The 54188-nt window shown below is 72.3% G+C and carries 58 protein-coding genes (2 of these 58 only partly in view); 27 read left to right on the top strand and 31 right to left on the bottom strand.

Annotation, left to right across the window (positions count from 1 at the left end):
- Positions 1 to 806, bottom strand: partial view of a thiolase family protein gene (locus AB0F72_RS20235; RefSeq protein WP_360433279.1) — the 5' portion only. 376 nt of this gene lie to the left of the window's left edge; only the first 806 of its 1182 coding nucleotides appear in the window; it begins with the start codon at positions 804 to 806; its stop codon lies off the left edge, out of view.
- 70 nt (positions 807 to 876) lie between these two features.
- Between AB0F72_RS20235 and AB0F72_RS20230 the strand changes: the two genes are divergently transcribed.
- On the top strand, positions 877 to 1776 hold the full coding sequence (locus tag AB0F72_RS20230) for a LysR substrate-binding domain-containing protein (RefSeq protein ID WP_360433276.1): 900 nt from the start codon (positions 877 to 879) through the stop codon (positions 1774 to 1776).
- Positions 1777 to 1789: 13 nt separating this feature from the next.
- Here the strand turns inward: AB0F72_RS20230 and AB0F72_RS20225 are convergent, their stop codons facing one another.
- Complete coding sequence (locus AB0F72_RS20225) at positions 1790 to 3730, bottom strand: metallophosphoesterase family protein (protein WP_360433273.1); 1941 nt, start codon at positions 3728 to 3730, stop codon at positions 1790 to 1792.
- Between the two features lie 130 nt (positions 3731 to 3860).
- Here AB0F72_RS20225 and AB0F72_RS20220 point away from each other — a divergent pair, with 130 nt between their 5' ends.
- Positions 3861 to 4022: a hypothetical protein gene (locus tag AB0F72_RS20220; RefSeq protein WP_360433270.1), complete on the top strand. Its 162-nt coding sequence runs from the start codon at positions 3861 to 3863 to the stop codon at positions 4020 to 4022.
- A 68-nt stretch (positions 4023 to 4090) separates the two neighbouring features.
- Here AB0F72_RS20220 and AB0F72_RS20215 read toward each other — a convergent pair whose 3' ends face one another.
- From AB0F72_RS20215 to AB0F72_RS20205, 3 genes are all read right to left on the bottom strand, one after another.
- Positions 4091 to 4390: a hypothetical protein gene (locus AB0F72_RS20215; RefSeq protein WP_360433268.1), complete on the bottom strand. Its 300-nt coding sequence runs from the start codon at positions 4388 to 4390 to the stop codon at positions 4091 to 4093.
- Positions 4391 to 4440: 50 nt separating this feature from the next.
- Positions 4441 to 4974, bottom strand: a complete 534-nt coding sequence (locus AB0F72_RS20210) for an SUKH-4 family immunity protein (protein WP_360433265.1) — start codon at positions 4972 to 4974, stop codon at positions 4441 to 4443.
- A 124-nt stretch (positions 4975 to 5098) separates the two neighbouring features.
- Positions 5099 to 5902, bottom strand: a complete 804-nt coding sequence (locus tag AB0F72_RS20205; protein ID WP_360433262.1) for an endonuclease/exonuclease/phosphatase family protein — start codon at positions 5900 to 5902, stop codon at positions 5099 to 5101.
- A 40-nt stretch (positions 5903 to 5942) separates the two neighbouring features.
- Here AB0F72_RS20205 and AB0F72_RS20200 point away from each other — a divergent pair, with 40 nt between their 5' ends.
- Positions 5943 to 7310, top strand: a complete 1368-nt coding sequence (locus tag AB0F72_RS20200; protein ID WP_360433259.1) for a M20/M25/M40 family metallo-hydrolase — start codon at positions 5943 to 5945, stop codon at positions 7308 to 7310.
- Here the strand turns inward: AB0F72_RS20200 and AB0F72_RS20195 are convergent.
- Entirely contained in the window at positions 7297 to 8253 is a 957-nt protein-coding gene (locus AB0F72_RS20195) for a DMT family transporter (protein WP_360433256.1), read from the bottom strand. The genes AB0F72_RS20200 and AB0F72_RS20195 overlap by 14 nt on opposite strands.
- A gap of 70 nt (positions 8254 to 8323) precedes the next feature.
- On the opposite strand from AB0F72_RS20195, the gene AB0F72_RS20190 reads away from it, so the two are divergent.
- Positions 8324 to 8878, top strand: a complete 555-nt coding sequence (locus AB0F72_RS20190) for a CGNR zinc finger domain-containing protein (protein WP_360433253.1) — start codon at positions 8324 to 8326, stop codon at positions 8876 to 8878.
- Between the two features lie 52 nt (positions 8879 to 8930).
- Here AB0F72_RS20190 and AB0F72_RS20185 read toward each other — a convergent pair whose 3' ends face one another.
- Complete coding sequence (locus tag AB0F72_RS20185; protein ID WP_360433250.1) at positions 8931 to 9668, bottom strand: class I SAM-dependent methyltransferase; 738 nt, start codon at positions 9666 to 9668, stop codon at positions 8931 to 8933.
- A 958-nt stretch (positions 9669 to 10626) separates the two neighbouring features.
- A complete protein-coding gene (locus AB0F72_RS20180) occupies positions 10627 to 11301 on the bottom strand; it encodes an HAD-IA family hydrolase (RefSeq protein ID WP_360433247.1) in 675 nt (224 codons plus the stop codon).
- A gap of 56 nt (positions 11302 to 11357) precedes the next feature.
- Between AB0F72_RS20180 and AB0F72_RS20175 the strand changes: the two genes are divergently transcribed.
- Together AB0F72_RS20175 and AB0F72_RS20170 are read left to right on the top strand one after the other, a co-directional pair.
- A complete protein-coding gene (locus AB0F72_RS20175) occupies positions 11358 to 11723 on the top strand; it encodes a VOC family protein (RefSeq protein WP_360433244.1) in 366 nt (121 codons plus the stop codon).
- Between the two features lie 6 nt (positions 11724 to 11729).
- Positions 11730 to 12314 carry a class I SAM-dependent methyltransferase gene (locus AB0F72_RS20170; RefSeq protein WP_360433241.1) on the top strand — a complete coding sequence of 195 codons (585 nt, stop codon included), beginning with the start codon at positions 11730 to 11732 and terminating at the stop codon, positions 12312 to 12314.
- Between the two features lie 65 nt (positions 12315 to 12379).
- On the opposite strand, the gene AB0F72_RS20165 is transcribed toward AB0F72_RS20170, so the two are convergent.
- The 3 genes from AB0F72_RS20165 to AB0F72_RS20155 are packed head-to-tail and all read right to left on the bottom strand — an operon-like array spanning position 12380 to position 15242.
- Positions 12380 to 12781, bottom strand: coding sequence for a MarR family transcriptional regulator (locus AB0F72_RS20165; RefSeq protein WP_360433238.1), 402 nt, complete (start codon positions 12779 to 12781; stop codon positions 12380 to 12382).
- A gap of 5 nt (positions 12782 to 12786) precedes the next feature.
- Positions 12787 to 14784 (bottom strand): molybdopterin cofactor-binding domain-containing protein, encoded by a 1998-nt coding sequence (locus tag AB0F72_RS20160; RefSeq protein WP_360433235.1) that lies wholly within the window; start codon positions 14782 to 14784, stop codon positions 12787 to 12789.
- The gene (locus AB0F72_RS20155; RefSeq protein WP_360433232.1) at positions 14781 to 15242 is read right to left on the bottom strand and encodes a (2Fe-2S)-binding protein; all 462 of its coding nucleotides are present in this window, start codon (positions 15240 to 15242) and stop codon (positions 14781 to 14783) included. Before AB0F72_RS20155 ends, AB0F72_RS20160 begins: the two co-directional genes overlap by 4 nt.
- Before the next feature lie 62 nt (positions 15243 to 15304).
- Here AB0F72_RS20155 and AB0F72_RS20150 point away from each other — a divergent pair, with 62 nt between their 5' ends.
- A complete protein-coding gene (locus tag AB0F72_RS20150) occupies positions 15305 to 16360 on the top strand; it encodes a hypothetical protein (RefSeq protein ID WP_360433229.1) in 1056 nt (351 codons plus the stop codon).
- A gap of 86 nt (positions 16361 to 16446) precedes the next feature.
- Here the strand turns inward: AB0F72_RS20150 and AB0F72_RS20145 are convergent, their stop codons facing one another.
- Positions 16447 to 16998 carry a TetR family transcriptional regulator gene (locus AB0F72_RS20145; RefSeq protein WP_360433226.1) on the bottom strand — a complete coding sequence of 184 codons (552 nt, stop codon included), beginning with the start codon at positions 16996 to 16998 and terminating at the stop codon, positions 16447 to 16449.
- Between the two features lie 102 nt (positions 16999 to 17100).
- On the opposite strand from AB0F72_RS20145, the gene AB0F72_RS20140 reads away from it, so the two are divergent.
- The gene (locus AB0F72_RS20140) at positions 17101 to 18465 is read left to right on the top strand and encodes an FAD-dependent monooxygenase (protein WP_360433223.1); all 1365 of its coding nucleotides are present in this window, start codon (positions 17101 to 17103) and stop codon (positions 18463 to 18465) included.
- On the opposite strand, the gene AB0F72_RS20135 is transcribed toward AB0F72_RS20140, so the two are convergent.
- Positions 18402 to 19298 (bottom strand): hypothetical protein, encoded by an 897-nt coding sequence (locus AB0F72_RS20135; protein ID WP_360433220.1) that lies wholly within the window; start codon positions 19296 to 19298, stop codon positions 18402 to 18404. The two genes, AB0F72_RS20140 and AB0F72_RS20135, sit on opposite strands and share 64 nt — an antisense overlap.
- 53 nt (positions 19299 to 19351) lie before the next feature.
- Here AB0F72_RS20135 and AB0F72_RS20130 point away from each other — a divergent pair, with 53 nt between their 5' ends.
- On the top strand, positions 19352 to 20503 hold the full coding sequence (locus AB0F72_RS20130) for an aminotransferase class I/II-fold pyridoxal phosphate-dependent enzyme (protein WP_360433218.1): 1152 nt from the start codon (positions 19352 to 19354) through the stop codon (positions 20501 to 20503).
- Here the strand turns inward: AB0F72_RS20130 and AB0F72_RS20125 are convergent, their stop codons facing one another.
- Positions 20504 to 20797: a hypothetical protein gene (locus AB0F72_RS20125; RefSeq protein WP_360433215.1), complete on the bottom strand. Its 294-nt coding sequence runs from the start codon at positions 20795 to 20797 to the stop codon at positions 20504 to 20506.
- A 67-nt stretch (positions 20798 to 20864) separates the two neighbouring features.
- Complete coding sequence (locus tag AB0F72_RS20120) at positions 20865 to 21788, bottom strand: SDR family NAD(P)-dependent oxidoreductase (RefSeq protein WP_360433212.1); 924 nt, start codon at positions 21786 to 21788, stop codon at positions 20865 to 20867.
- An 81-nt stretch (positions 21789 to 21869) separates the two neighbouring features.
- Here AB0F72_RS20120 and AB0F72_RS20115 point away from each other — a divergent pair, with 81 nt between their 5' ends.
- Positions 21870 to 22427: a TetR family transcriptional regulator gene (locus AB0F72_RS20115; RefSeq protein ID WP_360433209.1), complete on the top strand. Its 558-nt coding sequence runs from the start codon at positions 21870 to 21872 to the stop codon at positions 22425 to 22427.
- A gap of 51 nt (positions 22428 to 22478) precedes the next feature.
- Here the strand turns inward: AB0F72_RS20115 and AB0F72_RS20110 are convergent, their stop codons facing one another.
- Positions 22479 to 23618, bottom strand: coding sequence for an FAD-dependent oxidoreductase (locus AB0F72_RS20110; RefSeq protein ID WP_360433206.1), 1140 nt, complete (start codon positions 23616 to 23618; stop codon positions 22479 to 22481).
- Positions 23619 to 23697: 79 nt separating this feature from the next.
- Here AB0F72_RS20110 and AB0F72_RS20105 point away from each other — a divergent pair, with 79 nt between their 5' ends.
- Positions 23698 to 24294, top strand: coding sequence for a TetR/AcrR family transcriptional regulator (locus AB0F72_RS20105; protein ID WP_360433203.1), 597 nt, complete (start codon positions 23698 to 23700; stop codon positions 24292 to 24294).
- Positions 24295 to 24349: 55 nt separating this feature from the next.
- Here the strand turns inward: AB0F72_RS20105 and AB0F72_RS20100 are convergent, their stop codons facing one another.
- The 6 genes from AB0F72_RS20100 to AB0F72_RS20075 form a co-directional block, all read right to left on the bottom strand.
- Positions 24350 to 25102, bottom strand: coding sequence for a hypothetical protein (locus AB0F72_RS20100; protein ID WP_360433200.1), 753 nt, complete (start codon positions 25100 to 25102; stop codon positions 24350 to 24352).
- A 63-nt stretch (positions 25103 to 25165) separates the two neighbouring features.
- A complete protein-coding gene (locus AB0F72_RS20095; RefSeq protein ID WP_360433197.1) occupies positions 25166 to 25744 on the bottom strand; it encodes a sugar O-acetyltransferase in 579 nt (192 codons plus the stop codon).
- Between the two features lie 76 nt (positions 25745 to 25820).
- A complete protein-coding gene (locus AB0F72_RS20090) occupies positions 25821 to 26468 on the bottom strand; it encodes a hypothetical protein (protein WP_360433194.1) in 648 nt (215 codons plus the stop codon).
- Positions 26469 to 26484: 16 nt separating this feature from the next.
- Positions 26485 to 27123 (bottom strand): alpha/beta fold hydrolase, encoded by a 639-nt coding sequence (locus tag AB0F72_RS20085; RefSeq protein ID WP_360433192.1) that lies wholly within the window; start codon positions 27121 to 27123, stop codon positions 26485 to 26487.
- A 97-nt stretch (positions 27124 to 27220) separates the two neighbouring features.
- Positions 27221 to 27520, bottom strand: coding sequence for a hypothetical protein (locus AB0F72_RS20080; protein WP_360433190.1), 300 nt, complete (start codon positions 27518 to 27520; stop codon positions 27221 to 27223).
- A 9-nt stretch (positions 27521 to 27529) separates the two neighbouring features.
- Entirely contained in the window at positions 27530 to 27718 is a 189-nt protein-coding gene (locus AB0F72_RS20075) for a hypothetical protein (RefSeq protein WP_360433188.1), read from the bottom strand.
- A 282-nt stretch (positions 27719 to 28000) separates the two neighbouring features.
- Here AB0F72_RS20075 and AB0F72_RS20070 point away from each other — a divergent pair, with 282 nt between their 5' ends.
- The gene (locus AB0F72_RS20070; RefSeq protein WP_360433186.1) at positions 28001 to 28465 is read left to right on the top strand and encodes a hemerythrin domain-containing protein; all 465 of its coding nucleotides are present in this window, start codon (positions 28001 to 28003) and stop codon (positions 28463 to 28465) included.
- A gap of 16 nt (positions 28466 to 28481) precedes the next feature.
- On the opposite strand, the gene AB0F72_RS20065 is transcribed toward AB0F72_RS20070, so the two are convergent.
- Positions 28482 to 29690, bottom strand: a complete 1209-nt coding sequence (locus AB0F72_RS20065) for a globin domain-containing protein (RefSeq protein WP_360433184.1) — start codon at positions 29688 to 29690, stop codon at positions 28482 to 28484.
- Positions 29691 to 29837: 147 nt separating this feature from the next.
- Here AB0F72_RS20065 and AB0F72_RS20060 point away from each other — a divergent pair, with 147 nt between their 5' ends.
- The 4 genes from AB0F72_RS20060 to AB0F72_RS20045 all read left to right on the top strand — a co-directional run bounded on the left by AB0F72_RS20060 (position 29838) and on the right by AB0F72_RS20045 (position 32451).
- Positions 29838 to 30176 carry a metalloregulator ArsR/SmtB family transcription factor gene (locus AB0F72_RS20060; protein WP_360433181.1) on the top strand — a complete coding sequence of 113 codons (339 nt, stop codon included), beginning with the start codon at positions 29838 to 29840 and terminating at the stop codon, positions 30174 to 30176.
- Position 30177: 1 nt separating this feature from the next.
- On the top strand, positions 30178 to 30822 hold the full coding sequence (locus AB0F72_RS20055; RefSeq protein ID WP_360433178.1) for a dihydrofolate reductase family protein: 645 nt from the start codon (positions 30178 to 30180) through the stop codon (positions 30820 to 30822).
- Positions 30823 to 30830: 8 nt separating this feature from the next.
- Positions 30831 to 31292, top strand: coding sequence for an SRPBCC domain-containing protein (locus tag AB0F72_RS20050; RefSeq protein ID WP_360433175.1), 462 nt, complete (start codon positions 30831 to 30833; stop codon positions 31290 to 31292).
- Positions 31293 to 31377: 85 nt separating this feature from the next.
- Positions 31378 to 32451, top strand: a complete 1074-nt coding sequence (locus tag AB0F72_RS20045) for a DUF3616 domain-containing protein (RefSeq protein WP_360433172.1) — start codon at positions 31378 to 31380, stop codon at positions 32449 to 32451.
- On the opposite strand, the gene AB0F72_RS20040 is transcribed toward AB0F72_RS20045, so the two are convergent.
- Both AB0F72_RS20040 and nadE read right to left on the bottom strand, forming a co-directional pair.
- The gene (locus tag AB0F72_RS20040; RefSeq protein ID WP_360433169.1) at positions 32432 to 33595 is read right to left on the bottom strand and encodes a TDT family transporter; all 1164 of its coding nucleotides are present in this window, start codon (positions 33593 to 33595) and stop codon (positions 32432 to 32434) included. The genes AB0F72_RS20045 and AB0F72_RS20040 overlap by 20 nt on opposite strands.
- A gap of 141 nt (positions 33596 to 33736) precedes the next feature.
- Complete coding sequence (gene nadE / locus AB0F72_RS20035; protein ID WP_360433166.1) at positions 33737 to 34561, bottom strand: ammonia-dependent NAD(+) synthetase; 825 nt, start codon at positions 34559 to 34561, stop codon at positions 33737 to 33739.
- Positions 34562 to 34602: 41 nt separating this feature from the next.
- Between nadE and AB0F72_RS20030 the strand changes: the two genes are divergently transcribed.
- The 3 genes from AB0F72_RS20030 to AB0F72_RS20020 all read left to right on the top strand — a co-directional run bounded on the left by AB0F72_RS20030 (position 34603) and on the right by AB0F72_RS20020 (position 38407).
- A complete protein-coding gene (locus AB0F72_RS20030) occupies positions 34603 to 36666 on the top strand; it encodes a hypothetical protein (RefSeq protein WP_360433164.1) in 2064 nt (687 codons plus the stop codon).
- Positions 36667 to 36687: 21 nt separating this feature from the next.
- Entirely contained in the window at positions 36688 to 37626 is a 939-nt protein-coding gene (locus AB0F72_RS20025; protein ID WP_360433162.1) for a LysR family transcriptional regulator, read from the top strand.
- 148 nt (positions 37627 to 37774) lie between these two features.
- The gene (locus AB0F72_RS20020) at positions 37775 to 38407 is read left to right on the top strand and encodes a DivIVA domain-containing protein (protein ID WP_360433159.1); all 633 of its coding nucleotides are present in this window, start codon (positions 37775 to 37777) and stop codon (positions 38405 to 38407) included.
- 376 nt (positions 38408 to 38783) lie between these two features.
- Here AB0F72_RS20020 and AB0F72_RS20015 read toward each other — a convergent pair whose 3' ends face one another.
- Together AB0F72_RS20015 and AB0F72_RS20010 are read right to left on the bottom strand one after the other, a co-directional pair.
- The gene (locus tag AB0F72_RS20015) at positions 38784 to 40370 is read right to left on the bottom strand and encodes an acyl-CoA synthetase (protein WP_360433157.1); all 1587 of its coding nucleotides are present in this window, start codon (positions 40368 to 40370) and stop codon (positions 38784 to 38786) included.
- Positions 40370 to 43375 carry a crotonase/enoyl-CoA hydratase family protein gene (locus tag AB0F72_RS20010; protein WP_360433154.1) on the bottom strand — a complete coding sequence of 1002 codons (3006 nt, stop codon included), beginning with the start codon at positions 43373 to 43375 and terminating at the stop codon, positions 40370 to 40372. Before AB0F72_RS20010 ends, AB0F72_RS20015 begins: the two co-directional genes overlap by 1 nt.
- Positions 43376 to 43498: 123 nt before the next feature.
- On the opposite strand from AB0F72_RS20010, the gene AB0F72_RS20005 reads away from it, so the two are divergent.
- Genes AB0F72_RS20005 through AB0F72_RS19990 form a run of 4 tightly spaced genes read left to right on the top strand, consistent with a single transcriptional unit; the run spans position 43499 to position 48146 of the window.
- The gene (locus tag AB0F72_RS20005) at positions 43499 to 44140 is read left to right on the top strand and encodes a TetR/AcrR family transcriptional regulator (RefSeq protein WP_360433151.1); all 642 of its coding nucleotides are present in this window, start codon (positions 43499 to 43501) and stop codon (positions 44138 to 44140) included.
- A complete protein-coding gene (locus tag AB0F72_RS20000; protein ID WP_360433149.1) occupies positions 44137 to 45276 on the top strand; it encodes an acyl-CoA dehydrogenase family protein in 1140 nt (379 codons plus the stop codon). The genes AB0F72_RS20005 and AB0F72_RS20000 overlap by 4 nt, the downstream gene beginning before the upstream one ends.
- A 44-nt stretch (positions 45277 to 45320) precedes the next feature.
- Entirely contained in the window at positions 45321 to 46130 is an 810-nt protein-coding gene (locus tag AB0F72_RS19995; RefSeq protein WP_360433146.1) for an SAM-dependent methyltransferase, read from the top strand.
- Between the two features lie 3 nt (positions 46131 to 46133).
- Positions 46134 to 48146, top strand: a complete 2013-nt coding sequence (locus AB0F72_RS19990) for an EAL domain-containing protein (protein ID WP_360433143.1) — start codon at positions 46134 to 46136, stop codon at positions 48144 to 48146.
- Between the two features lie 27 nt (positions 48147 to 48173).
- Here AB0F72_RS19990 and AB0F72_RS19985 read toward each other — a convergent pair whose 3' ends face one another.
- Entirely contained in the window at positions 48174 to 48545 is a 372-nt protein-coding gene (locus tag AB0F72_RS19985) for a GNAT family N-acetyltransferase (protein WP_360433140.1), read from the bottom strand.
- Positions 48546 to 49077: 532 nt separating this feature from the next.
- Here AB0F72_RS19985 and AB0F72_RS19980 point away from each other — a divergent pair.
- On the top strand, positions 49078 to 49491 hold the full coding sequence (locus AB0F72_RS19980; RefSeq protein ID WP_360433137.1) for a hypothetical protein: 414 nt from the start codon (positions 49078 to 49080) through the stop codon (positions 49489 to 49491).
- 12 nt (positions 49492 to 49503) lie between these two features.
- On the opposite strand, the gene AB0F72_RS19975 is transcribed toward AB0F72_RS19980, so the two are convergent.
- Positions 49504 to 49902, bottom strand: a complete 399-nt coding sequence (locus AB0F72_RS19975; RefSeq protein WP_360433134.1) for a MerR family transcriptional regulator — start codon at positions 49900 to 49902, stop codon at positions 49504 to 49506.
- A 63-nt stretch (positions 49903 to 49965) separates the two neighbouring features.
- Here AB0F72_RS19975 and AB0F72_RS19970 point away from each other — a divergent pair, with 63 nt between their 5' ends.
- The 3 genes from AB0F72_RS19970 to AB0F72_RS19960 are packed head-to-tail and all read left to right on the top strand — an operon-like array spanning position 49966 to position 53117.
- A complete protein-coding gene (locus tag AB0F72_RS19970) occupies positions 49966 to 50592 on the top strand; it encodes an NAD(P)H-dependent oxidoreductase (RefSeq protein ID WP_360433131.1) in 627 nt (208 codons plus the stop codon).
- A gap of 19 nt (positions 50593 to 50611) precedes the next feature.
- Positions 50612 to 52126, top strand: a complete 1515-nt coding sequence (locus AB0F72_RS19965) for a DHA2 family efflux MFS transporter permease subunit (RefSeq protein WP_360433128.1) — start codon at positions 50612 to 50614, stop codon at positions 52124 to 52126.
- A 19-nt stretch (positions 52127 to 52145) separates the two neighbouring features.
- Positions 52146 to 53117 carry a zinc-binding dehydrogenase gene (locus AB0F72_RS19960; protein ID WP_360433125.1) on the top strand — a complete coding sequence of 324 codons (972 nt, stop codon included), beginning with the start codon at positions 52146 to 52148 and terminating at the stop codon, positions 53115 to 53117.
- Positions 53118 to 53227: 110 nt separating this feature from the next.
- Here AB0F72_RS19960 and AB0F72_RS19955 read toward each other — a convergent pair whose 3' ends face one another.
- On the bottom strand, positions 53228 to 53746 hold the full coding sequence (locus AB0F72_RS19955) for a MarR family transcriptional regulator (protein WP_360433122.1): 519 nt from the start codon (positions 53744 to 53746) through the stop codon (positions 53228 to 53230).
- A 129-nt stretch (positions 53747 to 53875) separates the two neighbouring features.
- A protein-coding gene (locus AB0F72_RS19950; RefSeq protein WP_360433119.1) for a nucleotidyl transferase AbiEii/AbiGii toxin family protein crosses the window boundary here: on the bottom strand, positions 53876 to 54188 show its end. Its footprint extends 329 nt past the window's final position; the window shows 313 of its 642 coding nt (coding positions 330–642); its start codon lies beyond the right edge, outside the window — the gene reads right to left on this strand; its stop codon occupies positions 53876 to 53878.

The following is a 54188-nucleotide window of genomic DNA, read 5'->3' as shown; positions in this document are numbered from 1 at the left end:
GATCCGATCAGACCCGCGACCTCGGAGGATCCCAGGAGTACGGCGGAAGCCCCGTCGTTGAGCGGCGACGCGTTCCCGGCCGTGATCGTCCCGTCCGGACGGAACGACGGCTTCAGCCCGGCGAGCTTCTCCGGCGTCGACCCGGCGCGGATGCTCTCGTCACGGGCCAGGTCCACCCCGGGGACCGGGACCGTCAGGCCGGCGTAGAACCCCTCGTCCCACGCCTTCGCGGCGAGTTCGTGGGATCGGGCGGCGAACTCGTCCTGCCGTACCCTATCGATCTTGAATTTGTCCCCGAGCATCTCGTTGGCCTCGCCCAGCGACACCGTCCACTCGGCCGGCATCCGCTCGTTGACCAGCCGCCAGCCGAGCGTCGTCGACACCGCCGTCACGTTGCCGGCCGGGAACGCGCGGGACGGCTTGGGCAGCACCCACGGCGCGCGGGTCATCGACTCGACGCCACCGGCCACGACGACGTCGGCGTCACCGGACTCGATGGCCCGGGACGCGATGATCGCCGCGTCCAGCGACGACCCGCAGAGCCGGTTGACGGTGGTGGCCGGGACCGAGGTGGGCAGCCCGGCGAGCAGGACCGCCATCCGGCCGACGTTGCGGTTGTCCTCGCCGGCCTGGTTGGCGCAGCCCCACACGACGTCGCCGATCGCGGCCGGGTCGAGGGCGGGCGCCTTGGCGAGCACACCGGTGAGAGCGGTCGCGGCGAGGTCGTCGGGGCGGACCTCGGCGAGGGCGCCACCGAAGCGGCCGAACGGCGTGCGGGCCGCGGCATAGAGGTACGCGGAGTTCATGTGTCCAACCTATGTCCCGGTGACCGATTGAATCCAATACTCAATCCGAACCAATTGATAATCTGCCGTTATGGAACTGCGGCACCTCCGCTCGTTCGTGGCCCTCGCCGAGGAACGGCACTTCGGCCGGGCCGCGGATCGGCTGCACATCGCCCAGCCCGCCCTGTCCCAGCAGATCAAGCAGCTGGAGCGGGAGTTCGGCGTCGATCTGGTCACCCGCACCACCCGGCGCGTCGAGCTGACCGAAGCCGGTCACCGGTTCGCCGAGCACGCGCGCACCGTGCTCGGGTCGGTGAGCCGGGCGTCGGCCGACATGTCGCTGGTCGCCTCCGGGCAGGCCGGCCGGGTGTCGGCCGGTTTCATCGGCACCGCGACCTACGACCTGTTGCCGGCCGCGGCCCGCCAGATCCGGCGACAACTGCCCGGGGTACGCCTCGAACTGCACGGGGAGCTGTTGAGTCCGGCCCTGCTCACCGGCTTGATCGACGGCACCTACGACCTGGTGGTGCTCCGCCCCGACGGGGTGGCACGCCCGGACGTGACGGTCGAGGTCCTGCGCACCGAACGCCTCGTCGCCGTCCTGCCCGACCGGCACCCGCTCGCCCGGCGGGAGCGGATCAGTCTCGCCGAGCTGAGCGCCGAGCCGTTCGTCATGCACTTCTCCGGGCACCGCTCGTCGATGCACGAACACGTCCTCGCCGCCTGCGCCGCCGCCGGCTTCCGTCCGGAACCGATCACCGAGGTGGGCGAGACGGCGACCCTTGTCGTCTTCGTGGCGGCCGGCCTCGGTGTCGCGCTGGTCCCCGAGCCGGTCCGCAGCCTCACCCTGGACGGGGTCGTCTACGCCGAACTGGCGGATCCGCCCACGGTGGACCTGGCGATCGCGACCCGCGCCGGAGACACCGCGCCGGCGATCCGCCAGGTGGCCGAGATCGTTACCGCGATGAGCCGGCGCCGCGCCGGCGATTGAGCTGGTGCCGCGATCAATCGGGCTCGGCTATCAGTCCGCGGCCGGCGACCCGGGTCAGGGTTATCCGGTCGATCTCGGTGAACGGCTGCTTGCTGCCCGGCAGGGCGTCGGCCAGGCTGCGGACCGTCATCGTGGTGCGGGCGCCCTTCGCCGCCGGCGTCACGTCGACCGCGAGGAACGCGTAAGCGTCGTAGCGGACCTGGGACCAGTCGACGGTTTCCGGGACGCGGGTGCCGGTCGGGTGACCGGCTGGCCGGATCTTGCGGTCCGCCGACCAGACGTAGCTGTTCACGATGTTCTCGGTGTTGTTCTCGGCCGTGTTCGGGCCGCCCGGCGGCCGATATCCGCGATAGCGCTGCCCGGCCGGCAACAACTGCGGGCCGGACGGTTTCACGCCTTTCGGCGGGGGTGCGGCCGTGGACGGCGCGACCCGGAACGGATAGCGCGGCCGGCCGCCGGAGCCGACGCAGAGATAGGTGACGCCGTCGGTCACCGGGGAAATGGTGGAGCCGTCCGGCGCGTGGCGGGTGCGTCTGCCGTACCGGATCGGGTCGGTGCGTTCGAGCAGATGGTTGTGTCCCTGCACGACCAGGTCCACCTGATATTTGCTGAACAACGGGTCGATCACGTCCCGGACGCCGCCGTCGGAGGCGTGGCTGTTCGTCGTCGAGTACGCGCAGTGGTGCAGGAACGCGACGACGAAGTCGATGTCGGTGCGGCTGGTGCGCCATTCGCGCAGGCTGCGTTTCAGCCATTTCGCCTGCACCCCGCCGGAATAGCCGGTGTTCGTCTGCAGCTCGGACGACAGTTCGTTGGCGTCGACCGAGATGAAGCCGACGTTGGCGTAGACGAAGCGGTAGACCGACGGGCAGGTGTGCGGCCCGTTGGACGGAAAATCGAGCCGTTCCACCAGACCCCCGTACCCGTGGGTGGGGCTGTCGCCGAGGAATCGGGTCTTTCCGTAGAGCGGTTCCATGTCGTGGTTGCCGGTGGTGAACATCCACGGCGTGCTGGATGCCAGTGGTTCGATCTGATTCAGGAACACATCCCAGACGTACGGGTTGTAGAGGTTCTTGTTCTTCGGGGCGATCCTGGTCAGTGCCGTGGTGTCGTCGGCGGGCAGCCCGGAACCGGACGGATTGGCGTAACAGATGTCGCCGGCCAGCAGCGTGAAAACGGGCCGCTGGGTGGCGAGCAGCATGGTCTGGGTGAGCGCCGGCCGTTTGTCGGTGCCGTGCGCCCCGGCCACCGGATCGTCCGGCAGATAGGAGTTGTTGTCGAAGACCCCGGGCGGCCAGGTGCCGTTCTTCGCGGTCACCGACGGCGGATTCTGTCCCCAGGCGAATCGCGGGTCGGTCGGCGCGGTGTTCGTGCCGACGTCGGCGAACGCGGTGAACGTGAACGGGGCCGGAACGGTCGTGCCGCGGGCCGGCGCGGTGGAGAACGGCGAGTCGCCGCTGACGGTTCCGTCGGAGAGCCGGATCCGATAGTGATGGACGGTTCCGGGCCGTAATCCGCTGACCGTCGCCTTCAGGTAGAACTGGCTGCCGATCGGTCCGCCGGGAATGGCGTACTGGCCGGTCAGGTGCCGGATGTCGGCCTCGAAATGGGTTCCGTACTGGCCGGGCGCCGACCCCACGTCGACGTACGCGCGCATCTTCGCCGGCAGCGAACCGGTTTTGCTGACGAGTTGCGCGGTGATCGCCATGGCCGGTCGCAGGGTGCCGTCGGCAGCCGGCACGAACGACAGGTGTCGACCGGAAACGACCACCCCGGCGGGTCCCGCCGTGCCGCCGCCGGCCGCGAACGCCGCGTTGGCGAGGTGGAACTGTGCGTACGCGTAGCCGCCCGCCCCGGCCATCACGGCCCGTAACAGCGATCGCCGGCTCACCTGCTCGCGGGCGAGGATCCGGGCGTTCCACTCGCCGTAGTCGTCAGCTTTCACGTTTGCCATCGTGTCCCGCGCGCGGCGGCACCGCGCCGAAAACCGGCAACGTGCCCGAAATGCCGGAATTCCGTTTGATCGCCGCGGTGGCCGGGTAGGTGTGGATCTCCGCGAACCGACCACGAGTAGGGAGTGCCGCATGTCGACCAACCCGGATAAATACCCGCCGCTGGACCCGGGCGCGCCGATTCCCGACGACCCAGGCGAACTGTCACCGGACAACCCTGATCCGCTGCCGCCCCCTCCGCCCGAGGAGGTCCCCGAGCCCGCCGAGCCGGACGCCGTCCCGGAACCCGCCTGACCGGGTGATCCCGGCCCTCCTGTGCGGCGTTTCAGCGAGCGCCGCGCAGGACCTACCCCGACCCCGCTCTAGGACGCCATCCGGATCAGCGCGTTGCCGCCGAGCAGCAGCACGTCGGCGCCGGCGACCAGGGCCATGCTCAGGTTCAGCCGCCGCGCCGCCAGCTCCGGCTCCGAGCCGGCCATGCCGCGCACCGCGAACACGACGGCGGCCAGCACCAGCGGGATCCCGCCGATCAGCAGGAAACCGACCGGCGACGGCGTGTTCCCCCGGATCACCAGCACCGTCACCATCGTCGCGGGGAGCAGGCCGAAGAAGACCACGGCCAGCCCCGCGTACCACCTCAGCGGCACCAACGCGTTCGTCATCCGGCAGATCCTAACCGGGCCCGCTTCCGGTCCCGGCGGGCGGGACATGTCTAGTACAGCCAGCGATCCAGCACGGCCGGCCAGAAGTGCTTATCGTGGCTGCCGTCACCGACCGCCGGCGGGTCCAGGGCGCGGATCTGCTCCAGCAGCGCCGCGATCTCCGCGAACGTCTGCTCCTCCGCCTCCGGGTCCTCGTCCCACCGGGCCAGCGCCGCCGACCCTTTCACCCAGCTGCCGACCAGATGCAATGACCAGAGCCAATGCACGATGGACGAGTTGACGAATCGCATCCCGGCCTCCGGGGAATGTTCCACCACCGCGCCGGTGGCCGTGGCGGCGCCGAAGATCCGGTCCAGGCCGCGCGCGTGCGCGAGCTGGTACATCGTCGGTTTGGCCTGGAACGACACGACGTCCACCAGCCCGTCGATCATTGGCACACCGCTGGACGTGAGGGCGGTTTTCTGCTGGTCAGGCAGTTGCCACGCGGCCACCTCCGGCCCGGCCGCGCGGATCACCCGCCCGGCACCCGCCCAGTTCTCGACCGCTTCGAAGGGGGGAGGTGTGGGAAGAGCATCGGTAGGCACGGCAGCGAGAATAGTAGGACTGTTCGGTCGATGCTCGCCGATATCAGCACGCAGATCTCATTGTTATCGACATGTGGTTCCACGGCGCAAAACCACTGCCGTTTCAGACGTCAAGATCAGGCGTTCAGATGTCGAGGATCAGGGCCCGGTGGTCGGAGACCTCCGGTGTGGACAGCACCGCGAAGTGCTTGACCGCCGCCACGTCGGAGACGAGCAGGTGACTGGCATGCCGTACCGGCTTGGGGTAACTCGACGTGCGGGTGTCGGCCGTGCCGACCAGGTCGGTCAGCCCGGCCTCGGCCAGCACGGCGAACGTCTCGCTGGACGGCAGCACGTTGAGGTCGCCGCAGAGCACCACGAGATCCCGCGGCCCCCGGATCCGGTTCACCAGCTCGGCCAGCCGGGTGGCCTGCCGCAGCCGGGCCGGGGTGTCGCCCTTGCCGGCCGGATCCCGCAACCCGTGCACCTGAACCACCCACACCTGCCGCCCGCCGTCCGGGGTGGACCGGTCGACGGTCCGGATCGCGAGCGCGGCCCGCGGCCGGTCGGCGATCGTCCACTCCGCGTGGTCGGTGAACGAACCGTGCACGAACGCCGAGTCCAGCCCGGTGACCGGCCACCGTTCGCCGACGAAGGTGGCCAGGCCGAAGTCCTGCCGGTGCCGGCCGCCGTCCTCGTCGTGCACCGGGCCGGAGTCGCCGGCCACGAAGATTCCCTGGTGGCGGGGGAGCGCGCCGCGGACGTCGTCGAAGAGGCCGGCCCGCTGCGGCAGCTGTCGCTCGCCGTCGTCGAACCGGGTCCAGCCGGTCAGCCCAGGAGTCCGGGTCACCTCCTGCAGGCAGGCGACGTCCGCCCCGCTTCCGGGCAACCAGGCGAGGAGCTCGTCGGCCCGGGCGCCGCCCCAGGCGTTCACACTCATGATCCGCATTCCCGGATTATCCGGCCCGGTACGGGGTAGTCCGCGCGCCATGTCCACGGCTGCGCGCAACTACCTCGACGACCATCGTGACGATCTTGTCCAGCAACTCGCCGACTGGGTGGCCGTACCCTCGGTCGCCGGTGTTCCGGAGCACGAGGCGGACCTGCTGCGCTCGGCGAACTGGCTGGCCGGAGCGCTGCGCGAGACCGGCTTCCCGACCGTGGAGGTGTGGAAGGCGGACGGCGCCCCGGCCGTCTACGCGGAGTGGCGCACGGATCCCGGGGCCCCGACCGTGCTGATCTACAGCCACCACGACGTGCGGGCCGCCATGGAACAGGAGTGGCAGGAGACCACGCCGTTCCAGGCGGTGGTCCGGGACGGGTACGTCTACGGCCGCGGCGCCTCCGACGCCAAGGGCCAGGTGATCGCGCACGTGTGGGGTATGCGGGCGTATCTGGCGGAGGCGGGCGCACCGGCCGTGAACATCGCGATGCTCGTCGAGGGAGAGGAGGAGACCGGGTCCGGGCAGCTGCGCACGCTGCTGGAGGAGCACGGCGTCACCGCCGACCTGATCCTCTTCTCGGACACGCTCCTCTGGCACGCCGAGCACCCGGCGATCTGCACCAGCATGCGCGGCATGATCCTGGCCCAGCTGCGGGTCTTCGGCCCGCTGCGGGACATGCACAGCGGCGCGGTCTCCGGCCCCGCGCCGAACCCGGTCCTGGAGCTGTCCCGGCTGCTCGGGAAGCTGCACGACGACAAGGGCCGGATCGCGCTGCCCGGCTTCTACGACGACGTCGACGAGCCGTCCGAGCGGCGGCGCGCCGAACTTGCCGCGCTGCCGTTCACCGAGGACGACTGGCTGGCCCGGTCGGACACCCGCAGCATCGGCGGGGAGGCGGGGTACACCGTGCTGGAGCGGCTCTGGCTGCGCCCCGCGGCCGAGGTGATCAGCGTCCTCGGCGGTGACCCGGTGGGGCCGTCGCGGGGAGCGGTGCCGGCCGCCGCCGAGGCGACGATCAGCATCCGCATCGTGCCCGATCAGACCGCTGCCGCGGTCGGCGACCAGCTGCGCCGCTGGGTGGCCGAGGAGATCAGCGACCGATTCGGGTACGAGCTGACCGTCTCCGAGGAGAGCGGGCAGGACCCGTACCGGACACCTCCGGACCACCCGGCGCTGGACGTGCTGGCCGAGGCCATGGAGGAAGCCTGGGGCGTCCCGGCCGGGCGGATGGGCAACGCCGGCGGCGGCCCGGCGGACCTGCTGAACCGGATGACCGGGGCGCCGGTGCTGTTCTTCGGGACCGGCCTGCCGGAGGACCGCTGGCACGACAGCGACGAACGCGCGTCGATCGAGGTGCTGCTCAAGGGCGCGACCACCCTGGCGGGGTTCTGGCAGCGGTTCAGGCGGTCCTGACCAGCGCCGGGGCGACGTCACCGGGCACGGTGGGGGCGGCGACCGGCTCGGCGGGGATCGAGGCGATGCCGGCCAGGATCAGCGCGCCGCCGGCCATCTGCAACGGGGTGAGCGCCTCACCGACGACGACCCAGGCGAACACCGACGCGAACACCACCTCCAGCAGCCCGACGAACGACGCGAGCCGGGAGCCGAGCCGGCTGGAGCCGAAGATGCCCGTCGCGTAGGCGATCGCTGTCGCGAAGACGGCCACGACGGCGAGCGGAACCCACCACGGTGCGATCGTGCCGAGCAGCGTGACGTGGGTGTTCGTGGCGGTCATCGGCACGATCCCGGCCAGGCCGGTGAGCCCGAGCACCGCGCCGCCGAGCAGCAGCCCGGCGCCGGCCAGGGCGACCGGCGGCAGCCCGTCGGCGGGGCGGGCCGCGACCACGAAGTACACCGCGCAGCCGATCGCGGCAGCGAACGCGAGCAGGATGCCGACCGGGTCGACGGCCTGCAGCGCGCCCGGCCCGATGACCAGCACCAGGCCGCCGATCGCCAGGGCCGAGCCGAGCAGCACGGCCGGACGCGGCATCCGCCGGGTGGTGGCCCAGGCCCAGAGGACGAGCAGCAGCGGCGCCAGGTACTCCACCAGCAGCGCGGTGGACACCGGGATCCGGCTGATCGCGGCGAAGTAGGTGAGCTGGGTGAACGCGACAGCGATGGCGCCCATGCCGGCGATCCGCCAGCGGGCCCGCCACAGCGCGTCCCAGCGCCCGCGCAGCGCGACGAGCACGAAGGGGAGCAGCAGCAGGCCGGCGATCAGCGCGCGGGCGGTGACCGCGGCCGCCGGGGACCAGCCGGCTTCCAGGAGCGGTTTGATGAACGCGCCGGAGGTGCCGAAGGTGGCGGCCGAGGTCACGGCGGCGAGAAGTCCGGCGGAGCGCGGCGAGAGGTGCACGGCGGGTCCCCTGTCATGGGCTAAATTAGGTTCGTCCCTGACGCTAGGCCGGGTTTAGTAGGGAGTCAAATTGCTTTTTGCCCCTGACACCGAGGAGTCGCTGGAGTTCGTCGTCACGCTCGTCAACACCAGCCCCGGCGCCTCTCGCTCCGGGGCCGACGAGATCACCACCGTCGAGCAGCTGCGCGAGCTGCTGAGCAGGTACGTCTACTCCGGACGCATCGACCACGACGAGGCCGAGCTGGCGGCGGTGCGGGAGACCCGGGCGCTGCTGCGGGAGGTGTGGACGCTGGACCGGGACGCCGCCGTGGAGGCCGTCAACCGGATGCTGCGGGAGGCGCACGCACTGCCGTACCTCACCCGCCACGACGGCTCGGACTGGCACATCCACGCCACCGAGCCGACGTCGCCGCTCGCCGAGCGGATCCGGGTGGAGGCCGCCCTCGCGCTGATCGACGTGATCCGCACCGGCGAGACGAACCGGCTGCGGGTCTGCGGCGCCGACGACTGCACGGGCATCTTCATCGACCTGTCGAAGAACGGATCGAAGCGGTTCTGCAGCGTGCGCTGCGGGAACCGGGTCAACATGGTCAACTATCGGGCGCGCCGATTCGACGGTCAGTGATCTGCCGGCCACCGAGCCGGTGGCTCCGGTCCTGCGCCCGGCGCGCCGGGCCTCAGGCGCGCGGCCGGAGCACGTACCCGGTGTAGCCGTAGTCCGCGCCGTGCGCGGCCCGCACCCCGATCTCGGCGCCGACCTGGTCCAGCAGATCGCCGGGGACGCCCTCGCGGCGCAGCCGCTCGATGCTCGCCGCGAGGGGCCGGTAATACTCGTCCCAGTCGCTGTCCGGCAGCACGTACGCCGCCCGCACCGTCCACCCGGCACGCTGGGCGGCCTCGACGTTGCCGGCGGTGGTGCGCATCGCCGGATAGCCCGGATCCCAGAACTCCCGGGCGCCCGCCGCCGGCGTGGGGGTCAGCCACTCCGCCTCGGTGAGCACCAGCACGCCGCCCGGCGCCAGCAGCGGTTTCCACGCGGCGAGCGCGGCGTCGAAATCCATGATGTAGGCCGAGCCCTCGGCCCAGATCAGGTCGGCCGACCCGGGCGCGACGTCGAGGTCGTCCATCGAGGCGAGACGTGTCTCGATCCGGTCGCCGACGCCGGCCGCCCGGGCGTTCGCGGTGAGGCGCTCCAGGAAGGGCTCGTGCAGGTCGACGGCGGTGACGTGCCCGCCGGTGAGCCGGGCCAGGGCGATCGTGGCCGGTCCGGTGCCGCAGCCCAGATCGAGCACGCGCGGCTCGGCGGGCAGGGCGCCGGCCAGGCGCAGCAGCAGCTCGGTGGTGGCGGCCGAGCCGGGGGCCTCGCGGGGCAGGTCGTGGTGGGCGCGCCAGAACGCGGCGGTGAGATCAGTCATCGGCGGGCAGCATCGCACGCGCGGCCGCGCGGCGCACCGGATTTCCCGTTGTCCCGACGCTCCGCCGTGGACGGCCCGCCGTCGTGCTCGGCGCGGCCGCGCGGCCGCGTGGACGGCCCGCCGTCGTGCTCATCGCGACGGTGAGATCGACGTCGTGCCGGCTCGATCGGGCCCGCTGGACGCCGGTGTGGATCGTGGAGCGGCGGGCGGCCGGCGCACAGTGCTGACCCGGTTGGCTGATACCCGCCACCCCTGTTGGCTGATATCCGCCGCCGGTAGTGCGCCGATGCGGCCGTGTGTCACGGTCGGTTGCCGGTGTCGGTGGAGCGCTGTGGGGTCTGCGTCATTCTGCGGGGCCTGGGGCGTCCGCGGGTTTCCGGAAAGCGCGACGTTGACCGCGGATGCCGGCACGCTGGGTGGCAACGGTTCGTGCTGACGCGGTGGCCCGGCCCGGGTCGTCGGCTGGCCCGCGCAGCGGCGATGATCCCGCCCCCGGGGGAACGTTGCCGCGTCCGGGAGCACTGACCACCAGCCGGACCAGCTGGTCGTGAGTGCTGTCCTCGGCTGGCGTGGATCATGGAAAGGCGTGGCCCGGCTGGCGCTCAGCGCTGCCCCGGGCAGCAGGCGAGAACACTGAGCGCCAGCCGGGCACGACGAGCTGGTCACGAGTGCTGCCGGATACCTGTCTCGAGAGCACTGAGCACCAGCCCGCCCGGACCGCTCCACGATCGACAACCGGCGGCGCCCGTCTCACATCCGACGAGTCGACGGCTCGTCGATCAGCCAGCAAGGTCAGTGCTCCTTGGAGCGGGTGCGGGAGAGCACTGGGCGCCAGCCGGACCAGCTGGCGCGGCGCGGCGGCAGACTGCGATCCATCCCGGCCGGTCGCACCGCGCCCACTCCGGATCCAGCTCCCCGTCAGCCGCCGCCTCCGCATGCGCCCATCGTCACCGACATGTCAAACACTGCCAACGTACGGGGGCAGACCCGTCAGCACCTCGTCGAGCGACATGTCGGCCGCACTGGACAGCAGCACCTCGGCCGCGGCGAACCGTGCGTGGTCGGCGTGCGGGTTGGGGACGGCCACGCAGCGCAACCCGGCCGCGTGGGCGGCCGCGACCCCGTGGGCGGTGTCCTCGAAGGCGGCCGCCGCGGCGGCCGGCAGCCCGAGGCGTTCCAGGGCCAGCAGGTAGACGGCGGGATCCGGCTTGTGCGCGGCCACCTCCTCGCCGGTGGCCAGCACCTCGAAGCGGGACCGCAGCCCGGCCTGGTCCAGCATCGCACCGACGTGCCAGAGCGGTGAGCTGCTCGCCACCGCCAGCCGCAGCCCCAGGTCGGCGGCCCGGTCCAGCCAGCCGGTGATGCCCGGCGCCGGCTTCAGCGCGGCGTTGAGCTCGGCCCGGTACGCGGTCCGCAGCGCATGACTGGTCTCCCGGTCGTATCCCGCTCCGGCCGCGGCGGCCAGGGCGGCGTACCGCGACTCGTTGATGTCGCCGCCGTGGTCGGCGAAGAAGCCCGCCGGGTCGAGTTCCAGGCCGTGTCGCCGCCATTCCCACCGCCAGCTGTTCAGCAGCGTGGTCTCGGTGTCCATCAGCAGCCCGTCGAAGTCGAAGATCAGCGCCTTGATCGTCACGTTGCTAGTATCGCCGGAGGATTCAAACCGTACGTACGTCTTGTAAAAGAGGTGACATGATCCATCACATCCAACTGGCCTGCCCGCGTGGTTCCGAGGATGTCTCCCGGGCGTTCTACGCCGGTGTGCTCGGGCTCGCCGAGAAGCCCAAACCGCCCGCTCTCGCGGCCCGTGGCGGGTGCTGGTTCGCCGGTCACGGCATCGAGCTGCACCTCGGCGTGGAGGACGACTTCCGGCCGGCCCGCAAGGCGCACCCCGGCCTGCTCTGGCCGGACCTGGACGAGCTCGCCGCGCGCCTCGCCGCCGCCGGTCACCCCGTCGTCTGGGGCGACGACGAGCTGCCCGGCATGCGCCGCTTCCACACCGAGGACACCCACGGCAACCGCCTGGAGTTCCTCGCCGAGACGGCGGCGTTAGGGTGAGCGGCGATGACCGGGATCGAGCAAGCCTATGAGAACGTCGCCGGCCTCTACATCGAACTGTTCGGGTCGGCGGAGAGCATGCACGCCGACGACCTGGCGCTGATCGGCCGCCATCTGGCCGGCCGGGTGGTCGACGCCGGATGCGGGCCCGGGCACCTGAGCGGTCACCTGCACGCGCTCGGCGCCGACGTGACCGGGATCGACCTGGTGCCGTCGTTCGTCGCGCACGCCCGGGCCACCCATCCGGGCATCGACTTCCGGGTGGGGTCGATGGACGACCTCGACGTCACCGGGCTGGACGGGATCCTCGCCTGGTACTCCACGATCCACCGGCGCCCGGACGAGATCGACGCCGTGCTCGCGCGGTTCCGCCGGGCCGTGAGGCCGGGCGGGAGCCTGGTGATCGGGTTCTTCGTCGGCGACGAGGTGGCGGCTTTCGATCACAAGGTGACGACCGCCTACCGGTGGCCGCCGGACGCGATGGCCGCGCGGCTGGCCGGAGCCGGCTTCGCGGAGGTCGAGCGGCTGGTCCGCCCGGCCGGGGACGGCCACCGGCCGCACGCAGCGATGGCGGCGCGAGCCACGCCCTGATCAGAAAAGCCCGAGCCACGCGCTGATCAGAAAAGCCCGAGCCACGCAGTGATCACAAAAGACCGTCAGAGCTGTTTCTTGAGCAGGGCGATCAGCTGCGGGCGGATCTCGGCGTACCCGAGGTCCCGCTCGAACCGCCGCTCCTCGGCGCGGGCCGCCGTCAGCGCCTCGGCGCCCTTCTCGCTGATCGCCACGACGGTCCGGCGCCGGTCCCGCGGGTCCAGCGTGCGGTCGGCGTGGCCGGTGCGGGCAAGGCGTTCCAGGGTACGGCTCATCGTCTGATCCGTAACCCGGCAGAGGCGGGCCAGTTCGCGCTGCGAGAGCGGCCCGCCCGCCAGGTGATGCAGGACGATCATCCCGGCGTGGGTCAGGTCCAGATCGGTCAGGAAGCTGTCGAACCGGCTCTCCACCATGCGTGCGGCGGCCGAGAGCAGGCGGCCGGTCGGCCACGATTCGACGTCTTCCACGACGATCAACCTACTCCGATGCCGTACGGCATCCCCTCCACCGGGGCGCCGGCGGCGGCGAGGGCCGAGGCGATCGCGGCGGCCGCGGGTGGGTACGCGAGTTCGCCGAGCCCGCCGATCGGGGCGTCCGACGGCACCAGGATCACGTCGATCTCGGGACAGTCACCGATGCGGGCCCAGGCGTAGTCCCGGAACGAGGACTGGACGACCGCGCCGTCGCGGACCGTGATCTGCGCGCCGAGGACCGTGGACACCGCGTCCATCACCCCGCCCTCGACCTGCGCCGTCACGCCGGACGGGTGCACCGGGACGCCGACGTCGACCGCCGCTGTCACCCGCATCCTCGGGCCGGTCGAGACCAGGATCGCGATCGCCGAGCCGTAGTCCAGGTGACACGCGGCCCCGCCGGCCGGACCGTGGCGCTCGGCGGCCGCGTCGAGCACCCGCCGCAGCCGGGAATCGGCCGGCAGCAGCCGCCGGCGGAACGCGACCGGATCGTGGCCGCCACGGCGCGCGATCTCACTGAGGAAGCACTCCTCGGCGTACCCGAACTGTCCGGCGTAGACGGCCCGCCAGAACCCGGTCCGCAGCGGCGCGGGGCGCAGGGTCACCGAGACGTCGCCGGGGACCGCGTACGGGAAGTGGTCGCCGCTCGCCCGCACCAGGGCCGGGTTGCTGAAGATCGGAACGACGGTCAGCGGCCACGTCGCCACCTGGTGGAACCGGCTCGTCGGCACCCCGTCGGCCCCGAGGGTGACGCCGAGCCGATGCACCGACATCGGGCGGTACGAGTCGTGCCGGGTGTCGTCGTCCCGGGTCCACCGCACCGTGACCGGCTGCCGCACCGCCGCCGAGCAGGCGACCGCTTCGAAGACCGCGTCCGGCTCGATGCGCCGCCCGAACCCGCCGCCGGCCAGGGTGGGGCGCACGGTGATCTGGGTGTCGGGCCGGGCCAGGATCCGGGACAGCTGGGTGCGCAGGCCGCCGGGGTCCTGGGTCGGTGCCCACACCGTCACCCCGGACTCGCCGGCATCGGCTGTCGCGTTCATCGGTTCCATCGGCGCGTGCGCGAGCAGCGGCAGCCGGAAGACGCGCTGCATGTCCGGGCTGCCGGTGACCGGGGGCAGCGCGGCCTCCAGGTCGGCGATCCAGGCGCGGCTGTCGGCCTGCGGCGTGCCGCCGGTCCACGTCACCCGCAGCGCCGCCCGGCCGCTGAGCGCCGCCGCCGTGCGCCGGGCGATCACCGCGACGCCGCCCTGACCCGCTGCCGGCGACGGCAGCCGGACCACCGCTACCACACCGGGCACGGCCAGCGTGGCGCTGTCGTCGACGGTGTCCGCCTGCGCGCCGATCCAGGGCGGGCGCGCGACCACGGCGACCAGGGCGCCGGGCGGCGCGGATTCCGCGCCGTACCGGGCGCGGCCGGTGACGATCTCCCACGCGTCCGTCCGGCTGACGCGGGTACGCCCGATCAGCCGCCACCGCTCCGGCGGCGTCAGCGTGACCGGCACGCTCGCCGGGTCCAGTGTCGCGGCGTCGCCGACCAGGTCACGGTAGGGCAGTGGCCGGTGCCGGGGATGCTCGACGCGGCCCCGGCGGGCGGTGCACTCGGCGGCCGGCACCTGCCAGCGCTGCGCGGCCGCCGTGACGAGCAGGCAGCGGGCGGTCGCCGCGGCGGTGCGCAGCGGCCCGGCGAGTTGCCGGCTCGACGTCGAGTTCTGCACGGCCTGCGGTCCGAACCGGGCCGTGTCGCCGGGCGCCTGCTCCAGTGTCACGTCGGCGACCTCGACCGCGAGCTCCTCGGCGACCAGGACGGCGGCCATCGTGCGGACGCCCTGGCCGGTGTCGGGCTTGGGCACGGTGGCGATCACGCGTCCCCGGCCGTCGACGCGCACGAAGACACTCGGCGTGAGCTCGGATCCGTACCCTCGCAAGCCCTGTCCCAGGGGTGCGCCGACGACCAGCGCTCCGGTCGCGCTCAGCAGGCCCCGCCGTGTGATCATTTCCGGCCTCGCGCCAGCGCAGCGGCGCGGCGCACGGCCGCCCGGATCCGGGGATAGGTGCCGCAGCGGCAGACGTTGTCCCGCAGCGCCTCGTCGATCTGGGCGTCGCTCGGATCGGGGTGGCGGGCGAGAAGCGCGACGGTCGTCATGATCTGGCCGGGCTGGCAGTAGCCGCACTGGGCGACGTCGAGCTCGACCCACGCCTGCTGGACCGGATGGCGGTTCAGGCCCTCGATCGTCGTGATGCTGTCATTCTCGGACTCGTCCACCCTCTGTACGCACGGCCGCCCCGCCCGGCCGTTGATCAGCGAGACGCACGCGCCGCACGCGCCCACCCCGCAGCCGTACCGTGGCCCGGTCAGGCCGAGCTCCTCCCGCAGCGCCCAGAGCAGCGGCGTGTCACCGGGGACGTCGACCGCCCGGCGTTTGCCGTTGACGTGCAATCGGTACCGGCTCATCGCCAGCCTCCATTGATGTCCGCCCATTGTTCAGCTTGCTGAGCATCCGCCATACTGCCCGCGTGGTCAACGAGAGCGCCCCGATTCGCAGTGAACGCGCGCTGATCTACGGCGTGCCCGCGGTCGCCCTGCTCACCGGCCTGGTGTGGCTGGTCGGGCAGACGCTGCACGACGTTCCGCTCCGGCCCGACCAGGGCGCGAGCTGGTATTACTGGAAGCTCCCCGACCCGACCGTGTGGACCCGGCTCTCCGCGTGGCTGGGCTATGCGGCCCACCAGATCGTGGCATGGGGATTGATTTGGTACGCGCAAACGCGCGTCCACCGGTACACGCGTCATCTGAAGCGGCTCAACGTGCTCGCGATCGGCGTCAATCTCGGATTCATCCTGCTGCATGCCGTGCAGACCCGGGTCTTCTACGACGGGCTCGCCCAGGACGTGTCCATCTTCAGCTCACAGGGCTCGGTCGTGCTGCTCCTGGTCGTCGTCCTGCTGATGGAGAACCGCCGCCGTGGCCTGGTCGCCGGGAAGAAGGCGCCCATTCCGGTTTCGGTCCTGGATTTCGCCCGGCGTTATCACGGATATCTGTTCAGCTGGGCCGCGATCTACACATTCTGGTACCACCCGATGGAGGGCACCAGCGGCCACCTGATCGGTTTCTTCTACATGTTCCTGCTGTTGTTGCAGAGCTGCCTGATCTTCACGACCGCGCACACGAACCGCTGGTGGACTTTGTCGCTGGAACTGCTCGTCGTCGTGCACGGAACACTCGTCGCGGTGATGAACTCGGGACTCGACGGCGCCTGGCCGAAATTCCTCTTCGGATTCCTGGCGGTCTTCGTCATCACCCAGATGCACGGGCTCGGATGGGGCGCGGGCACCCGATGGGCCATTTTCGCGGCGTATCTGGGGTCGGCGACGGCGGTCTATTCGTGGAAGGGCCTGAGCCACCTCCACGAGATCCTGCGCGTCCCGATGGCCGAATACCTGGTGCTCGCGGTCCTCGTCCTGCTGCTGTGGCCGATCGCGGCCGTGACCAGCCGTTTCCGGCGCGGTGACTCGGCTCAGCCGGCCGAGGCCCCCGCCGTCTCAGCCAGCCGGTCGGGGGACAGGGTCTGAACGGCGATCGCGGTCGCCGGCGTCGACGCTGACGTCCTTCCTCTCGTCGCAGGAGATCAGAGCGGACGCCGCCGGGTGCCTCGGGTTCATCCGGCAGCGGTCAGGTAGCGCTGGACGGTAGGTGCGAGCCAGGCGATCGCCTCCTCGCGGTCCATGTCGGCCACGGGCGGCAGCCGCAGGACGAAGCGGCACAGCGCGAAACCGAGGATCTGGGTGGCGACCAGCCCCGCGCGTCGCGCCGCCTGCTCCGGATCCGGGGCTACCCGGGCGGCGACCGGCCCCAGCTGCGCTGCGAAGATCGTGCGCATCCGCTCGGCCGCGGCGTCCTGGGTGACTGCCGCGCGCAGCAGCGCCAGCAGCGTCTCGTCACCGGACCAGCGTTCGAAGAAGTGCGTCACCAGAGTACGTCCCACATCATCTAGCGAAATATGGGACATGTCCGGTAGGCGCAGGTCAAACTCCGCGGCGGCCGCGAACAGGCCCTCCTTGTTGCCGTAATAGCGCATCACCATCGACGGGTCGATGTTGGCGTCGGCGGCGATCGCCCGGATCGTGGCGCGCTCGAAGCCGTCGGCGGCGAACCGCTCGCGGGCGGCGGCCAGGATCGCGGCCCGGGTGGTGTCGGAGCGTCGTGGCATGCCCGTCAGCATATGCCAACAAGCGTTTGCCAACACCTGTTGACTTGACCATGTATCGACTCCTACCGTTGCCAACAAGCGTTGACTTTCAGAGGGGGAGGCATGGTAGCGATCATCGGAGCCGGGCCCACCGGGCTGCTGCTCGCCGGCGACCTCGCGCGGGCCGGAGTGCCCGTCACCGTCTACGAGCGCCGCACCGGCACCTCGAATCTCACCCGCGCCTTCGGCGTGCACGCCCGCACGCTGGAGCTGCTCGACGCCCGCGGGCTCGCCGACGAGATCGTGGCCGGCGGCGCCCGGATCGACAGCCTCCGCCTGTTCGACCGGATCCGGCTCGACCTCTCCACCCTGCCGTCCCGGTTCCCCTACCTGCTGATCACCCCGCAGTACCGGGTCGAGCAGGCGCTGGAACGGCGGGCGATCGAGCTCGGCGCCCGGATCGTGCGCGGCGCCGAGCTGACCGGCCTGCGCCAGGACGGCGGCGCTGTCACGCTGGAGTTCGCCGACCGGACCGAGCAGGCCGACTACGTCGTGGGCACCGACGGCGTGCACAGCGCCGTTCGCACGGCGCTGCGGCTGCCCTTCCCGGGCCGGGCCGTGCTGACCTCGATCATGCTGGCGGACGTGCGCCTGACGAACCCGCCGGAGGACGTGCTCGCGGTCAACGCTGTCGGTGACGCGTTCGCGATGGTCGCGCCGTTCGGCGACGGCTGGTACCGGATCTTCGCCTGGGATCGCCGCCACCAGGTCAGCGACGACACGCCGGTCACCCTCGAGGAGATCCGGGAGGTGACCCGCCGCGTCCACGGCACCGACTTCGGCCTGACCGAGTCACGCTGGCTGTCCCGTTTCCACAGTGACGAGCGGCAGGCCCCGCGGTACCGGATCGGCCGCGTCTTCCTCGCCGGCGACGCCGCCCACGTGCACTCGCCGGCCGGTGGGCAGGGCATGAACACCGGCCTCCAGGACGCCGCGAACCTTTCCTGGAAACTGGCGGCCACCGTGCGGGGGAAGGCGCCGGCCGGCCTGCTCGACACGTACCAGAAGGAACGTCACCCGGTCGGCACGCTGGTGCTGCGCAGCAGCGGCGCCCTGATCCGGATGGCGATGCTGCGATCGCGCCCGGCGCGTCTCACGCGCAACGCCGTCGGCGCCGCCCTGCTCGCGGTGCCCGCGGTGACCCGGCGCGCCGCCGGCGTGATCTCCGGCATCGGCATCGGCTATCCCGGCGTGCCGCGCGCCGCCGATCAGCCGTTGCGCTCCGGGCAGCGCCTCTACGAGGCGCTGCGCGAGGGCAAGCACGTGCTGATCGCCGCCGGCGACTTCCCCGGGTACCGGGACCGCCTGCGCGTGGCAGCCCCGGTGACCGACACCGATCAGGCGGTCCTGGTCCGTCCCGACGGTTACGTCGCCTGGCGCGGCCCGGCCGCCTCGGTCAGCACCATGACGGCCTGGACCGTGGCGTAACCGCGCCACTCCAGGGCGGCCGCCGGGCTGAACGTCTGGAACGTGACGTCCCAGCCGCCGTCCGCCCGCTGCTGACCGGCGAGGCGTTCCCGGTCGGCGGCGATCGCCTCGGCGCTGAACCGGGCCCGTGACGGCGAGTCCGCGTGCGGCGTGAAGTCGAGCGGGTGGAGCACCTCGCCCTCGGCGCCACCGGCGACCGGCGTCGGGCCGTCCAGGTGGACGAAACCGGTCCACCGGTCCAGCAGCGTCCGTGCCCGGGGGTCGTCGCCGGCGATCGCGTCCAGGAAGTACATCGTGAACATCAGTTCGATCGCGTGCGGCTCCTCGGTGATCCCCTCCATGGTGTCCAGGCAGTACGCCGTGGCGGCGGCCAGCCACGGGTGCCGCGCGACTTTGCGGTTGCGGCGCGCCAGCCGGTGCGCCTGCGCCGCGAGCTGTGCGGTCATCGTCAGCGACGAGTCCGGGCCGGCGGCCACCCAGTGCGGTGCGCATCCCTCGGTGTCCGCGAACGGCAGGCTGAACGGGATCCCGCCGTCGTCGTTCGACTGCTCGGCGAGCCAGTCCAGCAGCCGGGGCACCCGCTCCGGGCCGGTGTCGCCGATCTCCGCGCAGACCTCCAGGGCGTGCATCGCGCCGACCGGCTGACTCGTCACCGAACGCAGGTCGGGTTCGAGCGCCCAGCCGTATCCGCCGTCGGGGTTGCGGTATCCGTCCAGCGCGGCGAGGACGGCCTCCGGCTCCCCGCGGCCGAGCAGGTGGGCGAGGCGGCGCCGTTCCAGCGCACGGGCGTGGGTGGCGACGAACGAGACCGCGGCGTCGAGATCCAAGTCCATCCCACCATCCTGTCAGGACCCTCGCCACTCCGCTCGGACATAGGCTGGGGCGCATGACTATCGATGGGAACCCGCTGCGGCGTCTCTCCTTAGATCAACTTCGCCGGCGTACGAGTGAGAAGTGGCGCACCTATCCTCCGGATGTGCTGCCCGTGTTCGTGGCGGAGATGGACGCGCCGCTGGCCGACCCCGTCGTGCGGGCGATCACCGACGCGGTGCGGCTCGGTGACACCGGCTACCCGGCCGGGAGCGCCTATGCGGAAGCGCTGGACGGCTTCGCCCGTACCCGATGGGGGTGGAAAGGGGTCGAACCGGCGCGGACCAGGGTGGTCGCGGACGTGATGGCCGGCATCCTGGAGGTGCTCGGGGTGATCAGTGAGCCGGGGCGGGCGGTCGTGGTGAGCAGCCCGACATATCCGCCCTATTACATCTATGTACGGCGGACGGGGCGACCCGTGGAGGAGGCGCCGCTCGGCGCGGACGGGCGGCTGGATCCCGCGTCGCTCGACGCGGCGTTCCGGCGGGCCGGTCCGGGCGCGACCTATCTGCTGTGCAACCCGCAGAACCCGACCGCGACCGTGCACACGGCGGCCGAGCTGTCCGAACTGGCCGCCCTCGCCGACCGGCACGGGCTGCGCGTGGTGTCCGACGAGATCTTCGCGCCGCTGGTGCTGCCGGGGACGACGTTCGTGCCGTACCTGAGTGTGCCGGGCGCCTCGCGCGGGTTCGCGGTGCTCTCCGCGACGAAGGGCTGGAACCTGGCCGGGCTGAAGGCGGCCCTGGTGGTCGCCGGTCCGGACGCCGCCGATGATCTCGCCGGCATCCCGGAATGGGTGCGGGAAGGGGCCAGCCACGTCGGGGTGATCGCGCACACCGCCGCGTTCCGGGACGGCGGGGAGTGGCTCGACGCGGTGCTGGCCGGCATCGACGAGAACCGGCGGCTGCTGGCGTCGCTGCTCGCCACGGAACTGCCCAAGGTCGGGTACCGGCCGGGCGAGTCGACGTATCTTGCCTGGCTGGACTGCCGGGAGCTGGGGCTCGGCGACGATCCGGCGGCGGTGTTCCTGGAGCGGGGGCGGGTGGCGTTCGTGCCCGGCCCGACCTTCGGGGCCGGTGGGGCGGGGCACGTGCGCTTCAACATCGGCACGTCGCCGGAGGTGGTCACCGAGGCGGTACGCCGGATGGCCGCCGCCCTTCCTGGCTGATCAGGGGCGCGGCGCGGTGCGGGTCCAGGAACGCTCGCCGCGCCTGCTCGTGGCGGCGACGCAGCGCGGGCAGACGTACCGCACCTCGTCCTCGGCGGTGACCACGTCGGTGGCCCGGAAGTCGAACCTGACGTGCGGGAATGTCCGCAGCCGGGTCCGGCTCAGGGCCAGCCCGCACAGGGTCTGGTTCATCCCCGGCGTCCACGCGTGCACCTCTCCGGCCGGCTGCCGGATCCCGTCGTCGCCGGTGAACTGACTCGATGCCGCCACGGAGGCGGCGCGTGCCTTCGCCATGCGGGGTGGCGTTCCCGCTCCGCGCCGGGATACACCTGTCAGCCGGCCGGTGCGGGGCCGCTCAGTATCAGCCGGCCGGGACGGGGTGGCTCAGGTAGTGGACGCCGGTCGCCTGCTCGGAGACGGTCCACAGCCGGGCGGCGAGAGCCCTGTCGCTCGCCGGTGGAGCGATCGGGTCGGCGTGCACCCGGAGATCCGTTTTCCGGCGGCCCGGGCCCAGGGCGACGCCGGGCCGGGCATCGGGGCTGGTCACCGCGTACGCGAGGGGCAGGGTGCCCTGCTCGGCGGTACGCGCCAGCAGTCGCGTGCCGACCGCGAGGAACGCCCGCTGGGCCAGCCCGCGCGCGGTGTCGTGCATCGGGGTGGTCGCCATCCCCGGGTGGGCGACGAGGCTGCGCACCGGGCTGCCGGAACTGCGCAGGCGGCGGTCCAGCTCCACGCCGAACACGATGTTGGCGAGTTTGCTCTCGGTGTACGCCCGGGACGGCGACCAGCGGCCGGCGCCGGTCAGATCGGTGAACGGGTCACGGACCTTGATGGTCTTGTAGAAGTTGGACGTGACGGACACGATCCGGGGGTCGTGATCGGGGCGGAACAGGTCGAGCAGCAGCCCGGTGAGGGCGAACGCGCCCAGGTGGTTGGTGGCGAAGGTCCGCTCGAACCCTTGCGGGCTCAGCGTCCGCTCCTGCGGGCCGATGCCGGCGTTGTTGACCAGCACGTCAAGGGTGCGGCCGTCGGCGTGCATCCGGTCGGCGAAGCGGCGCACCGAGTCCAGGTCGGCGAGGTCGACGAGGCGCACCTCGATGTCGCCGGGCAGCCCGGCCCGTACCCGATCGGCTTTTCCGGTATCGCGCACCGCCATGATCACGGAGGCTCCGCGCCGGGCGAGTTGTCCGGTCAGGATCTGGCCCAGGCCGCTGCTTGCGCCGGTCACCAGCACGGTGCGGCCGGTCTGGTCCGGGATGTCGTCGAATGCCCAGGTCGTTGCCATGGCAGCCCTCTCTGCACCTGCGGATAATTTATCCGCTGCGGTGTCGACCGTAGCACGGAGCGGATGACTTATCCTCTGGGTGTGACTCTTCGTGCGGACTCGGCCCGCGTACGCGCCCGGATGCTCGCCGCCGCCCGCGCCCGCCTCGAAGCGGGTGATCTGGAGCTGCCGATGAACGCCGTCGCCAAGGACGCGGGCGTCGGGGTCGGGACCATGTACCGGCACTTCGCCGGCCGGCAGGCGCTGCTGGAGGCGCTCGCCGAGGAGAGCTTCCGGGACCTCGTCGGGGAAGCACGCGCCGCGGCGGTGGAGCCGGACATCGGGGCGGGACTGAGCAGGCTGATCCGGGCGACGCTGCGCCGGCAGCTCACCGATCCGGCGCTGGCCGGGGTGCTCGCGTCCGGAGAGGTGGAGTATGCGGAGCTCGGGGGCCTGCTGTCCGCGTTGATGGGGGCGGCGCGGGAGGTGCTGGCGCGGGCGCGGGCCGAGGGGGTCGTCCGGGCGGATGTCACGCCTGACGATCTGCGCAGGCTCACGTGTGGGATCCGGTACGCGGTGGTCAGCGGCGGGGACGCGGGGGAGGCCGCACTCGACCGTTACCTGGAGATCCTGATGCGGGGCATCCGGCCGGTCGGCTGAAGCGCCGCCGCCGGAACGGCGCCGGTCGCCCCATGGTCACCCGCCGCGGGCTCAGCGGCTCTGGCGTTCGATGGCCCGGCGGACCAGGTCGCGGACTCCGGGCAGGGTGATCGCTCGCATCATCAGGTCGCTCGCGGCGACGTGGAAGCGGGTCGGCGGAGCGTACTGCATCATTCCCCGCTTGGCGGTGGCCTGCCGTTTCGCCACCTCCGGGCGCAGGTCCGCCTCCCAGGCGGCGAGCGCGTCCGGAATCGAGCCGTGCTGCTGGAGGCACTGCCCGAGCCGGTCGGCGCCGGTCAGGGCGAGCGTCGCCCCGTGGCCGGCGAACAGGGTGACGCACCAGGCCGCGTCGCCGACGAGCACGATGCGGCCGTCGCTCCATCGGGGCATGACGACCTGGCTGACCCGGTCGAAGTAGGCGTCGTCCGGCACGGTGGCCGGCAGCCCGATCGTCACGTCGCCGAACGCGCCGGCCAGGGCCGCGGTGGGGCCCTCGCTCAGTTCGGCGCCGGGGTCGGCGCACCGGTAGGTGACGAACGCCGAGGAGCGTTCCGGGCCGAGGTTGACGACCGCTGCCGTGCGGCCTGGTCCGATGTGGGTGATCGCCGAGCCGGACGCGTCGCCGGGCACCGGGAACGCCATCACCACGTAGGGGAAGTCGACCCGGAAGTCCGGACCGAAGAACATCCTCCGGGTACGGGAATGGACACCGTCCGCCCCGACGAGCAGGTCCGCCTCTTCCGTGGTGCCGTCGGAGAGCGTCACCCGTACCCCATCGGGGTGTTGATCGACGGCCGTGACGGTCGTCCCGAAGCGGATGTCCGTCGCGACCTCGCGGTAGAGCGCGACCTCCCGGAAGAGCGCCGCTTCCAGGTCGCCGCGGAAGACGGTCATGGCGCGCGGCCCGACCGCCGCCTCGGCCACCGCCGCGGGAACCGTGAACTTCGGGCTGCCGTCGGCGCGGACCAGCACCGTGGTGAGGACGCCGAGATCTTTTTCGGTCAGCGCGGACAGCAGGCCGAGGCGTTCGGCGGCGTCGAACCCGGCACCGATCAGGTTGACCATGTAACCGCTGCGGCGTCGCGCCGGCGCCCGCTCGACGATCAGGGTGTCCCACCCGTCGCGCCCGAGCCGCACCGCCGTGGCCAGGCCCGCGATCCCCGCGCCGATGATCACCGCTCGTCTCGCCATGTGTCCTCCTCAGGTATGAGCATCTGCTCAAACCACTATGAGCGTTTGCTCATCACGGCGCAACGCCTAAAATCTCGGCATGCCCCGTGGAATCGCCGTGCCGGAAGCCCGCCAGCAGCTGTTCGCCGCGGTGGAGCGGGTGATCGCCGCCGAGGGCGCGCTGACCAGCCGGGCGGTGACCCAGGAGGCGGGGGTGGCGACCGGCCTGCTGTTCACGCACTTCCGGAATTTCGACAATTTCCTGATCGGGTACGGGGTGGATCGCAGTTTCCAGATCGCCGCGTCCCTGGCCGCCCTGCCGGAGCGGCTCGGCAGCGGCACCGTGGACGGCAACCTCAGCGAGGCGATCCTCACCCTGCCGCTGGACGTGGTGCTGACGCTGACCCGGTTGACGGCTTTCCGCCCGGCGCTGACCGCCGAGGTGGAGCGGGTGCTGGGCCCGGGGACTGCGGGGCTGCGGGTGGTCGCCGGGTCGGCGGCGCGCTATCTGGCCGCCGAGCAGGAACTGGGCCGGGTGCCGTCCGGGGTGGACACGGCGGCGCTGGCGCTGGCCCTGGCCGGGGTGCTGCAGCATGTCGCGCTGACCGAGGGGGCGGGGCCGGAGGCGCGGGCCCGGATCGGCCGGGCGGTGGCCGCGATCTGCGCACCGGCGCCGGCGACCCGTCCGGGCCGCTGAGCGCGACACCTCCCATGAGCCGCACGACCGCAGGGGCGTTCGCCGACGCTCACGTCTAGCCCATCGTGCTCAGCCAGGCGGCGGAGCCGGCGGTGAGCAGGAGGCCGATCAGGCCGAACCAGAGCGCCAGCCGGCCGCCCGTGCCGATCGCGTCGCGCCTGGCCGCGATCACCTCGGCGCGGGAATCCGTGGTGAGCAGGGTGAGGCCGGCGCGGTTCGGCAGCAGGCCGGTCGGTGTGGCGCGGCCCAGGGCGAAGACCTTCGCGCCGCGCGGGACACGGACCTCGGTGAGCCGGAGGTGTTCGCTGCGGCGCAGGTCGCGGACCACGTCCGGGGGGACGATGCGGGGCAGGCGGGCCCGCTGGGCCGGGCGGTGCTCGATCTCCGTGGTGATCGAGACGGAGGGCTCGTTCTGGCCGGGATCGCGCAGGGTGCGCGGGTGGTCCAGGAGGCGGGGATCGACGGGTACGCGTCCGGAAGCGTCCTCGAGAGCCGCCCACGACGGTGACGTGATCTCCAGGAGCACGTCATGATCGGCTCCGGCATCGCCGCGGCTCGGCTCGCGGAGCAGGGTGACCCGGTACCAGGCGCAGTCCGCACCGGTCACCGGCGCGAGCTGCGGGCCGGCCGTGCCGTACTCGGTGACGCCCTCCACCGCGACCCGGCCCCGCGCGGTGACCGGTGTGACGGAGGTCCGGCGCAGCGTCCACAGCGCTCGGAGGTCGCCGAGGGCGAGCAGCAGGAAGATGCCGGCGCCACCTGCCAGGATGCCGCCCAGGCAGAACATCGTCGTCGCGACCACCATCACCCGAGTCACCGTAGGCGACCACGGCCCGTTTCGATGTCCCGGTCAGTGGCCAGTGGCCAGGGGTCAGCGGTCGGCGTCGGTGATCGGACGGACCACCCGGCAGGGCACACCCATCGCGACGGTCATCGGCGGGATGTCGTGGGTGACGACGCTGCCGGCGCCGATGACCGAGCCGTACCCGATGCGCACGCCGGGAAGCACGACCACGTGGCTGCCGATCCAGACCTTGTCCTCGATCACGATCGGCCGGGAGAAGCGGCGGAAGTCCTCCCGCAGGTCCGGGTGGATCGGGTGCCCGGTGGTGGTCAGCGTGACGCCCGGCGCGATCATGACGCCGTCGCCGATCCGGATCTCCACGTCGTCGACGAACGTGAGGTTGACGTTGCCGAAGAAGTCGTCGCCGATGTGCACGTTGCTGCCGAAGCCGGCATGGAACGGCGACAGCAGCACCGTGCGGGCGCCCACCGACCCGAGGATGCGTTCGAGCAGCTTCCGGCGCTGGTCCGGGTCGCCGGGCCGGGTGTTGTTGTATTCGAAGATCAAATCGGCGCGCCGCCGCGGGTTCTGGAACGCGGCCTCCGACTCGGTGTAGAGAAGTCCCCGCCCGATCCGATCCAGCACCTCGGCCTCACGATCATCCATGGCGATCACTCTACGAAAGGATCGTCGATGGCTCGCCCCTGGTGCTGCCCGATCGTGCGTGCGCTGTCAGCGGACCTCAGGGCCGGGACGTGACCGGGCCGGGTGGCGCCGGCCGCAGCAGCACCTCGGAACCGATCGGGGTGAAGCCGCTGGCCAGGAACGATCGCAGGGACCGGGCGTTGCCGGGGGAGACCGCCGCGAAGACCGGCTCGCCCTCCGGGACCAGGGTCAGCGCGTCGGCGATCAGCGACCGCCCGAAACCCCGGCCGCCCTGCTGGGGCTGGTGCAGCTCGATGCTGAGCTCGGTGCGCCCGGCCAGGCCGGCGGCGACGGCGACCAGGCCCCGTTCGTCACCGAAGACTTGTACGCCGGTGCGCATCTCACGGGCGTACTGCACGCGGGGGTGCTCGTCGGCCCCGGTCAGCGGGGCGAGTCGAGGGCTGCCGCCCGCGCCGCGGCTGACCAGTGTCACGTCGATGACGCCGATCCAGCCGTCCGGCCCGGCCAGGAAGCGGAGGAAGTCCGGCGCCATCGACCCGCCGAAACCGTCCGGTTTGCGGGCGTGCACCTCGGCGGCGGGCAGCGCGGTGGCGACCACGGCGTGCCCGGTGAAGGCCACCGAGCAGGCGAGGCCGCCGGGCAGTTCGGGCAGCACCGTGACGGCGCCGTCGACCGGCGGGAACCGGCCGTCGGCGGCGTCGAGGAAGTATTGGAGCAGGGACACGCCGCCGAGTCTGGCATCACAGCAGGTACTGGATGCGGGCGGCCAGCCCCTCCGGGTCGGACAGCGGCGTGAACCGGGGCAGCTCCGGGTCGTCGCCGGCGCGGTGGGCGTGCGGGACCGGCTGCCGGCTCGACGGCTGGTCCAGCCACGACCGGTACGCGGCGACCAGCCCCGGATCCCGGCGCGGCTCCGCGAACGACCGGAACTGCTCGGGCACCCGGTCCACGCCGGTCGCCGCCACCACGGCGTCGGTTCCGGCGCCGACCACGCCGGCCGGCTCGTCGACCGTGAGCATGCCGTGCACCGCGAACTGGCGGGCGAACGCGGTGGCCAGCGGCGCGGACGTGGCGTGGCCGACGACGATCGGTGCGCGCCGCAGCCCGAAGCTCTCCACGAGCCGGGCGAGCACCCCGGCCACCTGGTCCGGGGTGAGACCGGCCGGCAGCGCCGTCTCGCCGTGGCCGGGCAGATCGGGGGCGACGACAGTGCAGGACCCGGCGAGGTCGGCGGCGAGCGGCCACCACTCGGTGCGGTCGAACAGCAGGGCGTGCAGCAGCAGGACGGGACGGGCGGCGCCGTCCCAGCGGTCGTAGACGAGGTGGCTTCCGGCGGCGGGGAAGGTGTGCGTGCTCCGGCACGGTGGGCGGGGGTGCATGGCGGGGGGCTTCCTGCGAGGCGCGCTCGCCGGCGAGGGCGGCGAACGCGGCGGGGACCGGGGGAGGGCGGCGCGCATCGAGGTGCGCGCGGCCCTCTCACACCCGCAGGACCAGCGGCGGTGACGGGTCGGTCAGCGGTGCGGCAGGCATGGCCGGCTCGGGAACGACGTGCCGGCCGGCGCGGACGGTGACGAGGACCGGGCGGGGCCGCTGCACCGGCCGGCGGACGGCGGCGCTCTCCGGCGCCGACGTCTCGGCGCGATCGTCCGCGGTGGCGCCGGCGGTGGCGGTGGCGGTGTGCTCGACGCCCGGCGAGGCGAACAGCCCGGCGGTCAGCAGGAGCAGGAGGAGGGCGACCACGGCGATCGGCGGCCTGCGGCGCCGGCGCGTGGTCATGCGACGACGTTAGCGGATGTCCCCGCCGCGCAGTAGCACGGTCGCCGACGCGGAGAACTCGCGGGCCGCCTGGATGGCCTCCTCGACGGCGGAGAGCCGCTCGCCGGGCAGCACCCGGCGGGCGGCCGCGAGCTCGTCGCGAACCAGCGTCAGCCGGTTCAGGTAGTCGTCGAAAAGGTCGAGAATGTCGTTGTGCATGACGGCGTCACCCCTTCGGCGCCGGGCCGGCCCGGCAAGCTCACCGCGACTCACCGAGAAGCTTAACCGGTCAATGTTGCCCCCTATTTGCTTTCCGTTGCCATCTGGGACAGCCGTCGTTCACTCCCGGCCCGCAGCCCCCGCACCCCGAGCGGCAGGTGGCCAGGTCACGAACGCCGCGTCCGTTCACGGTGGGCGGCGGGGCCGGGAACGCATACGGCGAACGTCGTACAGGCCGAAGGTCCCTGTTCCCGCCGGCGTCGTCCGGACGAGCCTGGAGGCATGTGCGAATACTGTGGCTGCCAGGCCGTCACCGCGATCGACGAGCTCACCCGGGAGCACGACACCGTCGTCAACATGATCGGCGAGGTGCGTGCCGCGCACGCGAGCGGCGACGTCGCCGGGATGGCCGGAGTGGCCCGGCGCATCGCCGCGGTGCTCGGCCCGCACACCGCCGTCGAGGAGCACGGCCTGTTCCCGCTGCTGAAGGGCGACTTCCCGGACCAGATCGCCGCCCTGGAGGACGAGCACCGCCGGATCGAGGCCGTCCTGGCCGCGGCCGCGGGCGGCGCCCCGGCGGATCCGGCCTGGCCGCGGCTGTTGCTCGACGCCCTCGAGGTGCTGCGCGAGCACATCCTCAAGGAGCAGGACGGCGTCTTCCCGGCCGCACTGACCACGCTGAGCGGCACCGATTGGGACGCCGTTGACGAGGTCCGGCGGCGTCAGGCGGCGCCGGCGGCCCGGTAAGGCTCGGGCGGGCCGGTCACTGGGTGTCGGCGGCCCAGAGGTCGGGGCCGAACATCTCGTACTGGATGTCGCGGGGCTCGACGTCCCGGTCCATCAGCGCGCCGCGGACCGTTTTCATGAACGGCAGGGGGCCGCACAGGTAGTAGACGGCGCCCTCCGGCAGGTCGAGGTCGGCGATGTCCATCTGCCCGCGGTACGCGGCGGTCACCGGCAGCTCGGTGCCGGAGTCGTTCTCGTACCAGACGTGCAGCTGGGACTTGGGCAGCCGGGCCAGGTCGTCGGCGATCTGGCGGCGCAGCGGGAACGAGCGCTCGTCGACGTCCGCGTGCAGGACCGTCACGTCCAGGTGGGAGCCGGCCGCGACCAGGTGGGACAGCATCCCGGCCATCGGGGTGATGCCGATGCCGGCGCTGGCGAAGACCACCGGCCGGCCGGAGTCGTCGAGGACCACGTCGCCGTACGGCACGCTCATGGTCAGCTCGTCGCCGGGCTGGACGGCGTCGTGCAGCAGGTTCGACACCTCGCCGTCGGGTTTGCCGCCGCCGTGCACCCGTTTGACGGCGAAGTACCGGTGCTCGCCGTCGTCGGCGCGGGTCAGGCTGAACTGGCGGGGCTGCCGGATCCCGTCCGGCATGGTCGCGACCACACTGACGTACTGTCCGGGCAGTGAGGTCTTGACCGGGCGGTCGTCGATGCGCCGCATCACGAACGTGACGACGTCGTCGGTCTCCCGGATCTTCCGGGCCACCCGCCAGTTGCGCCACACCCGTTCCGCGGTGACGCCCCGGGCGCTGTAGAGGCCGCGCTCCTGGTGGATCAGCGCGTACGCCATCAGCCAGTACACCTCGTCCCAGGCCGCCGCCACCTCGGGCGTGACCGCGTCGCCGAGCACGTCGGCGACGGCCCACATCAGGTGCTCGTGGACCACGGTGTACTGCTCGGGACGGATGCCGAGCGAGGCGTGCTTGTGCGCGATCCGGGTGAGCAGCCGTTCCGGGAACTGCGGCGGATCGGCCAGCAGCGTGGTCGCGAAGACGGCCACCGACCCGGCCAGGGCTTTCGGCTGTGATCCCTCGGCCTGGTTGCCGCGGTTGAACATCCCGTCCTGGAACTCCGGGTGCGCGGCGAACATGTGCGCGTAGAACCGGTTCGCGATCTCTTCGATGTGCTCGGCCACGACGGGCAGCGTCGCCGCGACCACCGGACGGGACTTATCCGACAACATCTCTCGACGGTAGCCACCCCGGCGCGGTCGCGTGGCGGTTCGCCGGGGTTGACAGGCAAGCCGCGACTTGCCTGTTGCGCGGCGCCGCGGGTTGCCCGGCCGGGAAGCGGGTTGACCGGATGCCGCCGGCCCGCAATAGTAAGGCGTGTGCCTAAGTATCAGGACGAGCTCGACGCCGTGCTCCGCGCCCTCGCGGATCCGACGCGCAGGGCCGTCGTGGAACGGCTGGCCAGATCACCGGCCGTCGTTTCCGACCTCGCCGCGCCGTTCTCGATGGCCCTGCCGTCGCTCATGCAGCACCTGCGCGTCCTCGAGAACGCGGGACTGGTCACCTCGGAGAAGCACGGACGCGTCCGCACCGTGAGCTTGCGGCCCGGCGCCCTCGACGTCCTGCACCTGTGGCTCGACGAGCAACGAACACCCGCGGAACGCCACGCCGACCGGCTCGGCATCCACCTGACCCGCGCCAACGCTAAGGACACCTGACATGACCCGCGTTCGCATCGACCTGTTCGCCTCGCTGGACGGATACACCTCGGCCGGGCAGACCCCGGACAATCCGATGGGGGAGGACTGGGGGCGCCTCACGGCCGCCTACGCCGCGACCCGCACGTTCCGCGAGCGTGTCCTCGGCGACACCAGCGGCGCCGGTACGACGGGGGTCGACGACTCCTACGCCGCCGCGCACTTCGAGGGCATCGGCGCCGAGATCATGGGCGCGGCCATGTTCGGCCTGCACACGTTCCGCGACGACCCGGACTGGAAGGGCTGGTGGGGTGACCGGCCCCCGTTCGGCACCCCGGTCTACGTCCTCACGCACACCGCGCCGCGTCCGCCGATCCCGATGCCGGGCGGGACGACGTTCCACTTCCGTGACGCCGCACCCGGGGATGTGCTGGCCGAGGCGACCGAGGCCGCCGGCGGCCGGGACGTCCGGGTCGGCGGCGGCGTCAGCACCGCACGCGACTTCCTGCGTGCCGGCCTGGTCGACCACCTCCACGTCATGATCGCCCCGATCCTGCTCGGCCGCGGCACCCGGCTCTGGGACGACCTGCGCGGCCTCGAGCTCACCCACAAGGTGACGACGGAAGCGGCCGAGAGCGGCACGATCCACGTCACCTTCACGCGATAGGACCCCTGATGACCATCGAACGCCGGCTCGCGCACAGCGGGTTCACCCTCACCCGCGACTACCCGGTTCCGGTCGAGCGCGTCTGGGACGCGTTCGCCGATGAGCGGCAGAAGCGTGCCTGGTGGGGCGCCGGTGACACGATCGAGCCCCGCGAGTGGGCGTTCGCCTTCCGCGTCGGCGGGCGCGACGTGGCCGAGGGCCAGTTCCACGGCGGTGCCCTCTCGCGTTACGAGGCGACATACACCGACATCGTGGAGCACGTCCGCATCGTCACGACGTACGACATGTGGCTCGACGGGATCCACATGTCGACCTCGGTGTCGACGATCGAGTTCGAGCCGATCGAGGAGGGCACCCGGTTCACGCACGTCGAGCACGGCGTCTTCTTCGACCAGTTCTGGGCCGACGGGCCGAACCGCGAGAAGGGCAGCCGGGGTCTGCTCGACGCTCTGGGCGCCTATCTCGCGTGACGGGCCTCGCGGCCGATGCGGCCGGGCCGGATCGTCAGCCGGACTTCCGATGCTCCGGCGTGACACCAGCTGTCACGATGACCTTGTGACAGTTGAACGGACGGCTCTCCTCTGGTTCGGCCGGGCCTCGCAGGACGCGGCCACCCATACCAATCTCTCCGCGGTACGCACCGACGGCAAGGTTCTCTGGCTGGCCGGTGACGAGACCGCCAGCATCGAGCGCCTCACCGCCGACGACGAGGAGAAACCGGCCGCGTACGGCGACGAGCGCTCGTTCCGCATCGCGGACCTGGTGCCTCTGCCCGGCGACGACCCGGACGAGGAGGCCGACATCGAGGGCATCGCCCGTACCGGGGACTTCCTCTGGGCCGTCGGCTCGCACAGCCTGCGCCGCCGGCAGATCAAGGACCGGCACAGCGGGCCGAAGGCGCTCAAGCGGCTGGCCCGGGTCACCGGCCAGGAGAACCGGCAGATCCTGGTGCGGATCCCGGTGGTCGAGGTGGACGGGCTGCCCACCCTGGTCGCCGAGGCCGAGATCGGCGGCGAGCGGCACCACGCGGCCGGCCTGGCGAACCACGACAACCTGCGGGAGCTGCTGCGCTACGACGAGCACCTGTCGCCGTTCCTGGCGATCCCGAGCAAGGACAACGGCCTGGACGTCGAGGGCATCGCGGTGCGGGGCGACCGGGTCTACCTGGGCCTGCGCGGGCCGGTGCTGCGGGGCTGGGCGTTCGTGCTGGAGCTGCGGCCGTACGTGAACCCGGCCGAGCCGTCCCGCCTGCGCCTGCGCGAGTTCGAGGACGGGCTGCCCTACCGCAAGCACGTGCTGGACCTGGACGGCCTCGGCGTGCGCGACCTCTGCCCGGCCGGCGACGACATGCTGGTGCTGGCCGGGCCGACCATGAAGCTGGACGGCCCGGTCCGGATCTACCGGTGGCGGGGCGCCGGCCTCGCCGCGATGCCGGAGATCGTCCGCGGCGAGAACCTCGTCCGTGAGCTGGAGCTGACCTACGGCGAGGGCGACGATCACGCCGAGGGCATCGGCGTGATCGGGCCGGTCGAGGACGGGCGGCTGCTGGTCGTGCACGACAGCCCGGCGGCGAGGCGGATGACCGCGGACGGCGCGATCGTCGCGGACGTCATCCGGCTGCCGCGCTGACGGCCGGGCGCAGCATCCGCACTGTCCGCACACCGACGGTCAGCCAGGCGGCGACCAGGGCCGCGTAGAGCAGGACGGCCACGATCCGGAACATCGTCGCGCCGGTCTGCGCGGCCAGCGCGGACGTCCCGGTCACGCAGGTGCCGACCGGGAACGTGAACGACCACCAGGTCAGCGAGAACGGCAGGCCGCGGCGGGCGGTCCGCACGGTCACCGCGAGCGCCAGGCCGCCCCACAGCGCCGCGAAACCCCAGAGCGGCACGCCGAGGACGACACCGAGAGCGGCAAACCCTTGCGGGTACGGGTGGGGCAGCGCCGTCGCCGCGACCCCGCCGAGCGCGTTCGCGGCGGTGATGGCCTGCCCGATCGGTCCGAGGACGATCCAGAGCGTGGGTACGGTCCGGGCCGGTCCCGCCGTGTGCAGGGCCAGCCGCTGCCAGATCAGGGTGGTCACGATGAGCGCGGCGATCAGGCTGAGACCGAACATCGCGTAGCAGCCGAGCAGCAGGGTGAGCCGGATCTGGCCGGCCGGGGCGTGCGGCACCAGCGGGGCGCCGGTGGCCGCGGACACCATCGGCGCCACCACCGGCATGAGCCAGCCCCCGAACGCCTCCCCGGTGCCGGTCCGATCAGTGCCGGTCCGATCAGCGCCGGCCCCATCGTGACCCGCCCGGTCGGCGGCGTGCCGGGTGAATCGGAGGTAGGGGATCGCCACGGCGGCAGCCAAACCGGTCAGTGTGCCGGCGACCCAGAGCGTCACCGCGACAGTGAGCGCGGCCCGGTCGCCGATCAGGTCCGGGCCGAGCAGCAGCGTCCCGGCGCCGACCGTGAGCAGGGCCATCGGCGGCGCGCCGTAGAAGTGGGCCATCACCGGATCGCCGCCGTGGCCGGTGATCGTCCGGCGGTGCCGGGCGGCGAGCACCAGCAGCGTCGTGAGCAGCGCGGCGGCGAGCAGCCAGACCGTGGTGGCGAACGGCCGCAGAGCCGCCGCGCCGGCCGGCAGGGACACCGCGGCGGTCGCGACGATGCCGGTCGCCATCACGGAGGCGAACCAGTTCGGGGTGAGCGAGGCCGGCGCGGACGCGGGCGTGGTCCGCGCCGGCACGGGTGGGAGCAGGAGCTGTGGTTCGGCGTAAGGGCTCACGGCTCCACGATCGCCGGGACGAAGATCAGGCGGTAGCGGGCGCGTGGTTGTGGGGTCACAACGGGAGCTTGTACCCCCGTACCCGATGAGGTGGTGCCCCGATCGGGACGGCGGTCCACGGTGGAGGCTGCTGCCGCCGGCTCACCGCCACCAGTCGTCGAGCGGGGTGACCGGGACGGTTCGCTTGTGGCGGGTGTTGCGGAACAGGTCCTCGAGTCGCTCGGCCACCTTCGCGGGGACCTCCTTGCCTTCCAGGTAGTCGTCGATCTCGGCGTACGTCACACCGAGCGCCACCTCGTCCGGCAGCGCCGGCCGGTCGTCCTCCAGGTCCGCGGTCGGCACCTTCTGCCAGCAGCTCTGCGGTGCGCCCAGCTCCCGCAGCAGCGCCGCGCCCTGGCGCTTGGTCAGCCCGGTCAGCGGGGTCACGTCCACGCCGCCGTCGCCGTACTTGGTGAAGAAGCCGGTGACCGCCTCGGCCGCGTGGTCGGTGCCGGCGACCAGCATGTTCAGCTGGCCGGCGATCGCGTACTGCAGGATCATCCGCTCGCGGGCCTTGATGTTGCCGCGCACGAAGTCGCGCAGCTGGTCGCCGCCGAGGCCCTGTGCCGCCGCGGCCGCCGTCGCGTCCGCGCCCGGCTTCACGTTCACCGCGATCGACCGGTCCGGCTCGATGAATCCGAGGGCGACCTGGGCGTCCAGCTCGTCGGCCTGCACCCCGTACGGAAGGCGGACCGCGACGAACGTCGCCTCCCGGCCCTCGGCGCGCAGCTCGGCGCACGCCAGCTGGCACAGCTTGCCGGCCAGGGTGCTGTCCTGGCCGCCGCTGATGCCCAGCACGTAACCGGTGGCCGGTGTGGACCGCAGGTAGTCGCGGAGGAACCCGACCCGCCGGCGGATCTCCTCGGCCGGGTCGACGGTCGCCTTCACGCCGAGCTCAGCGATGATCTGATCACGAAGATTAGCCACCCGCGTACCCTATCGGCCGCCTGCCTGGCATCATCGTCCGCGTGCCGAAGTTGATCTTGCTGGACCCGGGGACCACGCAGTGGATGCTGCCCCGGGGACGGACCGCCATCCCCTGCGTGGGCTGGCACGACAGCAAGGACCGGTTCGACGAGTTCGCCGAGCTCGAGATGCTGCGACGCGGGATCGACACCATCGAGGACGGCATCGACGTCGTCGTGGCGCTCGTGCCGCGCCCGGACAACGACTACAACCCGCTCGCGATCTCGGTGGCGCAACCGGCCACCTACGGCCTGTCCCACGTCGACCGGCACATCGGATACGTCCGCGACCGCGACCACGGTTCCCTGGGCGGCGGCCTCTTCCACGAGCTGGCCCGGGCCGGCCTGGGCGCGGAGATCGGCTGCCACGCCCGGTTGGCGATCGACAGTTTCCGCGGCGGTGTGCTGACCATGCTCCTGCCGTCACCCCAGCGGGTGACCGAGCTGATCGAGGAGTTCCTCACCCGGCCGGACGACCCCGGCGCGCGGCGCCGTGTGACGGCCGTGCTCGCCGAGCGGGACGCGGACCGGATCCCGCCCGCCCGCGCCGAGCAGGCCGCGGCGCTGGAGGAGCGGGCCGCGCCGCAGGCCGAGTTCTGGCAGCGGGTCCCGCTGGGCGAGGCGATACCCGGTTCGGTACGCGTCCAGCAGCGCAACGTCTTCGGCCGGCACAAGGTCTACCTGGTCAACGGCGAGGGCGGGCGGATCGGGGAGATGACGGGCGACACCGTGTTCCTCACCGACGAGCGCTATCGGACGGCCGCGCGGCAAGCCCTGGAGGAGAGCGGGTTCCCGCAGCCGCCCGGCGACGACAGCGAGTGGTTCCCGGACGCGAGAATCGTCGAGCACCGGCACGCCAAGGTCACCGCGCACCGGTCCCGCTGGTTGCTGCTCCCGCGAACCGGCGGCGACCCGATCGGCTGGTTCGATCCGGCGGACCGGGTGCTGCGGGTGCACGCCGAGGCGTACCGGGAAGGGGCCCGGATCCTGATGGCCCGGCACGGCGTCACCCCGGCCGCGGTCCGGTGGGCGCCGCCCGAGCCGGATCCCGACCGTCACCGGCTCCACGGTGCGAACCCGCTCGCCGGACTCGCCCCGGAGCGCTCGCGCGAGATCGTCGACCAGCAGACGTGGCGGATGGGGGAGCGGCACCGCGCGCTGCTCCCGGCCGACCTGGCCGGCCTGTCGCCGCTGCGCTGGACCAGCGCGGACCAGAACAGCGTCTTCGCGACGGAGGACACCTACTGGCTGCACAACGACAGCCGGTACGTGAGCTGTCTCGAGGCGCTGCTCGGACCGCACGACCACGGCCACTATCAGCACACACAGCGACCGGTGCCGTGCCGGCTCTGCGGCGGCGACGCCCTCGAGGCGATCCGCCGTGACGAACCGGGCGCGCGGCCCCTCGCGTACTGCCGTGGCTGCCTCGGCAAGGCCACGTCCGGCATGCTGTTCGACCACGGCCGGGACGAGCCGTGGCACGAGCTGGCGATCTGGGCGCTCCGGGAGATCGCCGGCGAGTTCGGCGGGCCGCCCAGCCAGGCGCAGATCCCCCGCCTGCTCTCGACCACGGATCCGGCGGCCGCGGACCGCGCGATGCTGGTCCGCATGCACGTTCCGCGCGTACCGCAGCGGCGCGGCGCCCTCCGGGAACCGCAGCGCGCGCCGCTGACCTGGACCGACTGGCTGAACCGGGCCGGTCTGCTGAGCGACGGCCTGGTGACGCCGCGCGGCACCGTCACGGTGGCCACCGACGGTCACCTGTGCCGATCGCTGCTGGAACGGCACATCGACGACTTCCTCGCCGCGAACGGGATCGGGCACACCACCGAGCCGGACTGGCCGTACGACGCGGAGCTGAACACCACCGGCATGCGCGCGGACTGGCTGCTCGACGACGGCACCTACGTCGAGGCGTGGGGACTGGCCGACGAGGCGGACTACGCCGAGAAGATGGTCCGCAAACAGCGGCTCGCCGTCCGGACCGGCCTCCGGCTCGTCGGCGTGACCGCCACCGACCTCGGACGGCTTCATGACGTCTTCGCGCCGTGGCTGCGGGACGACTGAGGTTCCGTACGATCGAATGTTGTGACCCTGAGCCCCCGGATGCCGGACCTCGCCGCCCTGGAGATCCTGCTCGCGGTGGCCCGGACCGGCAGCGTCAGCGCCGCCGCCCGCGACGTCGGCCTCTCCCAGCAGGCGGTCTCGGCGCGGCTCGCCGCCCTCGAATCCCGCACCGGCGTGCGGCTGGCCACCCGGACCCCGCGCGGCGCGCACCTCACCCCGCAGGGCGCCGTGGTCGTCGAATGGGCGGACCGGCTCCTGCAACTCGCCGCCGAGGTGGACGCCGGGCTGGCCGCGCTCCGCGAGGACAGCCGCAGCACGCTGCGGGTCAGCGCCAGCCTCACGGTCGCCGAGCATCTGCTGCCGGGCTGGCTGGTCGGCCTGCAGGCGGACGCGGCACGGCGCGGGCAGACCCCGATCCGGGTGGTGCTGACCGCCACCAACAGCGACCACGTGATCGAACAGGTCGGGACTAACCAGGCCGACCTCGGCTTCATCGAGGGGCCGACAGTGCCGCGCGGGCTCCGCAGCCGGATCGTCGGGCACGACGAGCTGGTGCTCGTCGTGCCGCCCGGGCATCCGTGGGCGCGGCGGCGTGCGCCGGTGACGGCCGGCGAGCTGGCGGCGGCCGGCCTGGTCACCCGGGAGCCGGGGTCGGGCACCCGGGACTATCTGACCGCGGCGTTGCGGGAGGCGCTGGGCGACGGGGTACGGCAGTCGGCGCCCGTCCTGGAGCTGTCCACCGCGGCCGCCGTGCGGGCGGCGGTGCTGGCCGGGGCGGCGCCGGCCGTGGTGAGCCGCCTCGCGGCCGGCGACGATCTGCGGGCGGGACGGCTTCGGCACGTACCCCTGGAGGGTCTTCGTCTGGAACGCGACCTTCGTGCCATCTGGACCGGTCCGCGTGTGCCACCGCCAGGTGCGCTGCGGGCTCTGCTGACCCACATCGGTGCGCCGAGCGCGTAGGCTGGTCTGCGCCTTGCCGCCCTACCGCCAGGCGTCGGCTTGCCGCGGCTCGCCATCGGCTTGGCACGGCTCGCCATCGGCTTGGCACGGCTCGCCATCGGCTTGCCACCGTTTGAGACCGCTCGCCGCCGTTCGCCCGAGGAGCAGGATGCCACTCACCCCGGCCGACATACAGAACATGGCCTTCAAAGCGCCGCCGGCCGGCCGGCGTGGGTACGGCGAGGAGGAGGTCGACGCGTTCCTGGACGAGGTGGAGCAGGAACTCGCCCGCCTCATGGCGGAGAACAGCACCCTCCGGACCCGGGTCACCCGTCCGGAGGACGAGATCTCCGCCCTGCGCGGTCTCCTCGGTCAGCTGAGCGCCGAACGGGACCGGGCCGAGCAGCACGCCCGTGACCTGCAGGCCGCGCTGGAGCGTGCGCATTCCGCCGCGCCGCCGGCCGCCGGTGGTGACGATCGGAACCTGCGGGTGCTGATGATGGCGCAGCGCACCGCCGACGAGCACCTGCGGGAAGCGCGGGGCGAGGCCGAGGACGTGATCGCCGAGGCGCAGGCCCGCGCCGATCAGCTGGTGGCCGAGGCGCGGCTGTCCGCGGAGTCCACCGAGGCGACAGCGCAGCGGGATCACGCGACCGCGCTGGACGGCATCGTGGCCGGCCGGGCGGCGCTGCAGCAGGAGATCGAGCAGCTGGGCCAGCTGGCGTCGACGTACCTGGCCGCGCTGCGCGACCACGTGAGCCGCCAGCTCCGCGACGCGGACGAGCCGAGCGCCTACCAGTGACGTGGGTGTGTCGAGTTCGGGCGCGATCCGCACCTCAGATCCACACGCCGGCGTGATTGTCGCGGAGTGTGTGGCTTTCGGGTCAGCGCGCGGCGTGGCCGCCCCGTCATGGCCCGTGACCGTCGCCCGGTGTGCCGGCATCCCGGTAAAGTTTGCGCTTTGCGGCATTCTGCGGACGTCATAGGCCCCGCAGAATGCCGCAGAGCGCTGGCGCTCCATGATCCTGCGCAGCACTGCGGGCCAGCTGGTCCAGCTGGTCCAGCTGGCGCCCAGCGCTGTCGGGCTGGCTCTCAGGGGGGCGGTGCCGGGCCGCACGCGGTTCCCGGCCCGCACGCGGTTCCGGGCCGCGTGGGGAGAGGGCTACGGGGTCGGCCGGCTACAGGGGGCCGGTCGGCAGGTCGCGGCGGATCAGCTTGCCCGTGGGGTTGCGGGGGAGCTCGTCCAGGAAGACCACGTCGCGGGGGACCTTGTATCGGGCCAGCGAACCCTTCACGTAGTCCTTGATGTCCTGGGCGTCCAGGACCGCCCCCTCGACCGGGACCACGAAGGCGCGCAGCCGCTTGCCGAACTCCGGGTCGTCGACGCCGATCACCGCTGCCTCGAGGACGTCCTCGCGGGCGGCCAGCAGGTTCTCCACCTCCTGCGGATACACGTTCTCCGCGCCTGAGATGATCATGTCGTCGTCGCGGCCGTCGATGTAGAGCAGGCCCTCGGCGTCGAAGTGGCCCTGGTCTCCGGTGGACATGAAACCGTCGATGATCTGTTTGTGCTGGCCGTCGGTGTAGCCCTCGAAGGGGATCCCGGTACGCACGAACACCCGCCCGATCGTGTCCGGCGTGGTGATCCGGCTGCCGGACGGGTCGAAGAGCGCCACGTGCACGGTGACCGGCGGCTTGCCGACGGTTCCGGGGGCGCGCCGGGACTCGGCCGGCTGGGCGACAGTGGCGACGGCGACCTCGGTGGAGCCGTAGACGTTGTAGACCACGTCCCCGAACGTGTCCTGGAACCGTTTCGTCAGCTCGGGGGCGAGGGCCGATCCGGCGACGAACACCGTGCGCAGCGACGACGTGTCGTACTTGGCGATGATCTCGGGCCCGAGGGCGAGGATCCGGGTCATCATGGTCGGCACCGCGACGAGCATCTGCGCCCGGTGCTCGGCGATCGCGGCGAGGACCCGTTCCGGGTCGAAGCGGCGCATCAGGATCGCGTGGTTCGCCAGCGACAGCCCGACGGTCCACGCGCCGAAACCGGTGCTGTGGAACAGCGGCGAGGAGATCACCGCGGCGCCCTGGCGGGGGAACGGGATCCGGTCCGCGATCAAGGCGCTGGCCAGCGGCGACACCTTGGTCCGCGGCGCGCCCTTGGGCAGGCCGGTGGTCCCGCTGGTGAGGATGATGAACCCGCCCGGCTTGTCCGGCAGGGGCAGCGGGGTGGTCGGCCGGCCCGACGCCAGCTCCTCGATGGACGTGCCCGGCGACGAACCCCAGGTCAGGTACCGCGGGACCGTCACCCCGGACACCAGGTCGTCGAATTCGGCGTCGTGCAGCAGGACCCGTACCTTCTCCCGCTCCACCACCTGGGTGAGCTGCTGCGGGGCCAGGCCGGTGTTCATCAGGGCGAGCCGCAGGGTGGCCCGCGCGGTCGCGCTGATCGCCAGCAGCAGCCCCCGGTGGTCACGGGCGAGCACGCCGACGACCGAGCGGTCCGGCAGGTTGAAGCTCTTCAGCGCGTGCGCGAGGGCGTTGGACTGCTCGTCGAGTTCCCGGTAGGTGAGGCTGCCACGCTCGTCGGTCACGGCGGGCAGGTCCGGGTGCTCGGCGGCCGCTTTCATGATCAGGGCGGCCTGCGGGCCGAGCCGGCCGTTGGTGGCGGCCATCTTGAGCAGCCGGTCGGGGCGGGCGAGGTTGACGATCCCGATCTGGTGCATCCGCAGGACCGCGTGCAGATGTTCGAGCGTACTCATCAGTTGCCCTTCCATTGGGGGGCTCGGCCTTCGGCGTAGGCGCGGATGCCCTCCTGGGCGTCCGCGGAGCCGATCACCTCGCCGGCGAAGTCGGAGAGACGGTCGAAGGACTCCGCGGTGCTCCAGTCGCGGTGCTCGTCGACGATGCGCTTGGAGAGACGGACGGACAGCGGCGCGTTGGCGGCGATCTCCTGCGCCAGTTCGAGGGCGGTGTCCCGGGCCTTGCCGGGTGCGGTGACCCGGTTGATCAGGCCGAGCTCGTGCAGCCGGCGGGCCGGCAGGGGCGCGCCGGTGAGCGCCATCTCGAGGGCGGTGCTGCGGGGCAGGGACTGTGCCAGCCGCAGCACGCCCCCGGCTGCCGCGATCAGGCCGCGCTTGACCTCGGGGATGCCGAACCAGGCGTCCTCGGCGGCGACGATCAGGTCGGCGGCGAGCGCGAGTTCGCAGCCGCCGGCGAGCGCGGCGCCTTCGACGGCGGCGATCAGCGGTTTCGCGGGCGGCCGGGCGGTGATGCCGAGCAGGCCGCGGCCCTCGGTGATCGGGTACTCGCCGCGGGCGGCGGCTTTCAGGTCCATGCCGGAGCAGAACGTGGTGTCGCTGCCGGTCAGCACGGCGACCAGCGCGGACGGGTCGGCCTCGAAGGCGTCGACGGCGCGTTCCAGGGCCCGCGCGGTGGCCAGGTCGATCGCGTTGCGCACGGCGGGCCGGTTGAGCCGGAACACCGTGACCGGCCCGTGCCACTCCACGATCACCGGCGGTTCGGCCGGGCCCGGCAGCGGCGATCGGGTGGTGTCGGTGACGGTCACCCGGTCCGCGGTGAACTCCACTGTCCATCCGAGGGGATCGTCGGCGAGCAGGCGCGCGATCAGCTCGGGGTCGGTCGCGCGCCGCACGATCCGGGAGCCGTCCGGGGCGAGCGCGGTGATCACGGCGGCGGCGGGCGATCCGGAACGCTCATAGGGGATCGTGTACGCCTCCAGCACCGCGGGACCGGCGCCGGAACCGGCAGCGGCGCGCGCCGCCGGTCGCGGCATCCGCGGATCAGCGTCGATGTCCGCGTAGAGCCGGGCCGGTGGCGTCGCCGAGAACACGCCCGCCGCATGCTTCGTCAGGTACCACCCGAGGGCGGTGGCCAGGCCGAACGCCGCCGGGTCGGATCGCAGCAGGGGTACCAGGCTGGCCACCGCATGCCCCGAGTAGTTGTTGCCCGGCCCACCGGCGAAGGTCAGCCCGCCGGTGACGGTGAGCTGCCGTTCCAGGTCCAGCCCGAGCTCGGCGGCCGCGATCTCGACAGCCGACGGGAAGCAGGCGTAGAGGTCGACGTGCGCGATGTCGGCGATGCCGAGCCCGGCGTGGTCGAGGACGGCCGTGCCCGCCGCCCGGATGGCCGGTGACGCCGCGAGATCCGCCCGCTCCGAGACGAACCACTCGTCGGTGGCGTGCGCCCCGGCATGCGGGAACACCCACCGATCCTGCGGGATCCCGGCCGACACGGCCGCCGCCGCGCTGCACAGGATCACCCCGCTCGCCTGATTGACCTGCAGATGCGCGGTCAGCAGTTTCGGGTACGGGGACGAGATCGGCCGGTTCTCCCCGGTCGCGTCGGCCAGCTCCGCCGGGCGGCGTGCCCCGGGCAGCCAGGCATACGGATTCGCGGCGGCCACCGCGGAGAACCGCGACCACAGCTCGGTGATCCGGCGCTGATGCTCGGAAACGGACAGGCCGAGCTTTCCGCGCACGGCCGACTCGATCAGCGCGTACAGGTAGATGGGCGCCACCAGGCCGGCCGCCGTCTCCGGTCCGTTGTTGGGTTCGCGGTCGACGCCGACGATCCGGCTCGGCGCGGTGCCCTCGGCCTGTCCCGGCCAGCCCAGCTCGCGCCCGGCCTTCTCGGCGGCCGCCGCGGTCGCCGCCGCCTCCGCCCCGCCGACGAGCACGATCGACGCGTGACCGGCGGCGATCGACGCGGCCGCGTCGTTGATCAGCCGGAGCCCGCCGTCCCCGCCGAACGTGCTGCTGCGCACGGTCTCGGCCGGGGACGCGCCGACGGCCGCGGCGATCAGGGCGGCGCCGTCCGGGTACTGCCAGGACACGCTCGGCACGTAGGCCACCGAGTCGGCGGTGGCGAGCAGCCCGGCGACGCCACTGTCCTGTTCGGCCGCCCGCAGAGCGCGGACCGCGAGGGAGACCGGGTCGGCGCCGAGCGGATCGGTGGACCGCTCGGACACCTGACCGACGCCGACGATCACGGGCGTCCACGGGTCGATCTCCCTGCCGGTCCGCTGGTGGCGCACCGGCGCGGGCTTGGGCGAGAGCACCGGCCGGGACCGGGGTCGTTCTCGGCGGGAGGTTTCCTGGTGGGAGGAGTCTTTCGGGGAGGGTCCCGGGTCGGCCGGCCGAGTGCGATCGGAGCGCTCGGCGACCGCGGCGGCCAGGCGCTCCAGGGACTTGGTCATCGCGTCGGCCAGGTTGCGGGCGACCATCGGACCGAGCGGTCCGTCGGCCGAGCCGCCCTCCACGCCGCCGTCGACGCGGACCAGCGTGCCGGACCCGGCGGTCCCGGACGGCAGGCTGCCCAGCGACAGGTAGAGCCCGACGACGATGCCCATCGGGCCGGTCCCGTCGAGCCAGATGGCGGCCGGTTCCCGTACCCCCGAAGCGGTCCACCGCACCTCGGTGGCCATGCCCATCAGCTTGGCGCGCTGCGCGAAGCGCGCGCCGTCGGTGATCCGGGCCGGCGGCGTGCCCGCCCAGCCGGTGTGCAGGACCAGCCAGTCCGGCATCCGGGCCGGATCGGCGAGCACGGCGAAGACGGCTTCCGGTGACGCCGGGATCGCGGCGGACGCGGCGAACGGGTACTTCAGCTCGCGGGGCGGCGCGACCATCTCGCGCGCCGCCGTCTCCCGCGCCGCCGTGTCCGGACCGCCGGTCTCCGGGCGGCCGCGGCGGGGCAGCGCGGCCGCGGCGACCGCACGGAGCAGGGCGAGGCGCTGACGAGCGGGCATAGACGACTCCCTAACAGTCTGGCGTGACGGTAAGCGAGTGACCCGGGTCACCACAAGCCCTCGATCTCTGCGTCGGAAATCCGCTGTAGACCGAACTAACCGTCAGGTCGTACGGTTACTGCCGTGACAGCGGAACAGGGCCGGCGCACTCAGGCCCAGCGCAGTGAGGCGACCCGGTCGAAGATCCTGGACGCGACGGTGCAGTGCCTGGTCGAGCGCGGCTATGCCGAGACCACCACCGCCGAGGTCCTGGCCAGGGCGGACGTGCCACGCGGCACGCTGCTGCACCACTTCCCGACGAAGGTGGATCTGCTGGTCGCCGCGGTGCAGCACGTGGCACGCCGGCGCCTCGACGGCCTGGCTGCCGAGATCGGCATGGTGGCGCCCGGCGTCGAGCCGCTCGACGCGTTCATCGACGCGGTGTGGCGGCACTTCTCGTCGCCGATCTTCTGGGCCGCTCTCGAACTGTGGAACGCCGCGCGCACCGACGCGGCCCTGCGCGACGCCCTGGTCCCGGTCGAGAAGGAGATCTTCGGGACGCTGCGGGACCACGCCCGGGAACTGCTCACCGACGACCCGCGCGTCGACACCGTCGTCCACTTCACGTTCGAGGTGCTCACCGGCCTCGCCCTGACCGGCATCGTCAGCGGCGACCTGGCGAGCCGTGAACTGCTGATCCGCCGCTGGAAGCGGGCCGCCGCGATCCTGCTGGGCCGCCGTGACCCGGACACCCTCGTCGAAACCCCTCGAAGGAGCCAGGCATGATCGAGACCGCGGAGCGCGCGGCAGTGCAAGCGTCGATGAAGCAGTTCGTCGGCCGGGAGATCCTCCCGAACCTTCCCGCCTGGGAGCGGGGCGGCGAGATCCCGCGCGAGGTGCACCGGAGCGCCGCCAAGGCCGGCCTCTACGGCATCGGGTTCCCGGACGAGGTCGGCGGCGAGGGCGGCGACACCGTCGACATGACGCTCGCTACCGAGGCGTTCCTCGAGGCCGGTGGCTCCTCCGGCGCGCATGCGGCGATCTTCACGCACGGGATCGCGCTGCCGCACATCATCGCGAGCGGCGACACCGCCCTGATCGAGCGGTTCGTCCGGCCCACCCTGGCCGGGGAGAAGGTCAGCGCGCTCGGCATCACCGAGCCGGACGCCGGCTCCGATGTGGCGCACCTGCGCACCACCGCGGTCCGCGACGGCGACTCCTACGTCGTCAACGGCGCGAAGATGTTCATCACCTCGGGGATCCGGGCCGACTTCGTGACCACAGCGGTGCGGACCGGCGGCCCCGGCGCCTCCGGGATCAGCCTGCTCGTCATCGAGAAGGGCACGCCGGGCTTCGCGGTGTCCCGCAAGCTCGACAAGATGGGCTGGCTCTGCTCGGACACCGCCGAGCTGTCGTTCACCGACTGCCGGGTGCCGGCCGCCAACCTGATCGGGCCGGAGAACGCCGGGTTCACGCTGATCGGCCAGGTCTTCGTTCCGGAGCGGATCATCGCGGCCGTGCACGCGTACTCCGTCGCGCAGCGATGTCTTGATCTTTGCCTGGCATACACGCGGGAGCGCGAGACGTTCGGCAGGCCGCTCATCGCCCGGCAGGTGGTGCAGCACAAGCTCGTTCAGATGCGGCAGCGCATCGAGCTGGCCCGGACCTACACCCGCGAGGTCGCCCGGAGGCACGCGGCCGGCGAGTTCGTCGCCGGCGAGGTCTGCATGGCGAAGAACGCGGCCGTCGAGACCTGCAAGTACGTGGTGGACGAGGCCGTCCAGTTGCACGGCGGCATGGGGTACATGCGGGAGAGCGAGGTGGAGCGGCACTACCGCGACACCCGGATCCTGGGCATCGGCGCGGGAGCGACCGAGGTGATGACCGACCTCGCGGCGAAGATTTTCGGGTATGGTCGCTGATCAATACTGTCGCTGATCGTGATCTCTCGATCTAAGGGGCGCGCGTGACCGAGACGACCGACTGGGTTCCCGCCGGCATCGACGTGAATCGGCCCAGCGCCGCTCGCGTCTACGACTACTTCCTCGGCGGGGCGCACAACTTCGCTGTCGACCGGCAGCTCGCCGAGCAGATCGCCGCGATGACCCCGAACATCGGCGAGACGATGCGGTCCAACCGGGTCTTCCTGCGCCGGGCCGTGCGGTTCCTGGCGGCCGAGGGCATCCGGCAGTTCCTCGACATCGGATCCGGCATCCCCACGGCCGGCAACGTGCACGAGATCGCGCTCGACGCGGCGCCCGGATCGAAAGTCGTCTACGTCGACATCGACCCGGTCGCCGTCGAGCACAGCCGGGCCATCCTGGCCGGCGTCGGCGGGACCGGGGTGATCTGCGCGGACGTCCGGGACGCCGACCGGATCATCGCTGAGTCTCTTAAGCTGGAATTGATCGACTTCAGTGAGCCGGTGGCCGTCCTGCTCGCCGGGGTGCTGCACTTCGTGCCGGACGCCGACGACCCGGGCGCCGCGGTGGCGGCCCTGCGCGACGCCCTCGCGCCCGGCAGTCACCTGCTCATCTCGCACGCCACCGGCGACGGCCAGCCGCCCGAGGTGATCGAGGCGCAGCGGCTGTCGTCGCGGACCGGCACCGAGATCAGCCTGCGGCCGGCCGCGGAGATCACCGCGTACTTCGACGGGTTCGACCTGGTCGAGCCGGGTCTGGTCTTCATACCGCAGTGGCGGCCGGACCCGCAGGACCCGGTCGACGAGCATCCCGAGCAGGTCGGTGCGTACGCCGGTGTCGCTCGTAAGGGTTGACGCGTGTTCGCTCGGCGGTGGCGGCGTGAGCTGACCCGGTCGATCTTCGTGCCCCTCGACTCCGCGGACCTGGACGCCCTGCTGGAACGGCTCGCCGCGTTGCTGCCGGACGACCCGTCCGGTGTCGGCGCCGCCCTGGTGGAAGCACATCTGACCGACCCGTCGGTGCTCGAGGCGATCATCGGCGTCCTGGACGACAGGACGGCCGCGGCGGCGGTCGCGGCCGGGTACGCCCGGGCCCTGCGCGCCGCCACCATGGCCGAGCAGGAACGCCTCAACCGGGCCGTCCTGGACGCGCACGCCGCCGCCGAACGGGCTCTGCGGGCCAGCGAGTCCCGGATGCGCGCGGTCTTCCACAACGCCGCCGTCGGGATCGGCGTCAGCACCATGGACGGGCGGATCGTCCGGGTCAACCAGGCCTTCGCCGACCTGCTCGGGTACACCGTGGAGGAGATGACCGGGCTGCGGGTGCCGGACCTCGCGCACCCCAGCGACCCGCCCGACATGTGGCTGCTCTACGAGGAGCTGATCGCCGGCAAACGGGACGCCGTGCGCCTGGAGAAGGCCTACTACCGGGCCGACGGGGGCGTGGTCTGGGCCGACATGACCTCGTCGCTGATCCGCGACGACGACGGCGCGCCCGAGTTCACCATCGCGATGGTGCAGGACATCACCGACCGGCTGCGGCTGCAGGACCGGCTGGAGCACCAGGCCACCCACGACCCGCTCACCGGCATGCCGAACCGGGCGATGATCGCCGACCGCCTCGACCGGATCTTCGCCGAGGCCGGCCCGGACGCCCGGGTCGGCGTCTGCTTCCTCGACCTGGACGGCTTCAAACGGATCAACGACACCCTCGGGCACCAGGTCGGCGACGACCTGCTGGTGGCCGTCGCGGACCGGCTGCGGGACTGCTGCGCGCCGGCGCACCAGATCGCCGGGCGGGTCAGCGGCGACGAGTTCGTGCTGCTCGTCGACGACCCGGACGGGCCGCACGAGCTGACCCGTCTCGCCGCGTCGGTGCTGGCGGCCCTGTCCCGGCCGTTCCAGCTGGGCCGGCACCGGACGCGGATCTCGGCCAGCATCGGCGTCGTCGAGAGCGCGGTCCTGGACACCAGCCCCGCCGAGCTGATGAAAGCCGCCGACCTCACGCTCTACGTCGCGAAGTCCGAGGGCCGGGGGCGCTACGTCACCTACGACGCCGACCGGGACGCCCGGCAGGCCGCCCGGTACGCGCTCGCCGCCGCGATGCCGGACGCCCTCGACCGGCGCGAGTTCACGCTGGTCTACCAGCCGCTCGTGAGCCTCGCCGACGGGCGCCTCACCGGTGTCGAGGCCCTGGTCCGCTGGCAGCACCCGGAACGCGGCGAGCTCGGGCCGGACGCGTTCATCCCGCTCGCCGAGGAGACCGGGGTGATCCTGCCGCTCGGGCGGTGGGTCCTCGAGGAGGCGTGCGGGCAGGCCGCGTACTGGGCGCGGGCGTTCCCGTCGGCGCAGCTGTCGGTGAGCGTCAACATGACCGTGTCGCAGGTTCACGAGCCGGCCCTGCCGGCCGACGTGGAGAAGATCCTCACCCGTACCGGCCTGGACCCGTCCCTGCTGGTCCTGGAGCTGACCGAGAGCGCCGTGATGGACAACGACTCGGCGCCGCTGCGCGCTCTCGCCGAGCGGGGCATCCGGATCGCCATCGACGACTTCGGCACCGGGTACTCGAACCTGGCCTACCTGCGGCGGCTGCCGGTGCACATCCTGAAGCTGGCCGGGCCGTTCGTGGACGGCCTGCGCGGGGTGCCGCCCGCCTCCGAGGTGGACGAGCAGATCGTGGAGACGATCGTGCGGCTGGCCCATGTGATCGGGCTGTCGGTGACGGCGGAGGCCGTCGAGACCCGGCCGCAGGCCGATCGGTTGCGGGCTCTGGGGTGCGACACCGGGCAGGGATGGCTGTTCGCCCGGCCGCAGCGGGCCAACGAGATCACCGAGCTGCTGCGCCGGACCGGTTCCGCCGGGGCGACCTGACGATGCTCGTCGTGCCACTCTGCTCGATCACGTGAGTGGTGCGCCGGCTTCGGGTATGTGCGCTGCGGCGATGGGCGTGCGGACCGTCCAGCCCAGGCTGCGGTAGAGGTCGCGGCCCTCGTCGGTGGCGACGAGGACGCCGCCGCGCATGCCGAGCCGGGTGGCGTGGTGGCTGAGGGTGCGCATGACAGTGCGGCCGAGACCGCGGCGGCGGTGCGCGGGCGCGGTCTCGACCTGATCGATGACCCCCGCCTGACCGGCCTGCGCGAGCCGGCCCGAGGCGGCGATCTCGCCGGTGGCGTCGACGACCGAGGCCACGACGACATCGTCGAGGACCGCGATCCGGATGGTGTACGACGGCGGGGGAGTCGCGGTGCCGGCGGTGAAAGGGATCGTCATGAGATGACCGGTGTCGGCCATCGTCCAGGTGGCGGGCAGTGCCCTACGGAGGTCCTCGGGGGCTGTCGCGGCTTTGATCCAGGTTCCCCGTGCGGCCTGTCGACGGCCTGGTTCGCCGCATGACACGTGGTCGTACGCTGCCAGGACGTACCGGATGCGATGGCCTGCGAGCCCGACTCGCAGGCGCCATCCACCGGGCACGGTGGCCGGCGTCGGCACGGCTCGTGAGACGGCCCATCCGTGCACCCAGGCACCGATCAGACCGGACAGGTCGTTACCGGCCGGTTCGGTCGTGCCTGCGCCGCCGTAGCCCCGCATGATCATTCACACCCCCGTCCTTCCACGTGAGGCAATCGGATCACTATTGCCATAACTTTGCAACAAGCGCTCGGTGGAGAATCCTGGGCGGCGAGCGCGGTCGTGACGAGGGCCGGGCCGGATGCCGGTCCACGATGCCGCCCTGCCTGCTTGACCCTCGACCTGGTCGAGGCCTCATGGTCGTCGCGTCGATCTGTTGGTGATCATGGGAGTGATGATGGATCTCGGTAATCCGGTGCTGAAGCTGTGCCAGGAGGGAATGCAGGCGGAGGCGGAGGGGCGGCTGCCGGACGCCCGCGCGTTGTTCGAGCAGGCATGGGCGGCGCGTACCGACGACTACGACGCGTGCGTCGCGGCGCACTACCTCGCCCGGCGGCAGGACGATCCCGCGGAGATCCTCCGGTGGAACCAGGAGGCGTTGCGGCATGCCGACGCCGTGGGCGACGACAGGGTGGCCGCCTTCTACCCGTCGCTGCTCGTGGGTGTAGCGATGGCCCATGAGCAACGGGGCGACACTGCGCCGCGCGTGTCGCGTTCCAGCGGGCGGCCGAGTATGACGGTGCGTTGCCGGCGGGTGAGTACGGCGAGCAGCTGCGAGCGGCCGCCGCCGCTGGTCTTCGCAGGTTGAGTTGACCCGGGTCTAGTCGGGCACCTCGATGCGATTGTCGATCTCGCACAGCCGGGCGCCGGAGAGCATCTCATCGAGGTACGCCTGTAGTGCCGCGGTGCGCGTCTCGGCTTCGTCGATGAGGACGGCGGCGACACGTTGCCAGTCCTGCGGCTCGGGGTCGTCCGGGAGCGTGACGAAGACGTCGGCGATTTCTCGGACGGTGAGTCCGACGCGCTGGGCGACCTTGGCGACCTTGATCCGGCAGGCGGCGCTCTCGTCGAAGCGTCGCTGGTCTCCTGCGGTGCGGTGGGCGGTGATCACCCCGTGCTGCTCGTAGAAGCGCACGGCGGAGGGTGCGACGCCGGCCGTGGTCGCGACGTCTTTGACCGTGAGGGTGAAGCGGGAGGGGATCTGCGCTGCGATGCTCACTCGGCCATGGTGGCCCACCGGCTGCTTGACTTCAACATATGTTGAAGGCAAAGCATGGCAGCCATGAGCAGTCCGACGCCCCTGTACAGCCCTTCACCCGAGACCGCGTCGGCGGCGGCCGACCGAGGGGAGCAGCCGCCGCTACGCCTCGCCGTCATCGCCGCCAGCGTCCGCAAGGACCGGCTGAGCCGCGTACTCGCCGACTGGGCCGCCGGCAAGGCGGCCGGCATCGCCGACGTCGACCTGGTCGACCTGGCCGAGTGCGAGCTGCCCGACGACGAACACCTGGAGCCGGGCGGCGGTCCCCGCTCAGTGATCGCCGACCGCATCGAGCGCGCCGACGGGTACGTCGTCGTCACCCCTGAGTACAACCACAGCTATCCGGCCGGCTTGAAGCGGGCGATCGATTGGCACTACGGCGAGTGGATGTTCAAGGCGGCCACCGTGCTGTCGTACGGGGTGCAGGGCGGCGTGCTGGCCACCGAGCATCTGCGCGGCGTCTTCGCCGAACTGCATGTGGTGACCACCCGGCGCGCCGTCGGCTTGCGGGCGCCGTGGAACGACATCGGCCGCGACGGGTTCACGCCACCGCCGGGCACCGGCGAGGCCCTGGACGAGGCGTTGCGCGAACTGGCCTGGTGGGCGGCGACGCTGCACGCCGCCCGCCGCGACCGCCCGTTTCAGCGCTGAGCGTCGGGCCGGAGCCGACATGGATAGTCGTGCACGTGTCATCGGCCTGGTGCTCGCCCTCGGCGGGCTTATGGTCACGGTGGACACCACCGTCGCCCTGGTCGCGGTACCCGCGATCGTCGCCGATCTCGATTCGACCCTCCCTGCGGTGCAGTGGGTGACCAGCGGTTATCTGCTCGGCGTCGTCGCGGTGACGCCACTCGCCGGCTGGACGGCGAACCGCTACGGCGCCCGCCGCGTGTACGTGACCGCGCTGGCGATCTTCACCGTGTCCTCGGCTCTGGCGGGCCTGGCATGGGACGTCCGGTCGCTCACCGTGTTCCGGGTCCTGCAGGGCCTCGGCGGCGGTCTGCTCAACCCCGTGGGGCAGGCCATCGGCCTGCGCTCCGTGCCCCGCGACGCCCGCGGTCGCTTGATGAGCCTGCTGGGCCTGCCCCTGGTCATCGGCCCCGTCCTCGGCCCGCCTCTGGCCGGCTGGCTGGTCGACACCGCCTCCTGGCGCTGGATCTTCCTCCTCAACGTGCCGATCGGCGTTGCGGCCGTACTGCTGTGCGCTCGGCTGCTGCCACGCCCACCCGCCGACCCCGCCCCGACCCCGCGGATGGACTGGACCGGCCTGGCTCAGGTGTCCGGCGGCGCCGTGCTGCTGGTGCTGGGGTGCACCCTCATCGGGGAGACCGGCGAGATGAACCTCGAGGTGATTGCCGCGCTCGGTACGGGCGTGTTGCTCCTCGCCGCGTTCGTCGTCCGCGCGCTGCGGATCGATGCCCCACTGGTCGACCTGCGGCTGCTGCGCCATCGGCCCCTTGCCGCTGGCCTGGCCGTGCTGGTGTGTTTCGGCGCCGCCTACTTCGGGGCGATGTCGATCCTGCCGATCTACGTCCAAGGTGTCCGCGGCGACCCCGCCGCCCTGGCCGGCACCATCACCATCCCGATGGCTCTCGCCGTCGGAGCGACGCTGCAGATCGCGACTCGGCTGGTGGACCGAGTATCACCGGCACGCATCGTGGTCACCGGCGTGACGTTGGGCCTGCTGGGCAGCATCGCGCTGCTTATCACTACGACGAGCGGCGCTCCGTACCCGATGATCGCAGCCGCGGCGGCCGTTCTCGGCGTCGGTTCCGGCGCCACCCTGATGCCGACCATGACCGTGGCCGTGCGCGACCTGGAGCACGAGGACACCCCTCGCGGTACGACACTGCTCGCGCTCGTCCAGCAGATCGCCAGCGCTGTCGGCGTTGCGCTCGTCGCCACCACTCTCACCGTTCTCGTGTCTACCCGGGTGCCTGACCTGGGCACCGCCGACGCCGGCGGGCTCGCTGCGATGCTCGCCCTCGATCCGTTCGCCCGCGCCGAGCTCGAGACCCAGCTTGCCGGAGCGGTCGGCGGCAGCTACGCCGTCGCCGCGGTCCTCATGGCGCTGGGCGCGCTGGCGGCGGTCGTGGGCCTCCGTCGCGCCGCTCAGGCCGAGGGATCGGAATCACTGGAGTCGCGGCCGGGCCAGCGTGAGGCCACACGGCGTTCGCGCCGGTGAACGGAGAGGAGTAGGTGGAATGCGAGTCGTCCAGGCGACCCGTTTCGGCGGTCCCGAGGTGCTGGTTCTCCGTCAGGTGCCCGACCCGGTGGCCGGGCCGGGCCAGGTCCTGATCGATGTGGCGGTGGCCGGTATGACGTTCGTCGAGACGCAGATCCGGCGCGGCACCGACAGATGGCATGAACGCCCGCGACTGCCGTACGTGCCGGGCGGTCTGGTGGCCGGAGTGGTGAGCGCCGCAGGTGCCCGGGCGGATCCGGCTTGGCTCGGGCGGCGAGTCGTGGCGAGCACGGGACAGACCGGTGGTTTCGCCGAGCGCGCGGTGGCGCCGGTCGGGGAGCTGTTCCCGGTGCCGGACAGCCTCCGCCTGCCGGACGCCGCGGCACTGTACAGCGACGGCAGCACGGCGCAAGGGCTGGCCGAACACGCCGAGATCAGCCCAGATGACTGGGTTCTGGTCGAAGCAGCGGCGGGCGGGGTGGGCAGCCTGCTGGTGCAACTCTCCCGCGCGGCGGGTGCGCGGGTCGTCGGAGCCGCTCGCGGCGCCCGGAAGCTCGATGTGGTCCGGGAACTGGGCGCCGACGCGGTGGTCGACTACTCCGACCCCGGCTGGACCCGGCGGGTACTCGACGCGACCGGTGGCGCGGGACCGGATGTGGTGTTCGACGGCGTCGGAGGCGAGATCGGGCGGGCCGCGTTCGATGTGACGGCCCGCGGCGGCCGCTTCTCGGTTCACGGCGCGGCTAGTGGCGCGGCCACGCTCATCGACCCCGCAGAGGCTGGTCGTCGAGGCGTGCAGGTGATCGGCATCGAACAGCTCTTCGAATTCGGACCGCATGTGGTGCGGTGGGCGGACCGGATGATGTCGCTTGGTGCGGCGGGACTGGTCCGGCCGATCATCGGGCAGAGCTTCTCGTTGGAGGGTGCCGCCGACGCACACGCCGCGGTCGAGAACCGTACCGCCGTGGGGAAGACATTGCTGCTGATCTGACGACAGGCGAGGACCAGCCACCAGCACGACGCGTCCCCACCGGCTCCGCCCTGGTAGTTGACCGGATGCATCGACCGTAGTTGATATCGACAAACGTGAGTGGTACGTGGTCAGGAGACGTTGACGACTAGCCGGCGCAGGACGGACAGGGCCGCGTCGTAGTCGGCGTCCGGGATTCCGGCGTGGATGTGGGCGGTGATCTCGGGGAGGTGCCGGCTCTGCTCGTCGCGGGCGGTGCGGCCGGCGGCGGTGATGCGGAGGCGGCCGTGGCGGTCGACGGTGACGAGGCGCTGGTCCAGCAGGGACTCCGCCTCGGCGGCCAGATCGTCGGCAGCCAGGTCGTCGGTCGGCAGTGGGGCGCGCGGATCAACGGGCGGCCGGTCGCCGGCGGGCGGCAGTGGGGCGCGCAGCTCATCGGCCGGCCGGTCGCCGCCGGCCGGCACTGGGGCGCGCAGGTCGCGGCGCAGCTCGGAGAGGGTGCGATTGTTCTGCTCGGCCAGGGCGCTGAGCAGCCAGAACTGCGGGTGTGTCAGGCCCAGCTCGGCCTCCCGGGCACGGATGAACGCGATGAGCGCCCGGTGCGCCACGCCGGTCCAGTACGCGGCCGGATCCAGCACGGGATCAGTCATGGTGCGAACGGTAGGACGTGAAGTTCGGTTGAGGTCAAACTGATGCCGCACGGCCGCCGCAGCGGCCGTGCGGGTCCGGGGAGGTCGCGGCGGGGGACTCCCGGGGAGTTCGCGGGGGTCCGTACCCAATCATGATCTTGGCCAGTCGGACAGGCGGGACCGGAGCTCCCGGATGGCGTGGGCATCCAGGCCGTAGAGGGCGAACCGGGCGTCGTCGAGGCGATCCAGGTACCGGCCGGCGTCGGCGATGTCCTCCGGGTCGAGTGCCGGGTCCGCGGCGTGGGCCAGGCGCAGGATCCGGTCCAGCGGATAGCGGTCGAGGGCGGCGGCGACGTCGATGTAGTCGCGGACCTCGCGGCGGTTGACCAGGGCGGCCACCTTCGTCGCCACCAGATCGTCCAGGTGCATGACCGGGCCGACGTCCATCACCACCGGCGCGCGG

Origin of the sequence: Actinoplanes sp. NPDC023936, assembly GCF_040639325.1 — a bacterium.
In the GTDB taxonomy this organism is placed as follows: Bacteria; Actinomycetota; Actinomycetes; order Mycobacteriales; family Micromonosporaceae; genus Actinoplanes.
The sequence above is the reverse complement of the archived record's forward strand: the minus strand, read 5'-3'. Positions and strand labels throughout refer to the sequence as shown.

Coding starts and splice junctions, on each gene's coding strand:
- AB0F72_RS20230 (WP_360433276.1), top strand. CDS start 877: ATGGAACTGCGGCACCTCCGCTCGTTCGTGGCCCTCGCCGAGGAACGG.
- AB0F72_RS20225 (WP_360433273.1), bottom strand. CDS start 3,730: ATGGCAAACGTGAAAGCTGACGACTACGGCGAGTGGAACGCCCGGATC.
- AB0F72_RS20220 (WP_360433270.1), top strand. CDS start 3,861: ATGTCGACCAACCCGGATAAATACCCGCCGCTGGACCCGGGCGCGCCG.
- AB0F72_RS20215 (WP_360433268.1), bottom strand. CDS start 4,390: ATGACGAACGCGTTGGTGCCGCTGAGGTGGTACGCGGGGCTGGCCGTG.
- AB0F72_RS20205 (WP_360433262.1), bottom strand. CDS start 5,902: ATGCGGATCATGAGTGTGAACGCCTGGGGCGGCGCCCGGGCCGACGAG.
- AB0F72_RS20200 (WP_360433259.1), top strand. CDS start 5,943: ATGTCCACGGCTGCGCGCAACTACCTCGACGACCATCGTGACGATCTT.
- AB0F72_RS20185 (WP_360433250.1), bottom strand. CDS start 9,668: ATGACTGATCTCACCGCCGCGTTCTGGCGCGCCCACCACGACCTGCCC.
- AB0F72_RS20175 (WP_360433244.1), top strand. CDS start 11,358: ATGATCCATCACATCCAACTGGCCTGCCCGCGTGGTTCCGAGGATGTC.
- AB0F72_RS20170 (WP_360433241.1), top strand. CDS start 11,730: ATGACCGGGATCGAGCAAGCCTATGAGAACGTCGCCGGCCTCTACATC.
- AB0F72_RS20160 (WP_360433235.1), bottom strand. CDS start 14,784: ATGATCACACGGCGGGGCCTGCTGAGCGCGACCGGAGCGCTGGTCGTC.
- AB0F72_RS20155 (WP_360433232.1), bottom strand. CDS start 15,242: ATGAGCCGGTACCGATTGCACGTCAACGGCAAACGCCGGGCGGTCGAC.
- AB0F72_RS20145 (WP_360433226.1), bottom strand. CDS start 16,998: ATGCCACGACGCTCCGACACCACCCGGGCCGCGATCCTGGCCGCCGCC.
- AB0F72_RS20140 (WP_360433223.1), top strand. CDS start 17,101: ATGGTAGCGATCATCGGAGCCGGGCCCACCGGGCTGCTGCTCGCCGGC.
- AB0F72_RS20135 (WP_360433220.1), bottom strand. CDS start 19,298: ATGGACTTGGATCTCGACGCCGCGGTCTCGTTCGTCGCCACCCACGCC.
- AB0F72_RS20130 (WP_360433218.1), top strand. CDS start 19,352: ATGACTATCGATGGGAACCCGCTGCGGCGTCTCTCCTTAGATCAACTT.
- AB0F72_RS20125 (WP_360433215.1), bottom strand. CDS start 20,797: ATGGCGAAGGCACGCGCCGCCTCCGTGGCGGCATCGAGTCAGTTCACC.
- AB0F72_RS20120 (WP_360433212.1), bottom strand. CDS start 21,788: ATGGCAACGACCTGGGCATTCGACGACATCCCGGACCAGACCGGCCGC.
- AB0F72_RS20110 (WP_360433206.1), bottom strand. CDS start 23,618: ATGGCGAGACGAGCGGTGATCATCGGCGCGGGGATCGCGGGCCTGGCC.
- AB0F72_RS20105 (WP_360433203.1), top strand. CDS start 23,698: ATGCCCCGTGGAATCGCCGTGCCGGAAGCCCGCCAGCAGCTGTTCGCC.
- AB0F72_RS20095 (WP_360433197.1), bottom strand. CDS start 25,744: ATGGATGATCGTGAGGCCGAGGTGCTGGATCGGATCGGGCGGGGACTT.
- AB0F72_RS20085 (WP_360433192.1), bottom strand. CDS start 27,123: ATGCACCCCCGCCCACCGTGCCGGAGCACGCACACCTTCCCCGCCGCC.
- AB0F72_RS20080 (WP_360433190.1), bottom strand. CDS start 27,520: ATGACCACGCGCCGGCGCCGCAGGCCGCCGATCGCCGTGGTCGCCCTC.
- AB0F72_RS20075 (WP_360433188.1), bottom strand. CDS start 27,718: ATGCACAACGACATTCTCGACCTTTTCGACGACTACCTGAACCGGCTG.
- AB0F72_RS20070 (WP_360433186.1), top strand. CDS start 28,001: ATGTGCGAATACTGTGGCTGCCAGGCCGTCACCGCGATCGACGAGCTC.
- AB0F72_RS20065 (WP_360433184.1), bottom strand. CDS start 29,690: ATGTTGTCGGATAAGTCCCGTCCGGTGGTCGCGGCGACGCTGCCCGTC.
- AB0F72_RS20055 (WP_360433178.1), top strand. CDS start 30,178: ATGACCCGCGTTCGCATCGACCTGTTCGCCTCGCTGGACGGATACACC.
- AB0F72_RS20050 (WP_360433175.1), top strand. CDS start 30,831: ATGACCATCGAACGCCGGCTCGCGCACAGCGGGTTCACCCTCACCCGC.
- AB0F72_RS20020 (WP_360433159.1), top strand. CDS start 37,775: ATGCCACTCACCCCGGCCGACATACAGAACATGGCCTTCAAAGCGCCG.
- AB0F72_RS20015 (WP_360433157.1), bottom strand. CDS start 40,370: ATGAGTACGCTCGAACATCTGCACGCGGTCCTGCGGATGCACCAGATC.
- AB0F72_RS20010 (WP_360433154.1), bottom strand. CDS start 43,375: ATGCCCGCTCGTCAGCGCCTCGCCCTGCTCCGTGCGGTCGCCGCGGCC.
- AB0F72_RS20000 (WP_360433149.1), top strand. CDS start 44,137: ATGATCGAGACCGCGGAGCGCGCGGCAGTGCAAGCGTCGATGAAGCAG.
- AB0F72_RS19985 (WP_360433140.1), bottom strand. CDS start 48,545: ATGACGATCCCTTTCACCGCCGGCACCGCGACTCCCCCGCCGTCGTAC.
- AB0F72_RS19980 (WP_360433137.1), top strand. CDS start 49,078: ATGATGGATCTCGGTAATCCGGTGCTGAAGCTGTGCCAGGAGGGAATG.
- AB0F72_RS19970 (WP_360433131.1), top strand. CDS start 49,966: ATGAGCAGTCCGACGCCCCTGTACAGCCCTTCACCCGAGACCGCGTCG.
- AB0F72_RS19965 (WP_360433128.1), top strand. CDS start 50,612: ATGGATAGTCGTGCACGTGTCATCGGCCTGGTGCTCGCCCTCGGCGGG.
- AB0F72_RS19960 (WP_360433125.1), top strand. CDS start 52,146: ATGCGAGTCGTCCAGGCGACCCGTTTCGGCGGTCCCGAGGTGCTGGTT.
- AB0F72_RS19955 (WP_360433122.1), bottom strand. CDS start 53,746: ATGACTGATCCCGTGCTGGATCCGGCCGCGTACTGGACCGGCGTGGCG.